The following is a 56351-nucleotide window of genomic DNA, read 5'->3' on the forward strand; positions in this document are numbered from 1 at the left end:
AATGACCCTAAGGCCGACGCAGCCGTGCGTTTTGCTGCCGCCGTAGTCCGCCAGCGCGGGCAAGTCAGCAATGACCAGGTCCAAGCGGTGCTGAACGCTGGCTACAGTGATGCACATGTAGTGGATATTCTGTTGGCTGTTGCTCTGAACACTTTCACTAACTACGTTAACGAAGTGACACAGACCGAGGTCGACTTCCCGGCCGTTCAACCACTAGGCATTGATGTCTAATCCATTGGTGCTCAACTACAGCAATTACCTAAGTTAGGTTCGACTCGAGTAAACATATAGTTTTTCTCAAGAGTCATATCATTTTAGTGGGCTACATAGAGTGAGTCCACATGGCTAAAAATAATTGGAGATATAAGATGACTATTCCCGAAATTGAAAATGGTGTCCAGACTACCAATACCCTTAGTAATAGTCTCGGTGCAAAAATCACTAAGTTTGGTATAGGTGGCATCTACGTTGCCATGACGATAATATATTTGTGGTTTGGTGGCATGAAATTCACTAGCTACGAAGCAAACGGTATACATGGTTTTGTTAGTAATAGCCCTCTGCTTTCGTGGATGTATAGCTTCCTCAGCATTCAAGGATTCTCAAATTTTCTGGGTGTGCTTGAAATTTCAGTTGGCCTGTTAATCGCTGCACGAGTTTTCTCCCCTAAGCTCGCAATCTTGGGCGGTGTACTTTCAACCGGACTCTTTTTTACGACATTGTCGTTCATGCTGACTACACCCGGTGTTTTTGAGGCATCTCTTGGGTTTCCTGCGATCTCTGTGGTTCCTGGCCAGTTTTTGCTAAAAGATTTAGGCTTGTTTGTCGTGTCTATATTTATCGTAGGTACATCACTTACAGCACTGGAGCACAAAAACAAATAAGCCTCACCCGAAACAACTATAAGTTAGATGGCTCCTAAACACATTAGAGAGCCTTTATTTTTATCTTTTAAAACACCTTTATAAGTGCTTCAAGTACGTGCCTTACTAGAGGCTGGCCTGATGGGGCTGGTTGCACTGCGGGCCCGGCGTTCTTTCAGCTAACGGAATTAATCGATCCCGAACCATCTTCGGGATCGTTTTCAACATCAGCGACGGTTTTATGAAGGTCCGGCCTTGATTCGTTTTTTTGTGCTGTTTTTTGTCATTATGATGGCACTTTTTACCGTTGAACTGCTCCCGCTCGGACAGCAGTATTTTGTTACACCTCTGACATCGGGCCTGGCTGCTGTGTCGGGTGTATTGATCGATCTCTTGGGGCGGGATGTCTTAACCCAGGGTGTCATCATCTATGACCTGAACGCCCGTTTTGCCATCGAGATTGCCGCAGGCTGCAATGGTGTCGAGGCCATGATTTTGCGTAAGCCCCCAGCAAACCCATCTTGAAATGACTGGTTCTGAACGGCGACCATAGTGTCCACTCCATTTCTTGGTGGACACCATGAGTGCACTTCAAACTACCCCGAAACGTCCCGTTCGTGTGTATCGAGCACCTGAATTCAAATCGAAGTTGGTCAGGCTTGCGCTTGAACCTGGCGCCTCAGTTTCCGGCGTGGCCGTGGCGCACGGTGTGAACCCTAACCTGCTTCGTCGGTGGGTCAAAGAGTCTGGCGCTTTGATCACCCCGCCAGCTTTTGTTCCTGTTCGAATTGAATCCAGCGTCGTTCGTGACACTCACACGCCAGCGAGCAACAGCCAACGCGTCGAAGTCAACATCGCTCGCGGTGATCTCCACATTCAGTTTAAATTGGATTCATTGCAGATCACTGAACTTGGCCAAGTGCTTCGCGAGGTGTTGCGTTGATCCGTGTGGACGCAATCTGGATGAGCACCGCACCCTGCGACATGCGTTGTGGCATGGACACTTTGATGAATCAAATCATTGCCGTGTTTGGTGCTGCTCAGGCCCACCACGCTTATTTGTTTACAAACCGTGGTGCCAATCGAATGAAGGTCATTGTGCATGACGGCTTTGGAGTCTGGCTGTGCAGCCGCAGGCTGCACAAAGGTAGTTTTAATTGGGGCAAGAGTGCTGATTTAGGCTCATCGGTCACGCTGTCCACTGAACAATTCAACGCGCTGATTGTAGGGCTACCCTGGCAGCGTCTCGGCGAATATTCCAGCATCAAATATCTCTGAATTTCAATTGGCAAGATTGCCAATAGTTGGCGTGGATGGTGTGTGGCAATATCTGCGTCATGACCTCAAGCCCCACGCCAGAACAGATTGCCAAGATGGACGCAGACCAACTGCAGGCGATGCTACTGGGACAAATCAAAGCCAACTCGGTATTGCAGGTGGAGGCCCTTGAGCTTCGAGCTAGCAATATAAATCTTCAGGCTGTGAACGCCGAGCTTCAGGTGGTGGTGAAGTACAAAGACGCTGTCATCTCCAAGATCACCCTCGAACTGGCGCTTCACAAAAGGTTCCGGTTCAGCAAGAAGGCTGAATCCCTGACAGTTGAACAACGGCACTTGTTTGATGAAACAATCGACGGCGACACTGCTCAGATTGAGCAGGAAGAACTGGACAAGCTGCCCGAGCAAGACAAAGAAGTCGTTAGCAGAAACCTCAAGCCCAAGCGCAAAGCGCTGCCACCCGAGCTGCCCCGTACAGAAATTCGCCATGAACTTGATTCAACCCTGTGCAAATGTGGCTGCCAGTTAAAGCGGATTGGTGAAGATGTTTCTGAGAAGTTGAACCACCACCCTGGCACCTTCAGCGTAGAGCGCCACATCCGTGGCAAGTGGGTGTGTGATAGGTGCGAAACCCTGATTCAAGCCCCAGTGCCCGCGCATGTGATCGACAAGGGCATGGCCACCACCAACTTGTTGGCCCAAGTGCTGGTGAACAAGTTTGCAGACCACTTGCCGCTGTACAGGCAAGAACAAATGTTTGACCGCACTGGCTACAAACTATCGGCCAGCACCATGGGTTCCTGGGTAGGCCAGTGTGGCGCAGCTTTGCAGCCCTTAGTGAATGCATTGCGCACAGAAATCCTGAAACAAGGCGTGCTGCATGCGGATGAAACACCCATCACCATGCTGAACGGAGCGGCCAAGGATAAAAACAGCACCACCAAGAAAGCCTACTTGTGGGCCTATGCCACTACGCAACATGCTGACATCAAAGCAGTGGTGTTTGACTTTGCAGAAGGTCGAAGCGGTCAACATGCCAAGGCCTTTCTGGATGGCTGGAGTGGCACGCTGATTTGTGATGATTACCAAGGCTACAAAGCCCTGATCAAAGACAACCAAATTACGGAAGCAGGCTGCATGGCGCACGCGCGGCGCAAGTTCTTCGAACTGTTTGCTGCCAACAAGAGCCACATTGCCCAAGCCGCCCTGGAACAATTCAACGCCATTTATGCAGTTGAAGCACAGTTGCAAGACATGCCACCTGATGAGCGACGACATCGACGGCAAGCAGATATAAAACCGTTGATGGACAAACTTCGACAATGGTTGCTCGACCACAAGATCGAGGTGCCCGACGGGTCGGGCACGATGAAGGCCATTGATTACAGCTTGAAACGCTGGGATGCGCTCACCACATTCCTGGGTGATCCACACACGCCGATAGACAACAACTGGGTGGAGAACCAGATTCGCCCCATCGCAGTGGGTCGCAAGAACTGGCTATTTGCCGGAAGCCTGCGCTCAGGCCAACGCAATGCAGCGATCATGAGTCTTGTGCAATCGGCCAAACTCAATGGCCTGAACCCGCTGGAATATCTAAAGGATGTGATGGACCGCCTGCCCACGCAGCCGTACAGCAGGATCAATGAATTGCTGCCGCACAACTGGAAACCAGCGAACTAATCAAGACGGGTTTGCTGGGGGCTTACGATTTTGCTCACGGCAGCCATCCTGGCCTTCCCTTCACCCTGGAAACACAAGCTGATCGGCATTGCCCTGGGTTGGATTGCAATTCAGGGGCTGAACCTGGTGCGGATTGTGTCCCTGTTTTTTCTCGGGTTGTGGAACGAAACCGCCTTTGAGTGGGCCCACCTTTATCTGTGGCAGGCATTGATCATGCTGGACGCATTGGTGGTCTGGCTACTGTGGATACGGGCGCTGCCAGCCAGGGAGGCTACCAGTGAAGTTGCTGCCTAGTAACGTTATTGGCCGTTTTGTCTGCCTGATACTGCTGTGGTTGCCTGTCTGGCTTGCTCTCTGGTATGTGGCCGCAGGTGTTCTTGCCGCCCCGGCAGTATGGCTGGGGGCACTGGGCATCAATCTCTTTGAGGGCGGGTTAATTGATGATCTGGCGAGGCAGGGCCATCAATACACCCTGATCACCCGCTTAACAGTGGAGGTGCCGGACGCACCCGAGGGTGCCCTGGGGCAGATCATGGTAGAAAAAACCCGCTGCTCTACACTTGGAATCTGCCGGTGCTGATGGCGCTGCTGTCTCCGCGAGTGCTGTGTTCTTGCGATGTAGCTCTCGTTCCAGCTCTTTGATCCGCTTGCGCTGCTGCTTGGCTTCATCCGCTTCTCGACGGCGGTCCTCATAGGACAGGCTGGCGGCTTGTTCGCAGTCATGACGCCAGCGTTGCAGCTGCTCGGGATACAGTCCCCGTTGACGACAATAGGCAGCAACGTCTTCGGTGTTCATCGCTGCGGTCTCAACCACCGCTGCAAACTTGTCTCGGGACGACCAGCCGGACGTACCCTGGTCACTTGCATCGGGCAAGCAGCGTCCCTCAGCACGAGCTTCTTTGCGCCACTTGTAAACAGTGGCTGGCGAGATACCCTCCTGCCGGGCGACCTCTTCTACGCTTTGGTTATAAGGCGGTAACAGCTTGGCCACAGCGGCCTGACGTCGCTCATCGGAATAGCGAGGCATACAGATCTCCAAACGCCCCTGAATGTTTAAGAGAGTGTAACAAGGGACGCGACATCAATCCTGACAGAGGGGGGAAGGCAGCGATTGCACCATGTCGTGCATTGTGCAGTGCCGACATGTATGCACTGATTCCGAAAGCGAATATCAGGAATGAGTTTCTTCTCGAGGTCCTTTTGAGTGATCGCTTCACCAGATTTGCTGTATCGGGATCAATGCGCACAGGCATTCCGAAGCTCAATCGGGCGCACTTATCTCAATACCGATGCAGAGTCCCGTCGTTGGACGAGCAGGACGCGTATCTTGATCGAGTCCGAGAGATAAGGTCAGCGGGGAGCCTGCTTGATCAAAGAAAGCTCGTGGCGCAGAGCTTAAAGAGTCAGATCGTCGCAGAGAGGATGGCGCCATGAGTTTTACAGAATCCAACACCGTCGAAGCCTACGTCCGCGATCTGCTTGCCGGTCCAGTCAAGGCTGTCCCGGCCAACACCGCCCAGGAACCTCAAGCCAGTTACGGCCCCAGCCCCAAGGGCATCGGCTGGCGCTACGCCGCCCCGGCTGAGGTGCCGCGCCAGATTCAGGAAGTGCTGGCTGAACCCTGGCTGCGTAAGTCGTTGATCCGCCTGAACCCCGAGATTGCCGCTCAGCCCGATCGCGCCGACGAGGTGCTCTACAAGCTGCGCGCCATCGTGCTGTCGGTGCGCTCGGATGGGCTGATCCGCGCCAACGAGGAAATGACCGCGTGGATGCGTGGTGAGCGCTCGATGCCCTTCGGCCACAACAATGAGCATGTGCCGGTGCGGTTGATCGACCTGGATGACCTGGCGCGGAACCAATACATCGTCACCCAACAGTACACCTACCGTGCAGGCCCCACCGAACGCCGGGCTGATCTGGTGCTATTGGTGAATGGCCTGCCGCTGGTACTGATCGAGGCCAAGACGCCGGTCAAAAAGTGCATCAGCTGGGTCGATGGCGCGGTGCAGGTACACGACGACTACGAGAAGTTCGTGCCTGAGCTCTTCGTCTGCAACGTGTTCTCGGTGGCGACCGAAGGCAAGGCTTACCACTATGGGTCCATCGGCCTGCCGGTCAAGGATTGGGGGCCGTGGCATCTGGATGGCGACGGTGACGATGGTCAGCACCACCCTCTGAAGTCGCTCAAACTGTCCGCTGAAAGCATGTTGCGCCCACATGTGGTGCTGGACATCCTAGGCAGCTTCACCCTCTTCGCCACTAACAAGAAAAAGCAGCGCATCAAGATCATCTGCCGCTACCAGCAGTTTGAAGCGGCCAACAAGATCGTCGAGCGCGTGCTGGCGGGCTACCCCAGGAAGGGCTTGATCTGGCACTTCCAGGGCTCGGGCAAATCTCTGCTGATGGTCTTTGCCGCGCAGAAGCTGCGCATGCATGCCGGCCTGAAAAATCCCACCGTGCTGATCGTGGTGGACAGGATCGATCTCGACAGTCAGATCACGGGTACGTTTACCGGAGCGGACATTCCCAATCTGGAAAAGGCGGACACCCGCGAGAAGCTGCAGCTGCTGCTGGCTCAGGACGTGCGCAAGATCATCATCACCACGATCTTCAAGTTTGGCGAGGCCAATGGCAGCCTGAACGACCGCAGCAACATCATCGCCTTGGTGGACGAAGCCCACCGCACGCAAGAAGGCGATCTGGGCCGCAAGATGCGTGAGGCCCTGCCCAACGCGTTTCTGTTCGGCCTGACCGGTACGCCTATCAACCGTGCCGACCGCAACACCTTCTACGCCTTTGGTGCCGACGAAGACGAGAAGGGCTACATGAGCCGGTACGGCTTCGAAGAGTCAATCCGCGACGGTGCCACGCTGAAACTGCACTTCGAACCGCGCTTGATCGACCTGCACATTGACAAAGCCGTGCTGGATGCCGACTACAAAGACCTGACCGGCGGCCTGTCAGATTTGGACAAAGATAACCTCGCCAAGACCGCCGCCAAGATGGCCGTGCTGGTGAAGACGCCTGAGCGCATCCGAAAGGTGTGCGAAGACATCGTCGAGCACTTCCAGACCAAGGTAGAGCCCAATGGCTTCAAGGGCCAGATCGTCACTTTCGACCGGGAGTCCTGCCTGCTGTTCAAGGCTGAGCTGGACAAGCTGCTGCCGCCCGAGGCTACGGACATCGTGATGTCGGTGCAGGCAGCGGACAAGAAGGAACATCCAGAGTACACGGCCTATGACCGTTCACGCGATGAAGAAGAACGGCTGCTCGACCGCTTCCGCGACCCGGCCGACCCTCTGAAGCTGATCATCGTCACGGCCAAGCTGCTGACCGGCTTTGATGCGCCGATCTTGCAGGCCATGTACCTCGACAAGCCACTGCGCGACCACACGCTGTTGCAGGCCATCTGCCGGGTGAACCGCACTTACTCGGAGCAGAAGACCCACGGACTGATAGTCGACTACCTCGGCATCTTCGATGATGTGGCAGCAGCGCTGGAGTTCGACGACCAGAGCGTCAAGCAGGTGGTCAGCAACATCCAGGAGTTGAAGGACAAGCTACCTGAGGCGATGCAGAAATGCCTAGCCTTCTTCGCCGGCTGCGACCGCAGCATGCAAGGCTACGAGGGCCTGATCGCCGCGCAGCAGTGCCTGCCCAACAACGAGATGCGAGATAACTTTGCTGCTGAGTACAGCGTACTCAACAAGATCTGGGAGACGCTGTCACCGGACACCGTTCTAAGCCCCTTCGAAAAGGACTACAAGTGGTTGTCGCAGGTGTACCAGTCGGTGCAGCCCTCCAGTGGCCACGGCAAGCTGATCTGGCACTCGCTGGGCGCCAAGACCATCGAGCTGATTCACCAGAACGTGCATGTGGACGCCGTGCGGGATGACCTCGACACCCTGGTGCTGGACGCTGATCTGCTGGAGGCTGTGCTGTCGAACCCCGATCCGAAGAAGGCCAAGGAGATCGAGATCAAGCTCAAGCGCCGGCTGCGCGGGCATGGTGCAAATCCGAAATTTAAACAACTCTCAGAGCGCTTAGACGCCCTAAAAGATCGGTTTGAGTCAGGTCAAGTAAATAGTGTGGAATTTCTGAAGCAACTGTTAGAAATTGCCAGAGAAACTCTAAAAGCCGAGAAAGATACGCCACTCATAGAAAACGAAGATCGAGGAAAGGCTGCCTTGACCCAACTCTTCGAAGAAGTTAAAACTGATAGCACCCCTATCATTGTGGAAAGGGTTGTTTCAGATGTTGATGAGATAGTAAGACTTGTTCGCTTCCCAGGATGGCAAAGTACTCAAGCAGGTGAACGAGAAGTGAAAAAGGCTCTTCGAAAAGCTTTGTTTAAATACAAGTTACATACTGACGACGATCTTTTTGAGAAATCATTTCAATATATTAAAGAATATTACTGATTTCCTACAGGCCATAAAATGACAACAAATCAATATGCAAAAAACTGCGAATTAGTTGTAGGTATCGTCGCTCCTGTTGGGATAAACCTTGACGATGTCCAGAATAGGTTGACCTCTTTGCTGGAACAATTTCAATATAAGTTGAATTGGATTCACTTAAGTAAATTGAGTCAGCGTTATGTTGAACAGACCGGGGCAACGTGTAACTCAGAACTTGAACGCCTGAACCAGGGAATGAATAACGGCAATTATTGTCGCGAAAAGTTTCAGAGGGGTGATTTCTTCGCCCTACTTGCAATCAATCAAATTAATGAAATGAGAAAGGTTGATTCCTCTGGAAACACTGAACCATCCCCGCGAGTTGCACATGTAATTAGATCACTCAAACATCCAGATGAGGTAGAAACACTCCGAAGAACCTATGGGGATGGATTTTTTCTTCTCGGAGTTTCATCAAGTATAAAAACTAGACGTCACTTCCTACACAATGTTAAAGGTATACCCCAAGATGAGCTCGATCGTTTAATCGGAAGAGACGACCGAGAGGTTGGTGATTTCGGTCAGAGGACTAGAGATGTCTTTCAAATGGCAGACGCATTTGTAACCACAGATGACAACACTAGGCTTTCTGACCAGCTCTCAAGAATACTGGATCTGCTGTTCTCAGCCCCAGCGATATCTCCTACAGCAGACGAATACGCCATGTTTTTAGCATACGCGGCTTCTTTAAGATCTGCAGATCTTTCCCGACAGGTTGGGGCCGTTATCGCGAATCGCCATATGGATATTATCGCTACAGGCGCTAATGACGTGCCAAAATTTGGTGGTGGACTTTACTGGCCAAACGACGAAGACCAACGTGATCATATTCGCAAGGAAGATTACAATGAACGTGAAAAACGGAATCTCACTCTTAAAATCATGAAAAAATTCAAGCCCGAGTCAACTTCGCAGGATGAGGAGCTTCTTCATGAGGGTCTTGACTTACTTAAAGACACAGGGATTCTTGATATCACGGAATATGGTCGCGCTGTTCATGCGGAGATGGAGGCTTTGCTAAGTGCGGCTCGTAATGGAATTTCCGTTAGAGATTGTACTCTCTACACAACGACGTTTCCGTGCCACAATTGCACAAAACATATCGTTGCAGCTGGAATCAAAGAAGTAAAATTTGTGGAACCATATCCAAAAAGTTTTGCGACTAAGATGCATGACGACTCTATTGAAACGAATGGAGACGATACAGCGAACAAAGTTCAGTTTGAGCCATTCGTAGGTATTGGCCCCCGAAGATTCGTTGATCTTTTTTCAATGAATCTTGGTAGCGGAAGGAATCTAACGAGGAAACATGACGGCCGACTAATTCACTGGGACAGATCGAATGCTGAGCTTAGGGTACCAATGACCCCACTGTCATATTTAGAAGCTGAAGTTAGCTTGGTAAATAAACTCGCAAATGTAATTCAAGAGAGAGGAGTCAAATCATGAAATCCAACAGTAATTTTGAACGAGCTAAATCTGCAACTGATAGCTGGCCAAGCTGGAAGCGTTCTTACGAACTCACAAAAGACTCCTCAAAATCTCAGTTTGGGCAGTCGGCACGCGCACCTGAAACTAAGTCAAATTTGGATGTCGGAAGCGCCAAACTAGCTAGCGGTACGAATAAACCCACAACTTCGGAATCGTAATAAACACAGTATTGAGGAACGATTCATAATCCTCGCCATCCATATCACTCTACAAATTTAGAGGTGAACAGGCTACTAGCGATTCGTACGCAAGTAGCCTGTCTGCTTTTTGATCCCCGAAAACTCCGGCTAAAAATGAATAAGAACCGCTATCAACTGACGACAAAATCTGACAATTAAGACAACTGTCTTGAAAATCTACAAATTGACAGGGGCTGTGATGGAACTTTCCGACCCATTAGCACTCACAAACGAAGAGTGCTAAAATTAATTGGAAATTGGTTCATTAATTCGGAGAACACCGCAATCATGACCACTGCATTGACCCTTGCTAACCCACGCGCCGCTGGCAACAGCCTTGCTGTGCGCGACCCATGGGCACTGGTGGCCCGTGGCCCGCTTGGCAACCTAGATGCCTACATATCAGCCACGCACCAAATTCCCATGCTGTCGCCCGAAGAAGAAGTTGAGCTTGGCGAACGCCTACAACGCGACAACGATCTTGAGGCGGCCCGCCGCCTGGTACTCAGCCACCTGCGCCTGGTGGTTGCAGTGGCACGGCAGTACCTGGGGTACGGCTTGCCCCACGCCGACCTGATTCAGGAAGGCAATATCGGCCTGATGAAAGCCGTGAAGCGATTCGACCCCACGCGCGGCGTGCGGCTGGTCAGCTTTGCTTTGCACTGGATCAAAGCTGAAATTCACGAGTACATCATTCGCAACTGGCGCATGGTGAAAATGATCACCACCAAAGCGCACCGCAAGCTGTTTTTTAACCTGAACAGCTTCAAGAAGTACGGTCAAACCCTGTCGCCTGATCAAATCAACGAGGTGGCCAGTGAATTGAATGTACGCCCCGAGGACGTGTATGACATGGAGCGCCGCATGGCTGGCCATGAATTTAGCCTGGACCCGGTGGTAGACGCAGACAACGAAGAAAACAGTTACAACCCCGTGCGCTATTTGGCCGCCGAAGGTGCCGAGCCCACTGAGGTGCTGGAAGGTGTCAACATGGAGCGCCTGCACAGCGAAGGTCTGGACCTAGCCTTGGCCAGCCTGGACGAGCGCAGCCAGCGCATTATTTCCAGCCGCTGGTTGGCCGGTGACAACGCCAAAACCCTGCACGACCTGGCTGCAGAGCTGGGTGTGTCGGCCGAGCGGGTTCGCCAAATTGAAACCCAGGCGATGAAAAAGATGAAAACCGCTTTGCTGAAATATGAACAGGGCGAGGTTTAAAGCTGGGCTGTAATCATTTTGGGTGAAAACTAACCTACACTAAGGGCTTGGCAACAAGCCCTTTTTTACGACCATGATCGACGTACACCACCTGGAACACTCGCGCTCGCAGCGCATTATCTGGCTGCTTGAAGAACTTGGCCTGCCTTACAAGGTAACCCGCTATGCGCGCGACGCCAAAACCTACCTGGCCCCACCCGAATTGCTGAAAATTCACCCCCTGGGGAAATCGCCTGTGATTACCGATGGCGACATTACCGTGGCCGAGAGCGGTGCCATTGTGGAATACCTGATCGACAAGGCTGGTGGCAAATTTCGCCCCGCTGCGGGTACCCAGGCACATCGGGATTACACTTATTGGATGCACTTTGCCGAAGGCACAGCCATGCCCCCACTGGTCATGACCCTGGTATTCAATAAAATTGAGAATGCTCCAGTACCCGCTTTGTTGAAGCCAATTGTTTTACCGATTGCACGCGGCATTTCCAAGCAAGTGAAAACCAGTTTCATCAACCCCAACCTTGAAAAGCAGTTCGCTTACATTGAAAGCGTGCTGGCCAAGAATGAGTGGTTTTGCGGCAGCGAAATGACCGGCGCCGACTTCATGATGAGTTTTCCACTGGAAGCAGCCATGAGTCGCGCCGAGAGCATCAACAGCATGCCCAAAATTTCAGCTTACGTAAAACGCATCCACGCCATGCCCAGTTTCAAAAAAGCACTGGAAGTGGGCGGTCCGTACAATTACGCTTAAATTCGCTGAATAACGCATGAACGCAGTAAGCACGTCGATAGAACAACAGGCAAAAATCACCAAAATCAACGGCAGTGCGCAGTTGATTCGGGATGGTTTCTTCCTGCCCGCGCAAGCAGGCATGGTTCTATTGCCGGGCGACCGTGTTCTCAGCGATGCGGGCGGCAAGGCAGTGATTGAGTTCACTGGCGTGAAAGATGCGCTGATTATTGAGAATGGTGCGGCTGCCACATTCAACCTGGAAGTGGTTGAAATGGACAAGGCACCGCAGTGGATCGCCACCGACCTGTATGGCCAGGGTGTGTATTTCGACGGCCAACAGGCTTCCGAGAAAACCGCCGGCACTGCGGACAACCCGGACCTGTTCGGGCTGTTTGGCACCACCAACGCCAATGGCGAGTCGACCGGCTACCCAGTACTGGAAAGCCTGGTGTTTTTAGGTGCCACCGCAGCCATATACAGCGACAACGAAGACAACACAAACACCACTGAAACCACCAGCACCACCGAATCAGGCAACAACAATTCGGGTACTGGTGACAACAACAACCCGCCACCGGCTCCTGAACCGAATCCCGACCCAGAACCTGAAGAACCTGCCGCCAGCCCTCTGGACGCCGTACTTTCCCCCGTGACCAATGCGCTGGACGATTTACTCTCTGCCCTTGGTGCCCCCTCCCCTGTGGGCAGTCTTGCCGTACCTGTGCAAGCCAGCAGCAACAGCCTCGATTTGCCAAGTTAAGACCCCGCCACTTGAACGTTCGCAGGGTCGATTTGTCCTCTCAATGAAATATAACTCGTTAGTAACTTGAGAGACTATTCCCTTGCAGATCGAACAATACTCTGTTCTGCACAACGGAATAGGCTTTGTGCATAGAACTATGCGTGACGAGAATACGCTCATTCACTGAATAAGATGTGTGAACTGAGTTTGGCAGCAAAGGACCTGTTTCTTATGAGCGGTAACACCAACTTCGGGCTCGATTTTTCCGAGGCCAAATCAATTGCCAGCACTGGCAAACCTCTCGAATTCACAGCAAAACCCAAGTTCGATTTAAGAACCCTTTACGCATTCACAGCACCCGCAAGTGCACAACGCGCAAGCGGCCCCTGTGCAATCGGTACCATTCTTCACTACCATGAGATTGGCTGGAACCACCTGCCAAAAGACCGACACGGCCACCCCTTGAACGACCCCTACATTCACGAAATCATGCGCTGGGCCGAGTGCCCAGACTTGCTCGGTGGCAGCATGGGCACCTCGCCAGCGGCCATGCTGAAAGGTCTGAGAAAAGCCGGGCTTGTTGCCAACTGGTACGCAGGCAACACACCACAAGCCACCCTGAACCTGATTCATGGCGAACTCTTTGAAGGCAGGCCCGTGATTGTATTAATTCATCACGGCCCGGAAGGCGAACCATTGTTGCTGGAATGGGAGGTGGTGTTCAACATTGAAAAAGACACGGTGAGCTCGAAACAGGCAAACATGGTACAGCAGGACAAAAAGCGCACCATTGCCGAATTCACGGCTCAAATGACCATGAATTTGCAACAGCTCAGTTGCAGCGTAATTACTGCGAGAAAAGACTAATTATTTGCCGTCGAGAATTTGTTCAACGTCGCTGACCACAGGTGCAGAATCTGCGTTGTGGCGAACCAGCAAACGCGCACGACCTTGCTGGTCGAACACATAGCTTGCGGAAGTGTGGTCCATCAGATAGTTGTCGGGCGTGCTGCCTTCCACCTTGCCGGCATACACCCGCAAGCCAGCCAACAAGGGCTTCAATTCTTCGGAAGATTCCGCGGTAAGTGCATCAAAGGTAGGGTTGAACTGGGGGACATACTTTTTCAGCAACTCGGGCGTATCGCGCTCGGGATCAACAGACACAAACAGCACCTGCAAGTTATCGCCCTTCTCGCCCAGCTTGGCTTTCACCTCGCTCCATTGCTGCATGGTAATGGGGCACACATCGGGGCAGTGGGTGTAGCCAAAAAACATGGCCACCACTTTGCCTTTGTAACTTTCCATGGTGCGCTCTGTACCCGACAAGTCTTTCAACTTGAAGTTGGCCACCAATGAGGAACCCGTAATGTCGGTGTTAATGAAGCTGGCAGGCCCTGTATTACAAGCGGTCAACAGGGCCACTACCCCGAAAATCAGCCATGTTTTTACCCAACGAAACTGCGTGAAACGGCCCATACTGCTTACACCATTACATAGTGATCGACCAACAAGGCCGCGAACAAAAACGCCAGGTAGGCGATGGAATATGTGAATGCCTTCTTGGCCAAGGCATCGCTGTAGTTTTTCCAGATTTTGTAGCCATACCCAATGAATATGGCGTTCAGCACCACAGCGCTGAGCAGGTAAATTAGCCCGCTCATTTTCATGGCGAAAGGGATCAGGGTGGTAGCCGCCAGCATGATGGTGTACAAAAATACATGAAACTGCGTGAATGCCGCGCCATGCGTGACCGGTAACATGGGCAAGCCTGCGCGCGCATACTCTTGGGTGCGGTACAGGGCGAGCGCCCAGAAGTGCGGCGGGGTCCAGACAAAAATAATCAGGAACAACACCAGTGCTTCTGCAGACACACTATTGGTGACCGCTGCCCAACCCAGCACGGGTGGCATGGCACCCGAGGCACCACCAATCACAATGTTTTGTGGCGTGTTGGGCTTTAACAGCAAGGTGTAAATAATGGCGTAACCCACGAAGGTGGCCAGTGTTAGCCACATGGTCAGCGGATTCACGAATACATAAAGAATCCACACCCCTACACCGCCCACCATGCTGGAAAATACGAGTGTTTGAAGCGAATTCAGTTCACCGCGGGGCAGAGGGCGCGCGCGGGTGCGCGCCATTTTCGCGTCAATTTGTTGCTCAACCAGGCAATTGAAGGCAGCCGCAGCGCCTGCCACCAGCCAAATACCCAAAGTGCCAGCAATCAATACCTGGGCATTGGGCAAACTGGGTGTTGCCAAAAACATGCCAATGACCGCACAAAATACGATCAAGGCCACTACGCGTGGCTTGGTCAATGTCCAGTACTGTTTGGCCACGTGAGAAAAACTACCCACGGCTTTTGTTTTTTCAACGGATGGCATGTGGAGCCTTATGAAATTCGATGGCGATTGCCCGCAACTCGATAGTTTACCAAGATCAGGGTGACCAACAACAGGGCTGCGCCCCCATTGTGCGCCACGGCCAACCACAAAGGCAATTGAAACACCACGTTGCCAATGCCCATGGCAATTTGCAAAGCCAGCACAGCCGCCAGCTTGATGGCCAAGGGTTTGGTGCCCGGGTTGCGCCACAAGGCAAAAGCGAGGAAGCCCAAAATGCCAGTGACTACCAAAGCGCCAATGCGGTGAATGAAATGAATGGCCGTCAGCGATGCCACATTCAAAACCTCACCTTCAGGTGTTTCACCCAAATGACGAACGATGTGAAATGCATCCTTGAACTCCATGTGCGGCCAGAAGCTGCCCTGACAGGTGGGAAAGTCGGTACACACCACGGCGGCATAGTTGGTGCTCACCCAACCACCCAGAATGATTTGCGCTGCCACGGCCACAAAACCCACACGCGCCAGCACACGCAACCCGCTGAGGTCACGGGGCGGTGCCACGGTACGGACCGGGCTGGTTTGTCGAAGCCACAGCCAGGTCAGCATGCCCAAAATGGTCATGCCACCGATCAGGTGACCAGTCACAATGGCAGGCTTGAGCAACATGGTCACGGTCCAGGCACCAAAGGCACCTTGTAAACACACGGCGAAAAACAGCCAGGTGGCCAAGGCGGGGGACTGTTTCAATTCAGCCCGCTTTTTCCAAGCCATCACCATGATGCCGATAATCAAGAAACCCAAAAATGTGGCCACATACCGGTGCGCCATTTCCTTCCAGGCTTTGGGCATTGAAACCGGACCGTGTGTTCCGCCCTGAATTTCAACAGCTTGTGCAATTTCTTCGGCCGCATGCGTGGGGGTCAGCTTGCCATAACAGCCGGGCCAGTCCGGGCAACCCAAACCAGCGTCGGTCAGGCGTACAAAAGCGCCCAACATAATCAAAAGGAATGTAAGTACTGTGGTGAATGCGACCAAACGCTTGTAACTGCTCATGCTGCTCTCGTTTTATCCGATGTTTGAAGCCCACAACAGGCGGCTAACGTCTTTGCGAAACTTGTCGAACTGAAGGGTATTGTTGGGCGGAAAACGCATCATCACATGGCCCAATGGGTCGGCCACAAACACGTGGTCGCGCACAGTGCCAATATCGGCACTGCCTTTGTTACCCACAATGCCTTGCTCCAGTGGCAACCAGCTTTTCAACTGATCTTCGCTGGCGCGCACAAAATGCACATCGGGAAATTGGCGCAACAACAGGGTTTCAAGGGGGCCGTCGTCAGTGACAAACACCACACGTTCAATACGGCCCTGTTCTTTGCCTTTTGAAGCACGGGCCTGCCGCTGGAAGTACATGGTGTTTTGGCACACTTCGTCGCAATTGCTGTTGATGACTTGAATGAGCACCCACTTGTCGGCCACCTGCTGCATGGTGAAGTCATCACCATTGATGTTCTTGAACACATCGGTCGACACATCGACCTGTGGATCAAGAATGGTGCCGTAATTGTTGGTGCCTTCGGGCTTGTCGAAAAAATACAAATAGAAAGCCGCCGCAATCGGCAAGGCACAGGTGAGGAACACCAGCAAAATGGTGATTCGACCTTTGTTCAGCTTCGCGGGTGCGCTGGCTGCGTTCATCTTTTATTCCCTTTGTAAAACTCGCTTCGAAAAAACTCTCGGTAGACAAAAAACAGAGTCAGCAACACCAACACCGCCGACATGGTAAACCACTGAAAAGCATAACCCCGGTGCTTGGCCACTTGTTCTTGCAGAGGCACTGCCAGGTGATAAAACCCACCTGCAATACTCGCCTGTGGCTGTTGTCCAGCGGTTTGCGCCACTGGCTGCTGGGTCACCACAAAATTGCTCACTGGCTCACCAGTGCGCTTTTCAAATTCATCCACACTAAAATTCGACCACACCTCAAAGCCATTGCTTTGGGCCATCACAATATTCTCGGCATCGCCCAAGGCAATGCCACGCAATTCAGCAGACTGGGCAAAGCGCGGCAAAATGGTACCTTGTAAATTGAACATTTCACCTTCCCGCATGGCCTCAGCGGGCATATTGGGCGCAAGCCGTGGCTCGGCAGGATTTCGCAGCAACAGGCCCCGATCAACGGGTATTAAAAAGCTTGCACCCTCTGGCCGAAAACCCTGCACCACTTGAACGGCCGGCCTTCCGTTTATTTGACGATTGTCTATATATATCAGGGCTTTGGCCTCGAACCTACCCCTCAATTCAATTTTCCGGTAGGACAAATTGTCCAAGTCCAGCCGGGCACTGGCTGGAGAGACAGGCTCTGCCGCCAATGCGCGCGCTTGCGCATCAAACAGGGTTTGTTTTTCCTGCGCCCGCCCGGTTTGCCATTGACCTAAACTGAAGGTGAGCCACACCAGTCCAGCCCCGATCAACAAGGTAAAGAGCAGCTTGACTTTTCCAGGTGTTTTCATTGCATTAACCATGACATACTTCCATTTGTGTGCTGTACACGGTTAGTTTTTGAAAGGTGTTCACCATGAAGTTGATCATTGGCCTGGCGTTCCTGGGCATTCTGGCAAGCCTGGGTTCGGCTTTTTTCTTTCTCATGAAAGACAAAAGCAAATCCAGCCGAACTGTGAATGCATTAACCATGCGCATCGGTTTGTCCATTGCGCTGTTCCTGCTGATTCTGTTTGCCTGGTACATGGGCTGGATAGAGTCAACCGGCATTCGATAAGTTCAAAAATTCGATAAGTTCAAAATCCAAAAAAAAGCCACCGGAGTATTCCAGTGGCTTTTTTCATTGTGTGTTTTACAGCCTGCCGGGAAATGCCCGTATTACAACCAGTAGACCACCACGTACAAGCCCAACCACACCACGTCCACGAAGTGCCAGTACCAAGCAGCAGCTTCAAATGCAAAGTGGCTGTCTGGCGTGAAGTGACCCTTGATACAGCGGATCATGATGAAGAACAGCATGATGGCACCAATGGTCACGTGGAAACCGTGGAAACCGGTCAACATGAAGAAGGTTGAGCCGAAAATGCCAGAGGTGAGCTTCAGGTTCAGATCGCGGTAAGCGTGAATGTATTCATATGCCTGAAAGCCCATGAAGATTGCGCCCAACAACACAGTGAGCGCCAGGCCCAAAATGAGCTGTGAACGCTTGTTGGCGATCAGCGCATGGTGCGCCCAAGTCAGGGTAAGGCCTGAGGTGAGCAACAGCGCAGTGTTGATGGTTGGAATTGGCCATGGACCCATGGTTTGGAATGCGTCAATGGTGCCTGCCGGGCCAGTGTTGGGCCAGTTGGCTGTGAAGTCGGGCCACAGGAATGCTTTGTTGTCGATGTCACCGAGCCAGGGCATTGCGATTTGACGGGCATAGAACAAGGCACCGAAAAACGCAGCAAAAAACATGACTTCGGAGAAAATAAACCAGCCCATGGACCAGCGGAAGGACACGTCCACACGATCGCTGTACTGACCGCTTTGGGACTCCCCCACCACATGCTTGAACCAGCCGGTCAGCACATAAATGAGAATACCCATGCTGAGTGCAAACAGGTAAGGGCCAGCTTGTGAGCCGTTTACCCACTGGGACATGCCCAGCACAAAAAAGAACATGGCCACTGCGCCAAGCACAGGCCAATGGGACAAGCCGGGCACAAAGTAATATGGTGCATTCGCACGCATGGTGGTTTCTCCTATTTCTTTAATTTAGATGCTTCAATACTGCAACAGCGAGTTTCGTACGGCTTAAGCGGAACTCACCACAAAATTTACCAAGACCAGCAACCCGATTACGAAACCCGCGGCTGCCAAGAGGCCCACAACAATGACGTGAACCGGATTTAACTTCTGCATGTCTTCCGAATGGTTTTTACCCTTTCGGACACCAAAAAATGACCACAACACAGCCGACACGGTTTGCAGAAAGGTTGCAGTACTCGCTTTACGCGATGCGGCCTCTTTGATGTCTTCCGACATTATTCTGCTGCCATGGCTGTAGCGCCGGCCACTTCAAAAAACGTGTAACTCAATGTGATGGTGTGTACATCTTGCGGCAACTTGGGGTTGATCACAAACACCACCGGAAATTCTTTGGTTTCACCCGCCTTGAATGGTTGCTGTTTAAAGCAAAAACATTCCAGTTTGGTGAAATGCTCAGCAGCCTTGCTGGGCAAATAACTGGGTATAGCTTGGCCCGCAGTGTCATTCTTCAAATTGTTGTGCACCACATAATTCATGGTAACCAACTCGCCGGGGTGAACCATCATTCGATTGGTCTCGGGCTTGAACTGAAACTTGCCACGCTCATTCGCATCAAAAATCACCTCAATGCTTCGGCTTTTGTCCACCTGGGTGTTTTTAACAATTTCTTCCGCATTCTTGGTCTGCGGTGTCAATACGTTAATCCCGGTGATTTCGCAAATGGCCTTATAAATGGGCACCAGCGCGTAACCGAAGGCAAACATGGCCACTACAATCACCACAAGGCGCACAACCATTTGTTTGTGCAAACCGCTTGTTTTTTGACTATTTCCGTTGGCCATACTGCGATACCTCTACTGCAAATTCATTAAAACCTAGTTCATCAAATTCAAGATGCTGGGTTCCATCACCTTGCGAATCAGAATGCCGATGAAAAACACGGCAGCCACTGACAGCAAAATCAAACCAGTGCGCTTGTTTTGTTTGGCTTTCTCTTTTTCCTCAGGGGTCACGCTTACTTCCTTGCTGAACCAATTCGTTGTGTAAAAAAGCCTTGTGTGCCTAACACCTGTACAAAGCCGCTTTACGCAACGGGGGGTTGGTGAATACCAAACCCCCATTGTTAAACCCGCTGGTGAATTACTTCACCATGGGTGGATCTTCAAAAGTATGGAATGGCGCTGGTGATGGAACAGTCCACTCCAGACCTTCGGCACCTTCCCATGGCTTGGCAGGTGCTGCCTCACCTTTCTGGAACATCCATGCGCGCAGCACACACCACAGGAAGATCAACTGGGACAAACCAAACCAGAAAGCACCGATGGTGGCAATGGCGTGGAAGTCAGTGAACTGTGTGGCGTAGTCGGCGTAGCGACGTGGCATGCCGGCCAAGCCCAGGAAGTGCATTGGGAAGAAAGTGACGTTGAAGCTGATCAATGAAGACCAGAAGTGCAACTTGCCCAGCCTTTCGCTGTACATGCGGCCAGACCACTTGGGCAACCAGTAGTAAGTACCAGCAAACAAGGCAAACAGTGAACCAGCCACCAGCACGTAGTGGAAGTGAGCCACAACGTAGTAAGTGTCTTGCAACTGGATGTCAACAGGAGCTACAGCCAGAATAAGGCCGGTAAAACCACCCATGGTGAACACGAAAATGAAACCCACTGCAAACAACATGGGGGTCTCGAACGTCATGGAGCCTTTCCACATGGTGGCCAACCAGTTAAACACTTTCACGCCGGTGGGCACCGCGATTAGCATGGTTGCGTACATGAAGAACAACTGGCCGGTGACTGGCATGCCGGTTGTGAACATGTGGTGCGCCCAAACGATGAATGACAGAATCGCGATGGACGCAGTGGCGTACACCATGGAGCTGTAACCGAACAGTGTTTTACGGGCGAACGTGGGCACAATGTGGCTGATGATGCCGAAGGCCGGCAAAATCATGATGTACACCTCGGGGTGACCGAAGAACCAGAAAATGTGCTGGTACATCACGGGATCGCCGCCGCCAGCGGCGTTGAAGAAGGAAGTGCCGAAGTGACGGTCAGTCAACACCATGGTGATGGCACCGGCCAACACGGGCATTACTGCAATCAACAGGTAGGCAGTGATCAACCAGGTCCAGGCGAACATCGGCATTTTCATCAAGGTCATGCCGGGAGCGCGCATGTTCAGGATGGTGGTGATGATGTTGATGGAGCCCATGATCGACGAGGCGCCCAGAATGTGCATCGCGAAAATGGCGGCATCCATACCAGGGCCCATTTGCACGGACAGGGGCGCGTACAGCGTCCAGCCGGCGGCGGTGGCACCACCAGGCATGAAGAAGGATGCGGTCAGGATGATTGCTGCAGGCACCATCAGCCAGAAGCTGAAGTTGTTCATGCGGGCAAATGCCATGTCTGAACAGCCGATTTGCAACGGGATCATCCAGTTGGCAAAACCCACAAACGCAGGCATTACGGCACCAAACACCATGATCAAACCGTGCATGGTGGTGAGCTGGTTGAAGAACTCAGGCTGAACTAGTTGCAGGCCAGGTGCGAACAGTTCTGCACGCAACATGAGGGCCAACACACCGCCTTCCAGCAGCATGATGAACGAGAAAATCAGGTACATGGTACCGATGTCTTTGTGGTTGGTTGCGTACAACCAACGGCGCCAACCATGCGGATGGTCGTGCGCGTGGTCATGGTCGTGACCATGTCCGTGGGTTAAATCTGCCGCGGTAGTGCTCATGTAAATCTCCTAAGCAATATTAACGTGCAGCCGTAACAGCACTTGGCTGAACAACCGGGTCGGTACCTGTGCCAGCATTGGCCCAAGCGTTTCGTGTGTAAGTAATCACTGAAGCAATTTCAACATCGCTCAACTGCTTCCACGCTGGCATTCCAGCGCCCTTGCCGTTCAGCAAAATTGCAATTTGATCAGCCTGTGGCCCCACCACCGAGGGTGCAGCAACCAGCGCAGGGAATGCACCAGGAATGCCCTCACCCGAAGCCTGGTGGCATGCGGCGCAGTTTGCATTGAAAACCTGTTCACCACGGGCCACCAAATCTTCCTTGGCCCATTCCTTGGTGGGGTCGTCCTGCTTGGCTTTCATTTCATCAAGCTTGGCCTGCACCCACTTGGAGTAATTTTCTTCAGACATCACCTCAACCACGATGGGCATGTAGGCGTGGTCTTTGCCGCACAGCTCTGCGCACTGGCCACGGTAGATGCCTTCTTTCTCGGCCTTGAACCAAGTGTCACGCACGAAACCGGGAATTGCATCCTGCTTCACGCCGAAGGCTGGAATCATCCAGGCGTGGATTACGTCGTTGGCGGTTGTTACCACGCGAACTTTCTTGTTCACGGGCACCACAACATGGTTGTCCACTTCCATCAGGTAATTTTCACCACGGGCAACGGCCTGGCCTTGATGGTCTTCAATTTGCTCGCGCGGAGTGGTCAGGGTGGACAGGAAGGAAATGCCCTCGCCCTCGCCAGCCAGGTATTCATAGCCCCACTTCCACTGATAGCCGGTGGCTTTGATGGTGAGGTCGGCATTCGAGGTGTCTTTCATGGCAACCACTGTTTTGGTTGCTGGCAAGGCCATGCCGATCACGATCAGGAATGGAACGATGGTCCATGCGATTTCAACCTTCACACTTTCGTGGAAAGAGGCTGACTTGGCGCCCTTTGATTTGCGATGCGCATAGATCGAGTAGAACATCACGCCGAACACGGCAACGAAAATAACCAGACAGATCACCAACATCAGCGTGTGCAAATCATAGATTTGACGCGCGATTTCGGTAACCGGTTCAGCGAGGTTGTACTGCAGGGGCTGCCCAGAAACATTCTCGGCAAACGCTGCACCTCCGAAGGATGTCATCGCAATTGCAGCGGCCGAAGCAACAGCTTTGCGAATACCCAAGGACGACTTCAACATGGCGATCCTCAATCTCAAAAAAAATATCAAACTGGTGTAAGCCACATGCCTATAAGGAGCATGCAGCCCTTGCCAACGCTGCTTTTAATTCGCGGTGCAACGCCGACTTGTCTTTTTCGGCAATAAATTTGCCTAGTTTTACTTGTTGGCCCCGGTGACTAAACAACAAAGGCGCTTTGTATTTTCCGTTGTAGCTTAATTTGGCCCATTGGGGTGACCATTCAAGCTGGGTCAGTTTGGTGCCGTCCGCCATAACCAGAATAAGCTGGTTGGGCTGCAGTTCGATCATTTCGTAATCGGCCGCATGCCTCGCGTAAATTACAAACGCCGTTCCCACCAACAACAACTCAATTCCGGCAAACGGCAACACAATCCAGAAACCTGCCAGCAAAAACCCGGTTGCAATCACCAAAGTAATTGCACACAAGCTTAAATACCACTGCAATAGCTGCTTGGGACTAAGCGAACAATTGCGCCGGAATACCCACTTACTGCTTTGCGGCGTGTAGTTTTGACCGCCGTTGCAAGGTGTATTTGCTGAACTTGAAATTTCTGGAATCATGCCCATTTACCTCTCAGAGAGCAGTCATTCAGACCCAATGCACGCCCAAAAGAGTGCATTAAAACCTTCGAATTATAGGCTCAAGGCTCTAAGGCAAGCAACAAGACAGGTGCATTCCGCACCCTATTTCCCTGAAATAAGTTGAAAACAATGCGCTACATTTGAAAATGCTGCGCAGCAGCACGCTATTTCGAGCCTTTGCGCCCTTTGATGTCTGAAATTTTCACGGTGGCAACGTCTGTTTTGGTTTTTCTTTTGACCTTCCAGGCGTGCCCGTAAACCAGCTCCAAGGTGAAAGGAATACGCCCTGTTTCCGGATCGCGCAGCCGCTCAAGACAAAGAGTGGCTTCAGAAAACCGACGTGATGTTCGCAAACCCTGTTTGCGAGTTTCCAGGTGGTTGCCACACAAGGCGCGCCAGTCGTCAATCAACTTGCTTGGGGAGCTGTAAGTCAGCGTCAGTTTTTCCATTTCCATGACCGGGTCCGAAAAACCCTGCTTGCTCATCAGGTCGCCCAGATCGTGCATGTCTGCAAAATCTGGAAAAGGCTCACCCATGGCCTGAGCAAAGCCTTGCAATTCGCGGGCAGTATCGGGCCCAAAACAGCTGAAAAACACCCCACCTTCAGGTTTCAACACCCTCAACCATTCGGCCAGGCATTGACCTGGGTCAGCCACAGCATGCAACCACAAAGGCGACCACACCATGGCTTGGCTTTCGCTGGGCAAAGGCAGGGGGCTGTTGATTGGCAGCGCAACAGATGAGGAAGGCTTGGGCGCGGCCCGGCCCGGCCACAGCTTGGCCAAAAAAGAAGCGGCAGCCTGTTCAAGCTGCTCTACCGGCAAGTGGATTGCCTTGGGTGCAAACACAGCCAATTCACGCCCAACAAACAGGTTTTTTACATTCATCAAGGCCACAGGGTGTAACCAGCCTTGATGCACCACCCCTCCCTCGACCGGGCGCATAATTTGCGCGCGGTTCACCATGCGTTGGTTTACCTCCTCGAGTATAAACGGCAATGGTTTTGCTACGCGCCGGGACCATTGTTGCGCCAGGGCTGTGTTTGATCGGGGAATTTTCCAGAACTGCGAGGACATTGTGGGGCGAGCCGTTTCAGCAAAAAAGTGGTGCGGTCTATTCTATAGAACTTGCCAGAGTATGGGCGATGCCATGGTGCCGGGGCGCTGCGTGGCCTGCCACATGCCGATGCAAAACAGCACTTCCGGCTTTAGGCGCTTTGTGTGTAGCCACTGCGAACCCCTGATTCACCAATGCGAGGCTGTGCGCTGTAAACGCTGCGCACTTGCACTTGGTCCGCGCCTTCAAGCGTTTGGATGGACGCATTGCAGGCATTGCAAACCCGTGGTTGAGTATGGCGCACAAGCGCCTTTGGAATGCGTGGTGTGCAGTGATTACCTGGCTCCATTTGATCAATGGATTGCTTTGTTGAAATACGGCAATAACCATGGCATGGCCCGGTTTTTGGGCCATTGGCTGGGAACAAGGGTGCTGGAATTGGGCATGGACCTGCCCGATGTATTGGTGCCTGTGCCCGTGAGCCCGGACAAATTGAGGCAGCGCGGCTATAATCAAGCCGCTTTGATTGCCCGGCATTTGGGGCGGCACATTCGTAGGCCGGTGAAGGCTGATTGGCTGATCAAAACTCAGGAACTTGGTGCGCAGGCGACCCTGGGCCGAGAAGATCGACTGCAGAATTTGCATGGGGCTTTCAGGGCCACGCGTCGCATCCCGGGCAACATTCGGATTGGCTTGGTTGACGATGTGATTACCACCGGGGCTACCATTCAAAGCTGCGCCGCTGCGCTTCGCAAAGCAGGCGCTGAATCAATTGTAACCATGGCAGTGTGCAGGACCCCAGAATGATTAATGTTGTATTGGTTGAACCGGAAATTCCGCCCAACACGGGCAACGTGATTCGCTTGTGTGCCAACACTGGCGTGCAGCTGCACTTGGTGGAACCTTTGGGTTTTCCGTTGGAAGATGCCCGTATGCGACGCGCCGGGCTTGACTACCATGAGTACGCCAACATGCTGGTTCATCCAGGCTGGCAGGCATTTCTCGACCGTTGCCTACCCGACCCGCAACGCTGTTTTGCGATGACCACCAAAGGGAAACACTCACCTTTCGATGTGAAATTCCAAACGGGTGATTACCTGATGTTTGGCAGCGAAACCCGGGGGCTTTCTGAGGACGTGCGCAACTGGTTTGCCCGTGAGAACTGGCTGCGCCTGCCGATGCGCCCGGAGAGCCGGTCGCTGAACCTGTCCAACTCAGTGGCGGTGATGGTGTATGAGGCTTGGCGGCAGTTGGGGTTTGAAGGCGGAAGCTAAGGATTACTGCCAGGCGACCAGTCTGCCCGGGTTCCGCTCTCTCGGAGCTTCTTAACCGCCCGATCGGCTTGGGTTCGGATCTCTCGTTGCGTTCTAATCGCCCTCTCGGCTTGGGTTCCGATCTCTCGCCAGAAAACCTGTTTCTCCCTTGCTGAGCCTTGCGATGCCTGAGAACGACCCTCCTAAACTGCGGGTCGGGTTCGTTCTCTGTCGCCCATGCTGGGCAACACCGGCCCTGCTCGGCACGCAAGGGCAGGTTTTCTTGAAGGCGAGGCGATCGAAACACCGCCGCCGATTGGGCGTTGCGCCAGCGGTGACTCGGAGCTGAACTTGCAATGGGTCGCACGATGACCAGTCAGAAAACTTGCCGGCTTGGCGCGCCGAGGCCAACGATCGCGCTATGGCGCGAAAGCAAAGACCCGACCGTTACTTTTGGAGGGCTTGGCTTAGTGCAGGCTCAAGACCACAAGCCGAAATGCCAAGTTTTCGGGCAGCGGTGACCCTGCAAGCTCAGCACTCAACAAACCAACCAGCCCCGTGCAGCACAAGCAACCACGCCGAGTGGACAACAATCAGCAACGATCATTCAGCGTCTTCAGACCTGGCTTCGCGCGACAGCAGGCGCATCACGCCTTCTCCGGGGCTTAAACCCTCGAACAGCACAGAATTCACCGCTGCCGTAATCGGCATATCAACCCCCAATTCCGCGGCAAGCTGCTTGACCACCGGCGCACATTTCACGCCCTCAGCAACCTGACCCAATTCTTTGAGAATGGTGTCCAGAGACTTACCCTGCGCCAACATCAAACCCACGCGCCGGTTGCGAGACAAATCGCCAGTACAGGTAAGAATGAGATCACCAAAACCGGAAAGACCATTCAGGGTTTCAGCTTGGGCCCCCAAGGCCACAGCCAAACGTTTGATTTCGGCCATGCCGCGGGTAATCAGCGCCGCACGGGCATTCAGACCCAATTGCATGCCATCGCAAATTCCGGTGGCCACCGCCATGATGTTCTTCACCGCGCCACCCACTTCGGCGCCCACAAGGTCGTCAAGCTCGTAAACACGCAAGGCGGCATGGTGCGCAGCACGCACCATGGCTTGGCGGGTGTGCTCGTCCGCACTGGCTGCAGTAAGTGCGCAGGGCAAGCCACGCGCCACTTCGGCGGCAAATGAAGGGCCGGTGAGCGCGCCGCCATAGGGCTTGCCCAACACTTCCTCAACCACTTGATGCGGCATTTGACCCGTGCCCACTTCAAAGCCCTTGCACAACCAGACCAGCGCAGGCCATTGCTCCATGGGTGCAATTTCAAGCAATTGCAACAGTGTTTGGCGCAACGCGCCCATGGGCGTGCCCAGCACCCAGAGTGCGTCGGGTTGGCCAAGCGCGTGCCGGGCGGCGGCCGAAAAATCGGCCTGTACTTTCAGTGTGGGAGAAAGCTTGATACCCGCGAGGTAACGCGGGTTTTCGCGCTGGCTGGCAATGGATTGCAGCACAGCAATATCGCGCCCCCACAACACCACATCATGCACATAGGACATGTGAGCAGCCACTGCCGTGCCCCACGCCCCCGCACCGAACACGGTGATGTTCATGCGCGCCGCCAATTACGCTGTGGTAATAATGCCGGAACCGTTTTGCTTGGCGGCCTGCTCTTGGGCTGCTGCCAAACGCTGCTGGTAAAACTGTTCGAAGTTGATGTCGGACAAATGCACAGGTGGAAAGCCAGTGCGGGTAATGAGGTCGGCTACATTGGCGCGCAAATAGGGGTAGATCATGTTGGGACACAAAATGCCCAACAGAGGATCGAACTGCTCTTCAGGCACATTTGAAATTTCGAAAATACCGGCCTGCTTGCACTCCACCAGAAAAGCCACTTTCTCGTCGATTTTGGCGGTCACCGTTACTGTCACTTCAGACTCGAAAATGTTTTCGGCCAAGCGTTGTGCGCCCACATCCACAGCCACTTCAATTTTGGGCGGGTTTTTCTCGAGGAAAATTTGCGGTGCGTTGGGCAGTTCCAAAGAAGCGTCTTTGATATAGACGCGTTGCATTTGAAACACTGCTTCTGAATTCTGTTCGGCCATTTGCTGGCTCCTATGGATTGAATAAATAAGGTTTGAATGAAATTAGCCGGGCTGCCCCAACAATGGCAAAAGCTTACCAGCACGGTCGAGATCGAACAGGTCATCACAGCCGCCCACATGTGTGCTGCCGATATAAATTTGCGGCACGGTTCGGCGGCCGGTTTCGGCCATCATTTTTTCTTTCTGGGATGGGTCGAGATCAACCCGGATTTTCTCGATATTCTGCACACCGCGCTCGTTCAACAAGCGTTCAGCACGGACGCAAAAAGGGCACACCGCGCTGGTGTACATGCGAACAGGGGCTTGAATATTGCTCATGTGAATTCCTTGACTACTGAGTTTGCTGCAACTGGGTTTGCTTTTACTTGGCAACCTGCTTGGTGGCCTTGGGTGTTTTGGTTTTGGGCGCAGCGTCTGCGGCGTCTTGAACCTTTTTAACCGGCAAGCCTGCTTCTTTCCAGGCATTCAGGCCACCGTCGAGAACAAACACGTCGGTGTAACCCGCTGCCTTCAACACGGTGGCAGCTGCGCCAGAACGTGCGCCGGTTTGGCACAACACGATCAGCGGAGTTTCCTTGGTTTTTGCCAAGGTGCCAGCCTTTTCTTTCAGGTCTTTGATGGCCATGCGCTTGGAGTTGGGCACCACACCTGAATTTTTGACGAAATCGTCGTCTCGAATGTCAACCAGCACCGCTTTCTTTTGGTTGATCAACAGCGTGGCTTGGGGCACCGTGACGCGAGTGCCGCCACCTTTGGTCAACAGAGGCCAAATCAACATGAGGCCAGAGCCAAAGGCCAAGGCGATGAGCCAACTGTTTTGAATCAGAAATTCCTGCGACATAAATCCTGCAATGAGTGGGTCTTGATGGATTGGTCATTATATCCCCTTGAATCGAGGCTAAAATGGAGGTTTGCCTAATTAGACAGCAACTTAAAGGCCACAAACATGTACAAACTCGTATTGATGCGCCATGGCGAAAGCCAATGGAACCTTGAAAACCGCTTTACCGGTTGGGCCGACGTAGACCTGACTGACAAAGGCCGAGAGGAAGCCCGCAAGGCAGGCGACCTTCTGAAGGCTGAGGGCTATAGCTTTGACGTGGCCTACACGTCTGTTTTGAAACGTGCCATTCGCACCCTGTGGATTGCCCTGGACCAAATGGACCAGATGTGGCTGCCCGTGGTGCATGCCTGGCGCCTGAACGAGCGCCATTATGGCGACTTGCAGGGCCTGAACAAATCAGAAACTGCTGCCAAGTTTGGCGAAGAACAAGTGTTGATTTGGCGACGTGCCTACGCCATTGCACCCAACCCTCTGAAAGTGGATGACCCCCGTTTTGCTGGCAACGACCCCCGCTACGCGAAGCTGAAACCCGAGGAAATTCCACTGACGGAGTGCCTGAAAGACACCGTTGACCGCGTAATTCCTTTGTGGAAAGACGGCATTGCCCCAGCCATTAAAGCTGGCAAAAAAGTGCTGATTGCTGCACACGGCAATTCATTGCGCGCGCTGATCAAGTACCTGGACAACCTGAGCGAGGAAGACATCTTGCAGGTGAACATTCCAACCGCACGCCCCTTGGTGTACGAGCTGGACGAAAACCTCAAGCCTATTCGCAGTTACTACCTTGGCAACCAGGCAGAAATTGAAGCGGCCATGGCTGCCGTGAAAAACCAGGGAAAGGCCAAGTAAATACAGGTGCGTAACTATTCAAGGTTGATTTGTTCTACCCGTGGGGGGCTTGGCCTTGTGTTGGCCATGCTCGCCCTGAATGCCAGCGAGCCCGCCTGGGCGCAAAGCAATGTGCGCGACCCGGCAGGTGTGAAGCAGGAACGCGACGAAGTGCGCCGAAAACTGGATGCATTGAAAAAACAAATCAATGAAACCAGCGGTGAGAAAAAACAGGCCGCCAAAGCGCTTGGCCTGCTTGAGCAACGGCTTGAAAAAACCCAGACCCGCCTGAAAGCCCTTGACCAGGATCGGGATGCGCTGGAAACAGACATCCGAAGGTTGAGCCAGGAAGAGGCCCAACTTCAAAAAGACCTGGAGAGCACTCAGGCACGCCTGGCCGAGGTGATGCGCAACCAGTATCGGAGGGTGGAAGTGAACCCGACACAGGCTTGGTTGGCGGGCAAATCGGCCAGCGAAGCTGCGCGCGAAAGCTATTGGTATGAGCGAATTTCTGCGGCTGAACGCGACTTGGCAGCGCAGCAAGCAGCGCAAGCGCGTGAACTCGAGTCCATTCGATTGGGTCTTGAGAAAAAGCAGGCGCGACTTGAAAGCACGATTGCGGATCAAAACAAGAGCCAGCGGGAATTGGTGGCTCAGCGCGAGGAGCGCAACCAGTTGATCGCTGACTTGAATTCGAAGCTGAAGAACCAGGAGCTTGAGCGCAAGCGCCTGCAACGTGATGAAGCACGGTTGAGCAATGTAATCACCGAATTGACCCGCGCCATTGAAGAGGCAAAACGCAAACAGGCATTGGCCGCGCAGCAGCAAAAACAACAGGCTCAGTCTGGCACTTCACCCAAATCAACAGGGAAGACTCCCAGCAAACCGGATTACTCCCCCCCTCCCCCCCTGCCCAGTACGGGTGAGTTTGCAAAACTGAAAGGTCGGCTGGTACTGCCAGTGCAAGGCACGGTGGCAGGCCAGTTTGGGCAAACGCGGTCAAAAGACGGGCAAGGCCCCTCCTGGAAGGGAATTTTTATTGCCACCGAGGCGGGGCAAGCCGTTCGGGCGGTTGCGACAGGGCGCGTGGTGTTTTCGGAATGGCTGCGCGGATTCGGCGAAATTGTGATCATTGACCATGGCGACCAGTTTTTGAGCGTATATGGCAACAATGGTAAATTAATGAAAAGATCAGGGGATTCCGTGAAAGCGGGTGACACCATTGCCGAAACTGGCAACAGCAGTGGTAATCTTGATACAGGTTTATACTTTGAACTAAGGCATCAGGGACAACCCTTCGATCCTATTTCGTGGACCAAAGGTCGGTAGGAATTATGCGTCAAAAATTGCGACAAATCAGTTTGGTATCAGTCGGTGTAGTGGCCGGCGTGTTGGTCAGCGTGGGTATTAGCGCAGTGGCCCAACGGCAGCAGCCCGAGGCCTTGCCATTGAGTGAACTGCGTCAGTTCACTGAGGTATTTGGCGCAATCAAAAGTTTTTACGTGGAACCTGTGGGCGATGACAAGTTGTTCAACGGTGCCATCAGCGGCATGGTAGCCAACCTGGACCCCCACTCCAGCTACCTGGATGCAGAAGCGTTCAAAGAACTGCGCGTGGGCACGCAAGGAGAGTTTGGCGGCCTGGGCATTGAAGTAGGTACTGAGGACGGCTTTGTCAAGGTGATTTCGCCAATTGAAGACACCCCCGCCGCGAAAGCTGGCGTGAAAGCGGGTGACCTGATTGTGAAAATCGATGACAAGCCTACCAAAGGCATGAGTTTGTCCGATGCGGTTAATTTGATGCGTGGCAAACCAAAAACCGAGATTCGCCTGACCTTGCTGCGCAAGGACGTGGAAAAGCCAATCGAGGTCAAAATTATTCGCGATGTAATTCGGGTGCAAAGCGTGAAATCAAAGATGCTGGATGATGGCATTGGTTACGTGCGCATTACACAGTTTCAAGAACACACAGGTGAGTACCTGGTAAAGGCCATCAACACCCTGCAGGCCAAAACACCGATGAAAGGCCTGGTGCTGGATTTGCGCAACGATCCGGGCGGCTTGCTGAATGCTGCTGTGGGCGTTAGCGCCGCCTTTTTGCCCCAAAACACCTTGGTAGTATCTACCGATGGTCGTACTGAAGACTCCCAGCGCAAGCTGGTGGCAGGCCCTGAAGATTACCTGCGCGGCCGCGAGAAAGACTACCTGAAAGAATTGAGCCCGATTGCGAAAACCGTACCCATGATTGTCGTGGTGAACGGCGGCTCGGCCTCTGCGTCGGAAATTGTGGCAGGTGCACTGCAAGACCATGGCCGCGCCAAGGTGTTGGGTACACAAACCTTCGGCAAGGGTTCGGTACAAACCATATTGCCTTTGAACAACAACACGGCAATCAAGCTGACCACTGCGCGTTATTACACGCCAAATGGCCGCAGTATTCAGGCCAAGGGCATTGAACCCGATTTCCTCGTGACCGAGACGCCCGAAGGCGACATTGTTGAGCGCGTTCGCGAAGCAGACCTGACCCGACACCTGAGCAATGAGAAGGGCGAGGAAACACCGAGCTCCAAGAATTCGGACAGCAACAAAAACGCCGACATGAAGCCGATTGTGTTCGGCGAAAAAGACGATTATCAGTTGCAGCAGGCCCTGAATTACCTGAAAGGCAAGCCCGTGGTGCAAAACCGCAAAGCTGCACAAACGGCCAAGTCAGCCAAGTAAGCCGCCCTGAAAACGGCTTGAACGTGGAACTGCGAGACTTGAATGACGAGGAGTTACTTCGGTACTCCCGTCACATTCTTCTGGATGAAATCGGTATTGAGGGCCAATCGCGCATTGCCAGTGCCAAAGCGCTGGTGGTGGGTGCAGGTGGCCTGGGTTGCCCCAGTGCGCTGTACCTGGCCAGTGCGGGCGTGGGCACCATTTATATCGCAGACGACGATGAAGTCGACCTCACCAACCTGCAACGCCAGGTGTTGCACACCACCGCGCGCGTGGGCATGGCCAAGGTTGAATCAGCCAAAACCCACTTGAATGAACTGAACCCGTGCACCACGGTTGTGCCCATTGCGCACCGCCTTGAAGGGGAAGAACTGGAGCAGTTGGTTGCGAAAGTGGATGTGGTGCTGGACTGCTGCGACAACTTCAAAACCCGCCACGCTGTGAACCGTGCCTGTGTGAAGTTCGGCAAGCCACTGGTTTCTGGCGCGGCCATTCGGCTGGACGGCCAGCTGGCCGTGTTCGAACTGAATAATCCGCAAGCGCCCTGTTACCACTGCCTGTTCCCGGAAGGGGAGGATGTATCGGAAGTGCGTTGCGCCACCATGGGCGTGTTTGCGCCGCTGACCGGCGTGATTGGCACGCTGCAAGCCAGCGAGGCGCTGAAAATTTTGGCTGGCTTTGGACAACCCATGTACAGCACCCTGCAAATTTACGATTCGCGCAGTTGCGAATTCACGAAAATGAAAATTCGCAAAGACCCCAAGTGCACTGTGTGCAATGCCTAAAATTTTGCGGTGCGTATGGCTTCAAACTGCCGAATGCGGTGTTTAACCTTGCCGGTGAGTTGCCGGGGCTTGAACCCCAACCCCGGGAAGGTGATCCAGCTGGTTTGAATGCCATGCCTGGCGGCCTGCTCAAGGTGCCCGAGGGTGTCGTCGACCAGCAAAGCCCGCTTGCCTTTCAACTTGCTCTTCAGATTGGGCCACAGAATGTTGGCTGGCTTGGGTCGCCAGGTTTGGTGAACCACCATGTCTTCAATCGCAATGACGGCGTGCAAGTGCCGGTACAAACCCATCTCCTTGCACAGTTCCACGGCGTAAGCGCGGGGCGCATTGGTCAGCATAATGCGCAGCCCTGGCAATTTGCCCAGGCGGTGGGGCACGCTACCATGGCGAGAACTCAATTTTTTCAAGCCCTCGAAACGATGGGTACTGGCCAAAAAGTGGTGCGGGTTGGTTTGATGATGGCGCATCATGCCCAATAAAGTTGCACCATAGCGAAGCCAGTATTGGGTACGCAACTCGCTGGCCTGCTGGGGATCCAACTTCAGGTGTTCAGCCAGATAGCGTGTCATTTGCCGGTTGATCTCGGGCAGAATGTGGGTGGATGCATGGTGCAGGGTGTTGTCAAGATCAAGCAAATACACTTTGCCGGACAAGCCCGCATGGGGACGACGAATATAACGAATGCGCAAAACGAATGGACCTGAAGTTGAGTTTTCATCCCGAATTTTGTCAGGATACCTTGTGTCATTCTGACACCGCACTGCGGTGCGGTCTAGACAACAGTTGCCCGCCAGAACTGCTTGAAAACCTCAGCAGGCTTTCTGCTTTGCTGGGTGATATTCAAAGGTCCCTGAATATTCGCAGTGGTGCGTTAAAGATCAATAGTGGTTTCAGGGCACATGCCTTGAATGAGAAAGTGGGCGGTGTGCCCAACTCGCAGCACTGCATGGGGCTGGCGGCCGATTTGGTGTGCCCCGAATTCGGCAGCCCCTGCGATTTGGCATTGGCCATCGCACAATTGCCATGTGAATTTGATCAACTGATTCTGGAATTTGGCAAATGGGTGCATGTGTCTGCGGCACCGCTGGGCCAAACACCCAGGCGAGAGTGCTTGAGCATTTTCAGCAAAGACGAAGGTTATCTGGAAGGTATTGTGAAGCGATGAATGTAAGCAAAAAAACAATGATCAAAATCAGCGCTGCTGCACTGCTCAGCCTGAGCAGCGTGGGTAGTACTTGGGCAGCCGACACCACTTGCAGAGGCATGGGTAAACAGGTGATTGATACAGACCTGCGATTTTCACTGACGCACAGTCAAATTCCGGGTGAACTGGCCATTAGTACACACAAAATGCGGGTGGCCGGTACGCAGTACAAACTTGAATCCACTTCACAGGCCAAAGGCTTTTTGGCTTTGTTGTACTCGGGCCAACTAACCCAGAAAAGTGAAGGGCTGGTGGATGCACAACTGGGCTTAACCCCCCTTTATTACGCCGAGCAACGTGGCAAAAAACCGGTGGCTGAAAGTATGCTGAACGCGGAAACGCAGCAGGTGCTGTTCAAGCGCAATGGTGAGTCTGCACCGTATGAAAAAGGGCTGCAGGACCGGATCAGCATGATTTACCAGATCGCAGCGCGTTTGCGCTGCAACGCCGACCTGAAAACGGGCGACACCTTGACCATGCGTGTCATGAGCACCGGGCGCGTGGGCAATGAGGTGTTTGTTCTGAAAAAAGCGCAAGACCTAACCTTGGACCTTGGCAAAGGCGAGCGCCGGGTGAACACCCTGCTATTTGAAACCAAACCCGAAGATGCAGGCGATGAAGTTGTGCGCATTTGGTATGCCAAAGATTTGAACTGGCAACCAGCAAAAATTGAAATTCAGGACGCTGACGGGAAAGCATTGACCCAAACCCTGATTGGCACGGGCGCTTAACTGTTGGCTGGCACGCGGCGAAGCAGATTGGGATCGGCTTCAAGAATGGGCAAGTTAACCTGATGACGTTGCCCGCTGCGACGCATCACTGCGAAAGTAGGACCCACTTCTTCCAGTGTCCAGCCGTTAGCCACTTCATCACCCACACGCTTTGATTGTGCGGGCTGCCCTTCGATGGACATGACGGCAGCCCCCTTGCCTTCACTGTTGGCAAAAATGCCCAACAAATTCACAGAGGGCGGCGTGAGACCACCCGCAGTTTCAACGCCCATGAGCCGCGCTTCAGGCGACTGGTCGATTTGATAATTCGCCGAGGCCTGAGCAGGCATGGCGGGTGCAACCACAGGCGCGGGCGCGAACAACTTGATCAACACCCACACAGCCAGCCCCACTGTGCTCAACCACAACACCATTCTCAATCCCTGAACAAGTCTTGGTGACAAGCTGATCTGGGCAACGGGTTTTTTCAATGCAAGTTTCATGGGGCGAAGTGAAGTGACACACTGGAAAGCATCATAACCCGCAAGATGGGCCAGATTCAAAAAAAAACCGGACAACCCGCGAGGGTGACCGGTTTTTAAGCCATGCTTCAAGGGTTGTCGGCAACCTGAGTTGCCCACACCCGAAGTATGCGCACGCAAGAACACCTAAGAAAGACCCTATTTACGTGACAAAGGTAAAGGTTTTACCGATTACCCGAAAGCAGAGGGATTTTGTGCGGCTTGCAACGGTGGTGCGGGCTGCTGTCAAATATTCATAAAATGGGTGTAACCTTCAGCAAGGATAATTCTGGATCTTTTCTACGGTTGTTTATGAAAAAACTAAATTCGCTTCAAGGCAAAAAGAAAAATCAGGGTTTTACTCTGATTGAAATTATGGTGGTTGTAGTCATTCTTGGCATTCTCGCGACGTTGGTGGTGCCAAAAATCATGGGGCGTCCTGACGAGGCCCGCGTGGTTGCCGCAAAGCAAGACATTGCTTCGGTGATGCAAGCACTGAACTTGTACCGCCTGGACAACAGCCGCTACCCGACGACCGAACAAGGGCTACAAGCCCTGGTGACCCCACCGACCACGGAACCCGTGCCACGCAATTACAAGCAAGGTGGTTATTTGTCACGCCTGCCTGTCGACCCTTGGGGCGGCAACTATCAGTTCTTGAGCCCTGGCATTAATGGCGAAGTGGACGTAATGAGCTTTGGTGCAGATGGCAAAGCCGGTGGTGAGGGCGTGAATGCCGACATTGGTTCCTGGAGCCTCTAAGCGGGGGTTCACCCTGCTTGAATTGCTGGTGGTGATCGTCGTGTTGTCGATCGCCGCTGGCCTTATTGTGGTGCGCGGCACACCCGGCGATTCCAATTACCTGGAATCAGACGCCAAAAAACTGTCGCAACTGCTGCGCATTGCCCAGCAGGAATCTTTGTTGAAATCCAAAGACATACGCTTTGTAGCCGGTGATGAGGGCTACACCTTCGAAGAATTCACAGGCAGCCGCTGGGTACCAGTGACTACGGAACCCTTGCTGCGCCCCCGCCTTTGGGACAACGGCCCCTTCAAGGTGACCTTGATCAACGAGGGCCTTGAAAACAAGTTCCTGACCCTGGAAAGCAGGACTGGTCTGAAACGCCAGGCGATTGTGCTTCAACGCAACCGAGTGCAGGTGGTGCTGCAAAGCCAGGCCAGTGGTGTATTCAAGGTCAGCAAACCCAGCACCACAGTGCTGAACAGGGCCAGTCAAAGCCTATGAAGCAGCAGCGCGGTTTTACCCTGATTGAAGCGTTGGTGGCCATGACCATTATCGCGGTGGCCCTGATTGCCTGCCTCAAGGCTGCCGGCAATTTGAACATTCAGCAAGACGAGATGATCAAGCGGCAGTACGCGCAGTGGAGCGCAAAGAATGCCGCCAACTACATCCGGGTTTCCGGCGTATTTCCAAGTGCGCAAACCGCTCAGCAATCCTGCCCACAGGGCAATTTCCGATTTGTATGTCGGGTGGAAATTTCCAACACCCCAAACCCGAATTTCAGGCGGGTGGAAATTCAGGTGCTAGACGCCTTCGAGGGCGACCAAGGCAACCAGCTGGCTCGCTTGGTGATTTTCTTGAGCAGCGCGCCATGAATAAAAATGCCAAGGGTTTTACGCTGCTGGAAGTTCTGATTGCATTGGGCATTGTGTCGGTGATTTCGATTTTGTCTTGGCAGGGTTTGCAGGAGGTACTGCGTTCAGCCAACCGCGTTACAGAGGTGGACGAGCAGATTCAAACCGTAGCCGCAGTTTTTTCACAGTTCGAAAAAGATCTTGGCGCGCTGGAGTTGACGCTGGACACACCCACCCCGGAGAGCGATTTAATTGAAGTGACCGGCAATGGGCTGCTGATTCAGTTTACCCAGCGCAACACCAGCGAACCTGCCTACCGGGAGCGTGTGGAATGGGTGCTGGACGGCACCAATTTGCTTCGGATTGCACGCCGCCAGCCAAACCCGGAGCAGCCCTCGATCAGCGACCCGATTGCCACCCGGGGTCTGCAAGTGCGCCTGTTGCGAGAACCCGGCGGGTGGAGCAGCCCGGTGACATTCGGCAACCATGTTGTTCAAGAACGCACAGACCTTGAATTGCAAGGACCCGCATTGCAGCTAAACAGCGGTACACCGGCACAGCGCCCACCAGAAAGCGGCGAAGGTGATACACCGGGCACACCGGAAACAACTGAAGGACAAGCGGTACGAAGCCTGGTTCGGGCGGTTGAAATCAGCTTAACCCAACCCAACAACCAGGTCGTGACGCAGGTGTTTTTAACCGGTGGGGTGTACTGATGCGATCAACGCGAATTCGACCACAACAAGGCGCGGCCGTGGTGATGGCATTGTTCATCGTGGTGCTGTGCACATTGGCAGTAAGCCCCTTGATCTGGAACCTGTTTGCCACTGCAAAAACCATTTCAGTGGCCGCTGCACGTGACCAGGCCGACGCGGTTAGCCGCAGCGGTGTGGATTGGGCCCGGGTTATTTTGCGCGAAGACGCAAGAGTGTCCACAACCGACACATTAACCGAACCTTGGGCCGTGCCCTTGGCCGAAAGCCGCATCAACGAAGGCTTGATGCGCAAGGAAGAAAATGCCACCGACAGTGATGATCGGGAAGTAGTATTGACCGGGCGAATTGAGGATGCACAAGGGCGATTCAACCTTCGCAACCTGGGTGCCGACAACCCGCGCCAACAGGTGTGGCTGGCAGGCTTTACCAAACTAAGTGATCTGCTGAGCGTGCCTGCAGACCAGCGAAATTTGTTGGTTCAAACCCTGAGCACCATGTTCATGCCCAAACTGGTCAATCCTGAAGAACAAGGAATTGATCCAAATGCCCCGCGCATTGAGCCCGCTTTGCGGTGGGAGGAGTTTCAGGGCAAATACGGCATTACTGAGGAAACCTGGAACCAGCTGCGGCCCTATGTGGCCATTTTGCCCAAAGCCAGTGCGGTGAATGCAAACACTGCATCTGCCGAGGTGCTTTACGCAGTAGTAGAAGAAATGAGTTTCAGCGATGCTCAACGATTGCTGGCCCAACGTGAAAGGGTCACTTTCCGGAATGTGGCGGATATTCGGGCTGCACTGAATGCAAATGTGACCATAAACAATGATTTAATAACCGTGAGCAGCAATTACTTCCTGGTAGAAGGCACTGCGCAGGTAGAGGAGGCGTTGATTCGGACCCGGGCTTTGCTTGAGCGACGAGACCAGCGCGTGTATGTGATGTGGAGACAATAATTGAATAACAACCAACCCCTGTTGGTGATTTGGTGGCCCAAGGCCCTTGACCAAGCCCGTGCGGAAGAGGAGGGCCGCATGATTAGACTGCGCTATGAAGTGCTTGCCCGAAGCGGCGACAAACTGCATGGCGGCGAAGAGGCCCTGAACAAACTACCCAAGGACCTGCCTTGCCTGGTGTTGGTGAACCCCACCGAAGTGGGACTTTTTGCCGTGGTGCCTCCCAAGTTGACCGGCAACAAACTGAAAGAGGCGCTGCCCTTTCTGGTTGAGCCTTACCTGTTGAACGAGCCCGAAGAAAACCATGTGAGCCTGTGGCCCAACCTGCCTAACCACTTGGGTGGGGCAAAGCTGGCTGCGGTGCTGGGAAAAACACGTGCACGCAGCATTGTCAGTAACTGCGCACAACAGGGCTTGAAGCTGGCAGGCCTAAGCTGCGAGACATTGCGTGAACGCACTGGCAACGAGGGCGCTGCATGGCTGAGCGGGCAAGACTTTATTTTGGTAGATGGCATTGATACGCCCTTGCTGACACCCACTGCCCAGGCAGCCGTGTTGAAAGTGATGCTGCAACGTCGATTGCAGCAAGCCGGTGCCCCCGTGATTGAATTGAACAACACGGACTACGCCTGGTTGAGCAGCCAGGTAGACGGGGCCATGGGCGAGAATAAAATACGCGCCAGTACACGTGCACCCATCGAGCCTTTGCCAAGGCTGTTGAACAAAAGCCTGCTCAGCGCAGACGAACTTCGAAAGATGGGCATGCGCCCCATGGCCAACCCAGCTGGCTTGCGCAAGTTGATTGCGCCTGCCATGGCCTTGCTGGCCGTTGCGATACTGGGCCTGAATGCACTGGCTTTTAAAATTGAAAGTGCCAATGCAGCCATTGAAACCCAAATTGCCGAGAGCTATGCCCAGGCCTTGCCCAACACGCCCATGGTGGCCGACCCCCTGCTGTTGATTGAACGTGAAAAACGCAACCTGAACGCTGGGCTGGACACCAGCAATGCCCAAGGCGCAAGTGCCCTGCTTCACGAGGTGGGATTGGCCATGGAGCAAGCCCCTTTTAACAGCATGGTCGATTTTGCTTGGGCTGAAAATACGCTGAGCGTGCGGTTCAATGCCAATATTTCTGAAGACCAGCAAGCAGCCGCCTTGCAAAAACTGAAAGCCCGAAGGCTGGATGCCAAATGGCTGATCGGCGCGCAATCCAACTTGCCTGTGCTGCAAGTGAAAAAGGGAGTGACGCGATGAAACCCAATGATTTGCTGAACAAAGCACAAGCCCAACTGGACCAGCTCAACAGCAGGGAACGAAAACTGGTGACCTATGGCGGCGCATTGGCTGCAGTGCTGATTGCCTGGTTTGTACTCATTGAACCTGCACTTCTGACCATACAACAAGGCCCCGCCAACCAAGCCGCGCTGGTGGACAAAGCAGGCCAGGTGATGCGCGCTGCGCAAGACCTGGAAGCCCTGCGAGGTGCGCGATCGCGCGTTGTGGTGCCTGAAAGCGATTTGCAGGCACGCCTGCAACAGTTGCTTGAAGAACAGGGCATAGCCGAGCAAGCCACACTGGTGCGCACCGAAGAAGGCGACCTCCGGGTGGAATTCAACAATGTCTCGGCCAGTGGTGTTCTGGCCTGGATGGCGCGGGCCGAGGCCATTTCCAGCATCAGCCTGAACCAGGCTGAGGTTGAAAAAGTGCAAGCCGGTGTATTGAAAGGTTACGTTACCTTGTTGCCAGCCAGCCAAGGAAACACAGGCGCCCCCCAATGAAACGTTTGCGTGGGTTGTGGCCGTTTGCCTTGATTGCCCTGGCTGTGCTGGTGTGGAACTACCCGGTGTATGCCGTATCGGGCCGCATTGAATCTGCAAGCGGCGGCAAGGTTCGAGTGTTAAGCAGCAATGGGTCAGTGTGGTCTGGGCAAATGCAGTTGGGCCTGTCCGATGGCGCGCGGGTGTACGCCATTCCAGAGGCTTTGGCCTGGCACCTTCGACTGGGTGGCGATGCAAGCTGGCTGGGAATTGAAATAACACACCCGAAATTCGTACAGCCTTTGCATCTGGGATTCACCGGCGCAGGTATTACTGTGAGTGGTGGCGAACTTCGCATGCCAGCAGCCTGGCTGGGTGCAACAGGTGCGCCCTTCAATACCATTCGACCCGAGGGCCTGTTGCAGTTAAGCTGGCTTGAATGGCAAAGCGGCAAGAACATAAATGCCACGCTGAAATGGCTGGATGCCCAATCGGCGCTGGCCAGTATTCGACCCTTGGGTGAATATGTCATCACCGTGACAGGAAATCCTGATACAAGATTAGACATGACACTGGCGACCAACAAAGGCCCCTTGATGCTGGAGGGAAGTGGTCAGTGGACGAACGGACAACGATTTGTATTCAATGGGTATGCCAGTGCGCAAGAACGCAGCAAGGATGCGTTGACGGGCCTGCTCAGCCAGATGGGACGACTTGAAGGCGATCGCTATCGCTTGGGTGTATTTTGATGAAAGAAGCAAAAATAAAAGGAACAGTGAGCTTGAACACTGCACGCATGGGACAAATGAAACGCTCGCTTTTGAGCATTGCACTGGCTTCGATGGGCTTGGGACTGGGTGTTGCAGGCCATGCACAAAACCTGAACCTTCAAAGCACAGCGCGGGTGCAAAACAGCCAGGAAGACAAATTCGCATTGAACTTTGTGAATGCAGACATTGACGCCGTGGTGCGCGCAATTGGCTCGTTTACCAATCAAACATTCGTTGTAGACCCCCGCGTGCGCGGTACGATTTCGCTGGTTTCGCCCCAACCCCTGAGCGCGGCCGATGCCAAGAATGCCCTGTTGGCTGCCCTGCGCCTGCAAGGTTTCACGATTGTTGAAAGCGGCGGCATAGCCCGCGTTTTGCCTGAAAACGATGCCAAAGTGCAGGCCGACAGTGTAGACCCCCGCAAAGCCATGAACCAAAGCGGCAATGCGATCGTGACGCAAGTGTTTCAGCTGAACTATGAATCGGCCACCGCACTGGTGCCAGTGCTACGCCCTTTGATTGCGCCCAACAACACGATTGCTGCCTACCCCAACAACAACACCTTGGTGATCACCGATTACGCAGACAACCTGCAACGAATCGCCCGCATTATTGCCAGCATTGATGGCCCATATTCTGGCGACCTGGAAGTGGTGCCCCTTGAGCATGCCCTGGCCGTGGATTTGGCCGCCATTCTGGGCCGCATGCTGGATGAAGGCAACCGGGGCACGGGTGCCGCGGTGGATGCGGGTCAACGATTGTCTGTGATGGCCGACCCGCGCACCAACTCGCTGTTGCTGCGCACGCCGAGCAAAGCCCGCCTGAACCTGGCGAAGGCCCTGATTGCAAAATTGGACCAACCCACCAAACAACCCGGCAATGTGTGGGTGGTGTACCTGAAAAATGCCGAGGCCGCCAAGCTGGCGAAAACGCTGCAGGCTGTGCTCAGCAGCAGCCCGATTTCCGACAACAACAGCTCGTCCGGTCTAAGCTCACTGTCCGGCGGCGGCGTTGCTGGTGGATTGGGAGGTGACACCTCCAACACCAACAACAGCACGCGCAACGTTACCAACGGCAGCGCTGGTCTCGGTGGTTCCAGCAGCCTGGGGTCTTCGCTGGGTGGTGGCACCTCCAGCGGGCAATTGAGCGCCGCTTCGGGCAATGTAGATTTGAACAACGGCGGCATTGTGCAGGCCGATCCCTCCACCAATTCGCTGATTATTACCGCACCCGAACCCATTTACCGCAACCTGCGATCCATCATCGAAAAGCTGGATGTACGCCGTGCGCAGGTATTCGTAGAGTCACTGATTGTTGAAGTGTCTACCGACAAAGCTGCCGAGTTTGGCATTCAATTTCAGGGCTTGTCGGGCGTGGGCGCTGACGGTGTACGTGTCATTGGTGGCACCAACTTCAACGATCCAGGTTCTGGCAGCAATATCTTGGGTGCAGCCACCAACCTGGGCTCTGTGGGCCGCGGCCTGAACATTGGTGTGATTGATGGGCAAGTGAACATTCCCGGCATTGGTACCATTTCCAACCTCGGCTTTTTGGCCCGTGCGCTGGAAAGCAAGGCCAACGCCAACATTCTATCTACTCCAAACATTCTGACGCTGGACAATGAAGAAGCCAAAATCGTGATTGGCCAGAACGTGCCTTTCATTACCGGGCAATTCACCAACAGCGGTGGCAACGGCGCCACGGTCAACCCATTCCAGACCATCGAACGACAAGACGTGGGCCTGACCTTGCGTGTTAAGCCGCAGGTGTCTGAAGGCGGCATTGTGAAATTGGGTATTTTTCAGGAAGTGAGCTCGGTGGTGGACAGCACCAACGTGTCGGGCATTATTACCAACAAGCGCTCCATTGAAAGCAATGTGTTGGTAGAAACAGGCAACATCATTGTGCTGGGTGGATTGGTTGAAGACCGGGTCACCGGCAACGAGGAAAAGGTGCCGGGTTTGGGCGACGTGCCCGTGCTGGGGCAGTTCTTTCGCTATGACAACCGCCGTCGCCAGAAAACCAACCTGATGGTATTTTTGCGGCCCGTGGTAGTTCGCAACGAGGACCAAGCCCAAAGCATTGTAACGAACCGATACGATTACATGCGCCAGCTTCAACAGGAAAACCAGCCCGAGAGACGCTTTGGCTTGCCCAATATGGAAGCACCCGTGCTGCCCAGCCGCCGCCCTGCTGATGTGGCGCGCCCCAACACTGTGGCACCAGCCCAGAGCAATGGCGATCCAATCAACCTGACGCCAAGCAACCGAATTCTGGTGATTCCCCGCGCCGGCGAAAGCAGCAGCAATTCGGAGGTAGGTCCCAATGGCGGTCGCATAATTCGCGGCCGAACTTCAGGAAATACGCCCTGATGGAACTGCGCTTCAACCCACAAACAGTTGGCCGCCTGCACTACGGTTTTGCCCGGCAAAACCAGGTGCTGTGCCTGGATGCTCAAAGTGAATTGTGGCGCTTAGCATTCAGCCCGCGTACGCCCAGCCACGCGCTAATCGAGGCGCAACGCGTTGCGCCCTGCCCCATTGACTGGGTGTTTTGCGAAGACGCCGTGGTACTTGAAAAAACAATCAACCAGGCTTACTCAAACCAGGAAACCAGCGCGGCGGCTGTGGCCGATGAAGTGGCAGGCGACCTGGACCTGGACCAGTTGATGCAAGATATTCCGGCGGTTGAAGACCTGCTGGAAACCGAAGACGACGCACCGATTATTCGAATGATCAACGCCTTGCTGACGCAGGCCAGCCGCGATGGTGCATCAGATATTCACATTGAGGCGTTCGAGACTCACTCCGCGGTGCGATTCCGAGTGGATGGCACACTGCGCGATGTGTTGCAACCCCGCCGTGAATTGCACTCGGCCCTGATTTCACGCATCAAGATCATGGCCAGCCTGGACATTGCAGAAAAACGTTTGCCGCAAGACGGCCGTATTACCCTGCGCATTGGCGGCAAACCCATGGATGTGCGTGTTTCAACCTTGCCCACAGGCCACGGCGAACGTGCGGTGCTGCGTTTGCTGGACAAGGAAGCGGGCCGGCTTGAGCTGAGCCGCTTGGGCATGCCCGAGCACACCCTGAAGGAAATGGACCGGCTGTGCAACATGCCACATGGCATTATTTTGGTGACGGGTCCAACGGGGTCGGGCAAGACCACCACACTGTACGCTGCATTGTCGCGCATTGATTCTTCCACTACGAATGTAATGACCGTGGAAGACCCTGTGGAATACGATTTACCTGGCATTAGCCAAACCCCGGTGAACGCGAAAATCGACATGACTTTTGCCAAGGCCTTGCGCGCCATTTTGCGCCAAGACCCAGACGTAATCATGATTGGTGAAATCCGCGACCTTGAAACCGCACAAATTGCGGTGCAGGCGTCGCTGACGGGGCACTTGGTTTTGGCCACCCTACACACCAACGATTCCGTGAGTGCTGTGACGCGCCTGGTCGACATGGGCGTTGAACCATTTTTGTTGTCCTCAAGCCTCTTGGGTGTATTGGCCCAGCGCCTGGTACGCCGCCTATGCCCACATTGCAAAACCAGCACCCTGGATGAGCACGGCGACACGCATTGGCATGCCAATGGCTGCGACCAGTGCGGCCACACAGGCTACATAGGCCGTACCGGTGTATACGAACTGTTTACGATTGACGATGAATTGCGCACCATGGTGCACAACGAAAACTCGGAAGCCGAAATGCGCCAGCGCGCACAGGCCAAGGGCATGAAGAACATGCGGGAAGACGGCCAACGCTGGGTGACCAGTGGTACCACCACGCTGGAAGAACTGCTTCGAGTCACGAGAGACTGAACGAGAGACTAGGCAAATATGGCAGTTTTTCGATACGAGGCATTAAACGCCCAAGGCAAAACAGTGAAGGGCTCGATGGAGGCCGATTCCCCGCGAGCTGCACGCAACCAGATGCGCATGCAAGGCATGACACCGATTGAAGTGCTGGAGGTAGGCAGCGCGAAAATGACCGGCAAGAAAGCTGGGCGCTTTGACCGGGAGTTGAGTAACCGCGAAGTTGTGCTGTTAACCAGGCAACTGGCGAGCCTTCTGCAAGCCCGCCTGGCACTGGCCCAAGCCTTGGCTGCGCTAGTTGAGCAGGCTGAGAAACCATTAATACGGGAGCGAATCAACAGTATTCGCTCAGAAGTGGTTTCAGGCACACCGCTGAGCCAGGCGCTTGCGCAATATCCAAAAGCCTTTCCTGAGATGTACGTGGCCACTGTGGCCGCTGGTGAAAACACCGGTGATTTGGGCGGCGTATTGTCCAAACTGGCCGATGCGCTGGAAGCCCGCCAAGCCCTGCAGCAAAAGGTAAGCGCGGCATTCATTTACCCAGCCATTGTGACCGTGGTGGCGTTGATGGTGGTGATCGGCTTGCTCACCTATGTGGTACCACAAGTGGTGTCAGTGTTTGAGAGCAACAACCAAGCGTTGCCCACACTCACGGTGGTGATGATTGCCTTGTCAGACCTGCTTCGCGACTGGGGATGGTTAATGGCATTGGCGCTGGCGGTGGCGATTTACCTGTTTCGCAATGCGCTGAAAAACAAAGCATTCAAATTGAAATTCGATGAATTCGTGTTGACCATTCCGGTAGTGGGCCCATTCATTCGCGCAGTGAACACAGCACGCTTGGCCTCGACACTCTCGATATTGGTGGGCAGCGGCGTTCCAATTTTGAAGGCCTTGGCCGCCGCAAACCGCACATTGGGTAACAGTGCCTTGCAACTGGCCATGGTGGATGTTCAGGAGCGCGTAAAAGAAGGCAGTGGTTTGAGCAAAGCCATGGGAAAAAGCGGTTTGTTTCCGCCGGTGCTGACTCATCTTGTGGCCAGCGGCGAAGCCACAGGGCAACTGGCTGCCATGTTGGAACGTGCCTCAGACAGCCAGCGCACCGAGGTGGAACGCAAAGCGATGTGGCTCACCAGCTTGATGGAACCCATACTTATTTTGGTGATGGGCCTTATTGTGTTATTGATTGTACTGGCGGTGATGATGCCGATTATTGAAGTCAACCAACTGATCCAATGAACATACAAAGCAGAACAGAAGTTGGACAAAACACCATTCGCGTGATGCTGGTGGACGACGACGACCGCATTCAGCAAGCGCTGCGCCTGGCCATTGAAACCCACCCTGAACTGAATCTGGTTGGGCAGGCCTACACTTTGAAAGACGCTCTCGCTGTGGTTGGAGAGCTGCAACCTGAAGTGGTGCTGGTTGACCTCGGCCTGCCCGATGGCAGTGGGTTGGAGCTGATTGCCCACATTCACCAACACATGCCTGGTTGCGAGAGCATGGTATTGACCGTGTTTGGTGATGAATCACATGTGATCTCAAGCATCGAGGCAGGGGCTACGGGCTACCTCACGAAAGACACACGCACTGCCGACATTCTTGATCGATTGAAACAACTGCGCGCTGGTGGCTCCCCAATAAGCCCTGTGATTGCCCGGCGATTGCTGAACCGGTTTCGCGGGGTGCCCACACCCGATCAACTCCCCACCAGCAAAACATCGGCGAATCAGGAATTCACACCTTTGTCGGAACGGGAGCAACAGGTGCTGGAAATGGTGGCCAAGGGATTTATGCAAGCTGAAATTGCCGATATTCTCGGCGTGTCCATCAACACCATCAGCACCTACATCAAACGAATTTACAAAAAACTTGCAGTGAATTCCCGCACCAGCGCAGTTCACCGCGCCAATGCCTTGGGATTGATCAATTTAAAAGACTGCTAAAACAATGCCAGGTGCCCAACTGAAGCCCGCGTCAAGCTGGGCAAGACGACTTGGCCTGTTTTATGTGTTGGCCGTGTGTATCGCATTAAGCGGTGCTGCCCTGCTTTTTTACGAAATCGCCAAAGCCACCCCCTCAGATCCAGGCGCCATTGAATTAGGTATGGCGCGCTTTGCGGCACACACTGATTACCAAACCGAGCCGCCTGCGCACCTGGCAACAGCCACGGTGGTGCTATTGCCCCACCGAATCGACAACAAGTTGCGAGGCCCGGGCGGCTTTTACTGGTATGAAATGGATTTCACCGTGCTGCCGGAGAGCCGCATCGAGGCACTCTACATTCCACGCTTTGCCATGAATGCGGAGGTGTACCTGAATGGCGAGCGAATCGGTTACTTTGGCCCTATGACAGGCGCGTATGCAGAGCGCAACTGGAATCGCCCCCAAATTTTGAACCTGAGTACCCGGGTTTTGCGGCCCGGCAAAAACACACTGGCTATTCAAGTGCGGGCCTTTCCCGACTACTTGGCGGGCTTGTCTTCAATTTGGCTGGGCTCGGATGAAAACCTGCGCGAGGCCTACCGTTCGCGTTACGAGGTACAAGTGACCTCGGTTTACCTGAGCACAGCCTTTGTGTTGGGCGCAGGCATTGTGTTAACCATTCTGATTGGGATGGGCAAAACACGCAGCGGCCTGCTAATGTTGCTGGCTGCCACCTGTTTTTTGTGGGGCATTCGAAACCTGGCATTTTTGACCACAGTACCACCCGTTGAACATGGGCTGTGGATACAAATTACCCAAGGCGGCTTGCTGGTGTTCGCCAGTGTGATTGTGCTGTTGATCCTTTTGTATTGCCGTGTTCCCAAACACAGGCTTGAATGGAAAATATGGGGTGCCTACACAGCAAGCTTTCCGGTGCTGCTGATGATCAATGAAAACTGGGCACTGCGCCTGGTGGGCTACTACGGCATTCTTGGCTTGTGCATGTACAGCTGGAATGTGTTGCAACTGATGCGCTATGGCAACAGCAAGCAGTCGCTGGCACCGCACGCCTTCGGATTCGGCTTGCTGTGTTACATGGCCTTGAGTGTGTCTGATCTGCTTTTTCTCGCAGGCATTTTGCCCTTCGACGGTTATTTTTTGAACCAGTACATGGGTATTGCCATGTTTCTGGCCATGAGCTACTTTTTGATCGACCGATACAGCGGTTTGCTGGCTGAGTCGGATCGTTTCAATGAAACACTTCAAAATCGCCTGCTGGAGCGGGAGGCCGAACTGGCAGCGCAGTACCAGCGCTTGCAAAAAATTGATGAAGACAAGGTGAAAATGGCAGAGCGCCAACGTTTGATGGCCGACATGCACGATGGCTTGGGAGCCCACCTCGTGGCCGCAATTCACCACCTTCAATCCTCCAACTTCAATCGCAAGAACACATTGAACCTGCTTGAATCGGGCTTGCGGGATTTGCAGCTGACCATCGACTCGCTCGAACCGATTGAACAGGACCTAACTACCTTGCTGGGCGCATTCCGTTACCGTATCGCTGACAACATGCGCAGTGCGGGCATTCGGCTGCATTGGGTGATTGATGAAGACATACCCCCCATTCCCTACCTGGATGCACGCAACTGCCTGCATGTTCTGCGCATTGTTCAGGAAATTTTTACGAATATTTTAAAACACGCCAACGCCAGCGAAGTAAGCCTGCATGTTTCAAGGGGACCAAAATATGTGGGTGTTCATATTCAAGACAACGGCGTAGGATTTGTACTGGAGAGAAGCCAGCACGGCAGGGGTTTAAAAAACCTGAAACAGCGTGCGAGCGCTTTGGGCGGCAGCATCGATATTCACGCTGAAGCTGGGCAAGGCACCCGTTTTCTGCTCAAATTACCCTTGGATACCTAAACCGGCAAATCATGAACGCGCGAGATCTTGATCACATTGAAGCCAAGCCAGTCGGTGTGATCTTGGTCGAGGATGAACCCGCCACGCAAGACCACCTGACCCGCGTGATTGACTCCTCCCCTCACATGACATTGCTCGGCGTGGCCAGCACTGTTCAAGACGCCTACTCCCTGTTGTTCATGACCAACCCGAAAGTTGCGCTGATCGATTTGGGTTTGCCCGATTCATCAGGCATTGAGGTGATTGAGTGGCTTAGCAAACACAAACCCGAAACAGAGTGCCTGGTGATTACTGCATTTGGTGATGAAGACCATGTGGTGAGAAGCTTGGAAGCCGGCGCAAGCGGCTACCTGCTGAAAGACTATTCCAACGAAGAATTGATTGAACACATTCTGGAAGTGGCCAACGGCGGTTCGCCCATTAGCCCATTGATTGCACGCCAGTTGCTGTCAAAAATGCAAATGCCGCGCCCTGTCGATGCCGATTGTGCTCAAAACAAGGCCGATCAAGATGAATCGCAAAAAGCATGCAGCATTACCGACCGGGAATTGAAGGTGATTCAACAAGTGGCCCGTGGTTTTACAGCGCAGGAAATTGCAGCGCAAATGGGTATTTCAACCCACACAGTGGCGACTCACGTGAAGCGCATTTACAAAAAACTGCACGTGCACAGCAGGTCTGAAGCGGTGTATGAAGCCACCCTTCTGGGGCTGCTTGACCTTTGAGCCTGACTCCCGCTGACCGCCTTTTTATTGGGCGTTTCCTGCTTCTTTTTGTGGCGACACTGGTTGTGGCGTTGTTGGGTACATTCAAAGCCCCACTGCCCGCCCTGGGTGACAAGAATTCACACCAGCAAGCCTATTTGTTTCAGCAGGCCAAGGTACTTTTCTCCAATGACCCCACCTTGAGCGCCGGTGATGTGTTGTCGCTGAACGCAAAAAAAACCGTGGTACTTCCCGATTCCTGGGACACGACACAACCTTCATTTGAAGGCCAGGGCTGGTATCAAATCGATTTTCGCCTGGACCCCGACAAACCGGTACCCAACGCGGTGTTCGTGCCAAGGGCCATCATGAATGCCCATGCGTATTTGAACGGTCACTGGATTGGCGGACTGGGCTCCCTGGAAGGCAACATTACCCGACACTGGAATTACCCCTACCTGTTCCAGTTTTCGCCCGACCTGCTTGCCCCCGGTAACAACACCTTGCTGATTCAGGTGGCGGGTTACAAAAACTACCGAAGTGGACTGGGAAGGGTGTGGCTGGGGTCCAACAGCGCACTTGAACCCATGTACGAATCGTCGTACCGCTGGCAAGTGACCGGGTCGATGCTGGCCACCCTGGTGGCATTTGCCAGTGGTGTGTTGTTGCTGTTGTTTGCACGGGTATTTCGGGAACAGGAAGGGTTCTTTTTCTTCAGCCTTGCCGTGATAATTTTTGCCATTCGCAACACTGGCTATTTCATGGACTGGATTCCCCTGCCCCACGCGCAGTGGGGCCAGTTGGTCCACAGCCTGCATGCGTGGTTCGCCTGCCTGTATGGGTTGTTCCTGATCCGCTACATGAACCTGGGCTGGACCTGGATTCCGAAGGGCCTGCTGGCTTATGCAGTGGCAGTGTCGCTAATCACCTTTGTGGCAGGCAGCGAACAAATCCTGAATTTCACATTCTGGCTGCTGTTACCGGTAATTCCGGTGGTGTTTGCGCTCAACGTGCTGCTGCTGAGCCATTCCTGGCGTACGCGCAACTTTGAAGGCGCCATACTGGGTTGCAGTTCGCTGTTGTTTGTTTTGCTCAGCATTCGTGATTTGGCCACCATGCTGAACCTGCTGCCGATTGAATCCATTCTGCTTTCGCAGTACACCGGCATTTTGTTGTTTGTGTCGGCTTGCTGGGTTATTTTCAGGCGCTACCGCGCCTTGTTGCAAGAACTGAAAACGTCCAACGATTCGCTGAACTCCGAGTTGGCGATTCGCGAACAGCAGCTGTTTCGCCAATTCAATTTGCTGCGCAAAATTGAGCAGCAACGTGCCCAGGACGATGAACGACGACGCATTATGCAAGACATTCACGATGGGGTGGGTTCCAGTTTGGTATCGGCCCTGAACCTGAGCGAAACCAAGCCCTTGAGCCAGGATGAAATGCGCGATGTGTTGCAGGAATGCCTGGACGATTTGCGCATGGCGATTGATTCACTCGACCCACAAAGCGACGACCTGCTGGCGCTGTTGGGTAATTTCCGGTGGCGCTATGAACGCCGCTTGAAAGCCAGCGGTGTAACGCTATTATGGAGTGTGGCTGACATTCCAAAACTGGAGGGCTACAGCTCTCGCGACTTGTTCGACTTGCTGCGAATCGTGCAGGAAATTTTTGCCAACAGCCTCAAACATGCCAAAGCCAGCAAGATTGAATTGAGTGTGCGATGGGATGAGGCCAACGACAAAGTGTTGCTGAACATCAGCGACAACGGTGTGGGCATGCCCCAGAACACACTGGGGCGCGGACGTGGTTTGGCGCACATGAAAATTCGGGCCAAAGCCATTCGAATCGAGCTTTTCACTGGGCGCAACAGCCTTGAACAAGGTGTGGCAGTGTTCATGGCCATTCCTAGAATTCGTAGAAAATAAGCAGGGCAATTAGATGATTCTGGGGGTCACTTCCCCGAGCATTCAAGCACTTGTTTCCGCATTCAATTTATTCCACACCGCACGGCCAGCACGGCTGGTGTAAGGCTTGCCAATGCTGCCCGAAATCCACGCGCCAGTTTGCACCAGTTTGGTCAAGTTCAGACCGGTTTCAATGCCCATGCCCTGCAACAGGTAAACCACATCCTCGGTGGCCACGTTACCAGTTGCGCCTTTGGCATAAGGGCAACCGCCCAGGCCGGCAATCGAACTGTGGAAGGTAGACACACCCAACTGCAAGGCGGCCAGAATATTGGCCAGAGCTTGCCCATAGGTGTCGTGAAAGTGACCTGCCACATTGTGCAAACCCACGCTGTAACCCACCGCCTCGAACACCTGGCTAACCCGCAAGGCAGTGCCCACACCAATGGTGTCAGCCACGTCAAATTCCTGCACGCCGATGTCACGTAAACGCAAGGCCACCTCTGCAGCACTTTGCACCGGCACCTCACCTTGGTAGGGGCAACCCAGCGCACATGAAATGGAGCCGCGCAAGTGAATGTTGTGGGCTCGGGCCAGTTCGGCCACAGGTTTAAAGCGCTCAATGCTTTCTGCAATGGTGCAATTGATATTTTTTTGCGTGAATGCTTCCGAGGCAGCTGTGAAGACCACGGCCTCTTGCACGCCGGCTTCAATCGCAGCTTCCATGCCCTTGAGGTTGGGCACCAGGGCCGAGTACGACACTGTATGCTCCTGTATATCGGGAAGGGCTCGAAGGCCAGCCAACACATCCGCGCCATCGGCCATTTGTGGTACCCACTTGGGCGACACAAATGCTGCAGCCTCTAGCCTGTGAATTCCCGCCTCGATCAACTGCTTGCACAGTTCCACCTTGATGGCGGTGGAAATGGGCGTTTTCTCGTTCTGAAGGCCATCGCGTGGGCCAACCTCAACCAGAGTCACCTGCGAAGGAAGTTTGATCATGCTCATTTTGCTATGTCGTCTTCTGAAAAATGAATAAGCTCGGTGCCCTCGATCACCTGGTCACCCACCGGGTGTGGAATGGCCTGCACCACACCATCGCAGGGCGAGTTCAGGGTGTGCTCCATTTTCATGGCCTCCAGGCCAATCAAAGGCTGACCTTTTTTCACCCTGTCGCCCACTTTCACGAATACCGCGAATACCTTGCCTGGCATGGGTGCCGCCACACCATGGGCGTCATGCCCTTGGTCAGCGCGAATGTGCGCCGGGTTTTGCCATTGCAGATTGGTTTGCTCTGCGCCCACATGCACATTCAGATTGTCGCCATGCCAAATCAAATCAAACGCACTGCCGGCATGGGCACCCGACTGAATGTGCCCCTGAACGCGCGGTAGCTCACCGCGGGATGACACTGCTGAAAGCGTGACGTGCAATGCGGCCCCAGCACTTTGAATGCTGACTTGCTGCCCGCACACCGCGACATGAGTGTGGGTGGCCAGCGATGTGTCACGGCTCAACCAGCGGTCTTCCCGCAAAGGGGGCGAACTGGAATAAAAACCATCCAGCATGGCCAACGGATCTTTGCTGTTTCTGTTGTGCGGGTGCTGGTGCAAAGCCCAACGGGCAAGGCCCGCCAAGGCCTGCAGCGTGAGGGTGTCCATGGGGGTGGATGGATCAGTACCCATGGCCATTCGATCAATCAAACCCGTGTCGTAACCACCCGATGCAAATTCCGGATGCAGGCAGAGCCCGCGCAACCAGGCCAGGTTGTTTTTTACGCCGACACAGCGCAGCTGCGCCAATGCGTCAGCCAGTTTTTTTAATGCCGCATCGCGTGTGGGTGCCCAAGTAATCAGTTTGCCTACCATGGGGTCGTAATAAGGCGATACGGCCAAGCCAGAGCGCATGGAGGAGTCCAGACGAATTCCAGCTGTTCGGCCTGCGTGCGTACCGGTGCGAAACTCGATTGCATCGGGTGCTTCCCACAATTCAACGGTACCAATGGCAGGCAAAAACCCCTGCTCCGGGTTTTCGGCATACAGGCGCGCTTCAAACGCATGGCCGTCAATGTGAATGGTTTCCTGGGTCGCTGGCAAGGGCAAACCTGCCGCGATTTCAATTTGCCATTGAACCAGATCGAAACCGGTGATCATTTCAGTCACCGGGTGCTCCACCTGCAAGCGGGTGTTCATTTCCATGAAATAGAATTCGCCGCGCGCGTCCAGCAAAAACTCCACCGTGCCAGCGCCCACATAATTCACAGCCTTGGCCACTTGCACCGCTGTGCGCCCAAAGGCTTCACGCTGTTGCTCGGTGAGCCCGAATGCAGGTGCTTCCTCAATCACTTTTTGGTGGCGACGCTGTGCCGAGCAATCACGTTCAAACAGATGCACTACATTGCCGTGGGTGTCGGCAAACACCTGCACTTCCACATGGCGAGGCTGGATAATCTGTTTTTCGAGCATCACGGTGGCATCGCCAAATGCGTTTTTGGCCTCGCGCTGGCAACTTTCAAGTGCGGCTTGCAAGTCGCCTGCGTTACTGACAATTCGAATGCCCTTGCCACCACCGCCGGCCACCGCCTTGATCATCAGCGGAAAACCGATTCGCTCAGCTTCAGCCTGCAAGGTAGCGAGCGATTGGTCTGCGCCAAAGTAACCAGGAATGAGCGGTACACCCGCTGGTTGCACGCAGGCCTTGGCCGCGCTTTTGCTGCCCATGATGCGAATGGCTTGCACACCGGGGCCAATGAAGGTGATGTGTGCGTCGGCACAAGCCTGCGCGAAGGCGGCATTCTCGGACAGAAAACCGTAGCCAGGGTGAATGGCCTGCGCGCCGGTTTGCCGGGCTGCTGCAATCACTTTGTCGATATTCAGGTAGCTTTGCGCAGCCTCGGGCTCGCCAAGGCACACCGCTTCATTGCATTCCTGCACATGCAGGGCCTGTGCGTCAGCCGTGGAATACACCGCCACGGTTTGAATACCCATGGCTTGCGCGGTGCGGTTAATTCGGCGGGCTATTTCGCCACGGTTGGCAATCAGTATTTTGGTGAACATTGTGTGAATAACCTTTTTAGCCAACCCACTTCGGTTTGCGTTTTTCCATGAAAGCCATCATGCCTTCGGCAGCTTCGGCACTGCCGCGCACTTCAGCTAGTCGTGCAGCCACATCGGCGTGTGTTTCATCGGCGGTGATGTCCATGCGTGACACATCGCGAACGAGTTTTTTGCACGCCGCCATGGCATCGGGGGCGCAACTGTCCAGCTCGGCAAGAATCGATTCCAGCTTCGCATCCAGTGTGTCGGGCGTGGTCAGTTCATGCACCATGCCCAACTCGTACGCTTTCTCAGCCGTGAATGTTTCGCCAGTGATGAAATAGCGGCGCGCAGCCTGCACACCCATGGCTTGAACCACATAGGGGCTGATGGTGGCGGGTATCAAACCACGCTTGACTTCCGGCAAGCTGAATTTCACATTGTTGCTGGCCACAATAATGTCGCTGGCACTGACCAGGCCAGTGGCACCTGCCAGGCACAAGCCGTGCACACGCGCCACCACGGGCTTGGGGCATTCGGCAATGCCGCGAAACAGGCTGGTAAGTGTGATGCCGCTGGTTTTGTTGCTGGCCGCCTGCTGCGCCATTTGCATCATGTAGCTTAAGTCGGCGCCCGAACAAAATGCATCACTATTTGCAGCCAGCACAATCGCGCGTGTGTCAGGGTCATTGCCCAAACGCTGGAAAGCCTCGACCAGCATGGCAATCATTTCGCCGTTCATGGCGTTTTTAATGTGCGGGCGGTTCAGCATCAGCCACACGGATTTACCCTTTCGGGTTTCAATCACGGGCTTTTCATTTGATTGCTCTGTCATCTCAAGGTCTCCGTTTTTATTCTTGTGCGTATTTACATTCTGTAAACGCCGAACTTCGTATCCGGAATTTCGGCATTCAAGCTGGCTGAAATGGCCATGCCCAAAATACGGCGGGTGTCTGCGGGGTCAATCAGGCCATCGTCCCAAAGCCTTGCAGTGGCGTAATACGGCTGACTTTGTTCATCGAATTGCTTGAGTGTAGGGGCTTTGAATTCGGCTTCTTCTTCCTTGCTCCAGGTGCCGCCTTTGGCCTCAATCTGGTTTCGCTTCACGGTGGCCAACACGCCAGCAGCCTGTTCGCCGCCCATCACGCTAATTCGGGCATTGGGCCACATCCACATGAAACGCGGGCTGTAGGCACGACCGCACATGCCGTAGTTGCCGGCACCGAAGGAGCCACCAATCACCACTGTGAATTTGGGCACCTTTGCACAGGCCACTGCCATGACCATTTTCGCGCCATGGCGTGCAATGCCTTCGTTTTCTACTTTCTTGCCCACCATGAAACCGGTGATGTTTTGCAAAAACACCAAGGGGATCTTGCGTTGGCAACACAGCTCAATGAAGTGAGCGCCTTTCTGGGCTGACTCGGAAAACAAAATGCCGTTGTTGGCCACAATGCCGACCGGCATGCCATACAGGCGCGCAAATCCACACACCAGCGTATTGCCAAAGCGGGCTTTGAATTCATCGAATTCGCTGCCATCGACCAAGCGGGCAATGATGTCACGCACATCGAATGGTTTTTTCGCATCGGTGGGCACAATGCCGTAAATTTCCTCGGCGCTGTACAGGGGCTCTTTGGATTCCGTCAAAGCCCATGGGTAGCGTTTCTCGGGTCGACCCAAATTGGCCACAATGCGGCGGGCAATTTCGAGTGCATGTTGGTCGTTTTCAGCCAAATGGTCGGCCACGCCAGAAAGCCGGGTGTGCACGTCGGCTCCACCCAACTCTTCGGCACTGACAATTTCGCCCGTGGCGGCTTGCACCAAGGGTGGACCACCCAGAAAAATCGTGGCCTGGTTTTTCACGATGATGGCTTCATCGCTCATGGCGGGCACGTACGCACCACCGGCGGTACAGCTGCCCATGACCACCGCAATTTGCGCA

63 protein-coding genes and 1 pseudogene (1 of these 64 running past the window's edge) are annotated in these 56351 nt (G+C 53.9%); 40 read left to right on the forward strand and 24 right to left on the reverse strand.

The genetic code is table 11. The features are described from left to right. From PY990_RS14050 to PY990_RS16375, 8 genes and pseudogenes are all read left to right on the forward strand, one after another. A partial coding sequence (locus PY990_RS14050; protein WP_413789542.1) for a carboxymuconolactone decarboxylase family protein occupies positions 1-231 on the forward strand: 231 nt, incomplete at its 5' end. Between the two features lie 137 nt (positions 232-368). Further along, complete coding sequence (locus PY990_RS14055) at positions 369-884, forward strand: YkgB family protein (protein WP_275272138.1); 516 nt, start codon at positions 369-371, stop codon at positions 882-884. Between the two features lie 234 nt (positions 885-1118). Continuing rightward, positions 1119-1388, forward strand: a complete 270-nt coding sequence (locus tag PY990_RS14060; RefSeq protein ID WP_275272139.1) for an archaeosortase/exosortase family protein — start codon at positions 1119-1121, stop codon at positions 1386-1388. A gap of 55 nt (positions 1389-1443) precedes the next feature. Further along, positions 1444-1806, forward strand: coding sequence for a transposase (locus PY990_RS14065; protein WP_159572444.1), 363 nt, complete (start codon positions 1444-1446; stop codon positions 1804-1806). A gap of 20 nt (positions 1807-1826) precedes the next feature. Next, entirely contained in the window at positions 1827-2141 is a 315-nt protein-coding gene (gene tnpB, locus PY990_RS14070; protein WP_256366127.1) for an IS66 family insertion sequence element accessory protein TnpB, read from the forward strand. 59 nt (positions 2142-2200) lie between these two features. Continuing rightward, complete coding sequence (gene tnpC, locus PY990_RS14075) at positions 2201-3823, forward strand: IS66 family transposase (protein ID WP_275272140.1); 1623 nt, start codon at positions 2201-2203, stop codon at positions 3821-3823. A gap of 27 nt (positions 3824-3850) precedes the next feature. Next, positions 3851-4117 (forward strand): annotated as a pseudogene (gene xrtH, locus PY990_RS14080) (exosortase H); the annotation flags it as partial. 67 nt (positions 4118-4184) lie between these two features. Further along, entirely contained in the window at positions 4185-4403 is a 219-nt protein-coding gene (locus PY990_RS16375) for a hypothetical protein (protein ID WP_413789543.1), read from the forward strand. On the opposite strand, the gene PY990_RS14085 is transcribed toward PY990_RS16375, so the two are convergent. Further along, positions 4308-4850: a transposase gene (locus tag PY990_RS14085; RefSeq protein ID WP_275272141.1), complete on the reverse strand. Its 543-nt coding sequence runs from the start codon at positions 4848-4850 to the stop codon at positions 4308-4310. The genes PY990_RS16375 and PY990_RS14085 overlap by 96 nt on opposite strands. A gap of 83 nt (positions 4851-4933) precedes the next feature. Between PY990_RS14085 and PY990_RS16380 the strand changes: the two genes are divergently transcribed. From PY990_RS16380 to PY990_RS14120, 8 genes are all read left to right on the forward strand, one after another. After that, entirely contained in the window at positions 4934-5257 is a 324-nt protein-coding gene (locus PY990_RS16380; RefSeq protein WP_413789544.1) for a restriction endonuclease subunit S, read from the forward strand. Further along, on the forward strand, positions 5254-8244 hold the full coding sequence (locus tag PY990_RS14090; protein ID WP_275272142.1) for a type I restriction endonuclease subunit R: 2991 nt from the start codon (positions 5254-5256) through the stop codon (positions 8242-8244). The genes PY990_RS16380 and PY990_RS14090 overlap by 4 nt, the downstream gene beginning before the upstream one ends. 18 nt (positions 8245-8262) lie before the next feature. Beyond that, entirely contained in the window at positions 8263-9732 is a 1470-nt protein-coding gene (locus tag PY990_RS14095; protein ID WP_275272143.1) for an anti-phage dCTP deaminase, read from the forward strand. Beyond that, positions 9729-9932 (forward strand): hypothetical protein, encoded by a 204-nt coding sequence (locus tag PY990_RS14100; RefSeq protein WP_275272144.1) that lies wholly within the window; start codon positions 9729-9731, stop codon positions 9930-9932. The genes PY990_RS14095 and PY990_RS14100 overlap by 4 nt, the downstream gene beginning before the upstream one ends. Before the next feature lie 309 nt (positions 9933-10241). Beyond that, entirely contained in the window at positions 10242-11168 is a 927-nt protein-coding gene (gene rpoH, locus PY990_RS14105) for an RNA polymerase sigma factor RpoH (protein WP_275272145.1), read from the forward strand. Positions 11169-11241: 73 nt separating this feature from the next. Continuing rightward, positions 11242-11919 (forward strand): glutathione S-transferase, encoded by a 678-nt coding sequence (locus tag PY990_RS14110; RefSeq protein ID WP_275272146.1) that lies wholly within the window; start codon positions 11242-11244, stop codon positions 11917-11919. Positions 11920-11935: 16 nt separating this feature from the next. Continuing rightward, a complete protein-coding gene (locus tag PY990_RS14115; RefSeq protein ID WP_275272147.1) occupies positions 11936-12661 on the forward strand; it encodes a FecR family protein in 726 nt (241 codons plus the stop codon). A 213-nt stretch (positions 12662-12874) separates the two neighbouring features. Beyond that, entirely contained in the window at positions 12875-13510 is a 636-nt protein-coding gene (locus tag PY990_RS14120; RefSeq protein ID WP_275272148.1) for a hypothetical protein, read from the forward strand. On the opposite strand, the gene PY990_RS14125 is transcribed toward PY990_RS14120, so the two are convergent. From PY990_RS14125 to PY990_RS14145, 5 genes are read right to left on the reverse strand one after another with little or no spacing between them, the layout of a single operon-like run. Beyond that, entirely contained in the window at positions 13511-14119 is a 609-nt protein-coding gene (locus PY990_RS14125) for an SCO family protein (RefSeq protein WP_275272149.1), read from the reverse strand. Positions 14120-14124: 5 nt separating this feature from the next. Further along, the gene (gene cyoE / locus PY990_RS14130; protein WP_275272150.1) at positions 14125-15027 is read right to left on the reverse strand and encodes a heme o synthase; all 903 of its coding nucleotides are present in this window, start codon (positions 15025-15027) and stop codon (positions 14125-14127) included. Between the two features lie 8 nt (positions 15028-15035). Further along, a complete protein-coding gene (locus PY990_RS14135) occupies positions 15036-16043 on the reverse strand; it encodes a COX15/CtaA family protein (protein ID WP_275272151.1) in 1008 nt (335 codons plus the stop codon). Between the two features lie 12 nt (positions 16044-16055). Continuing rightward, entirely contained in the window at positions 16056-16688 is a 633-nt protein-coding gene (locus PY990_RS14140; RefSeq protein WP_105027528.1) for an SCO family protein, read from the reverse strand. After that, positions 16685-17515, reverse strand: coding sequence for an SURF1 family protein (locus PY990_RS14145; protein WP_275272152.1), 831 nt, complete (start codon positions 17513-17515; stop codon positions 16685-16687). The genes PY990_RS14140 and PY990_RS14145 overlap by 4 nt, the downstream gene beginning before the upstream one ends. Before the next feature lie 53 nt (positions 17516-17568). On the opposite strand from PY990_RS14145, the gene PY990_RS14150 reads away from it, so the two are divergent. Further along, complete coding sequence (locus PY990_RS14150) at positions 17569-17769, forward strand: twin transmembrane helix small protein (RefSeq protein WP_008247552.1); 201 nt, start codon at positions 17569-17571, stop codon at positions 17767-17769. A gap of 101 nt (positions 17770-17870) precedes the next feature. On the opposite strand, the gene PY990_RS14155 is transcribed toward PY990_RS14150, so the two are convergent. The 8 genes from PY990_RS14155 to PY990_RS14190 all read right to left on the reverse strand — a co-directional run bounded on the left by PY990_RS14155 (position 17871) and on the right by PY990_RS14190 (position 24264). After that, a complete protein-coding gene (locus tag PY990_RS14155) occupies positions 17871-18725 on the reverse strand; it encodes a cytochrome c oxidase subunit 3 (RefSeq protein WP_275272153.1) in 855 nt (284 codons plus the stop codon). Between the two features lie 63 nt (positions 18726-18788). Beyond that, the gene (locus PY990_RS14160) at positions 18789-19019 is read right to left on the reverse strand and encodes a DUF2970 domain-containing protein (RefSeq protein ID WP_275272154.1); all 231 of its coding nucleotides are present in this window, start codon (positions 19017-19019) and stop codon (positions 18789-18791) included. Next, positions 19019-19585, reverse strand: a complete 567-nt coding sequence (locus PY990_RS14165) for a cytochrome c oxidase assembly protein (RefSeq protein ID WP_275272155.1) — start codon at positions 19583-19585, stop codon at positions 19019-19021. Before PY990_RS14165 ends, PY990_RS14160 begins: the two co-directional genes overlap by 1 nt. Before the next feature lie 33 nt (positions 19586-19618). After that, positions 19619-19756 carry a cytochrome oxidase small assembly protein gene (locus tag PY990_RS14170; protein WP_275272156.1) on the reverse strand — a complete coding sequence of 46 codons (138 nt, stop codon included), beginning with the start codon at positions 19754-19756 and terminating at the stop codon, positions 19619-19621. Positions 19757-19883: 127 nt separating this feature from the next. Further along, on the reverse strand, positions 19884-21488 hold the full coding sequence (gene ctaD / locus PY990_RS14175; protein ID WP_275272157.1) for a cytochrome c oxidase subunit I: 1605 nt from the start codon (positions 21486-21488) through the stop codon (positions 19884-19886). A 19-nt stretch (positions 21489-21507) separates the two neighbouring features. Further along, a complete protein-coding gene (gene coxB, locus PY990_RS14180) occupies positions 21508-22626 on the reverse strand; it encodes a cytochrome c oxidase subunit II (RefSeq protein ID WP_275272188.1) in 1119 nt (372 codons plus the stop codon). Positions 22627-22732: 106 nt separating this feature from the next. Continuing rightward, the gene (locus tag PY990_RS14185; protein ID WP_275272158.1) at positions 22733-23251 is read right to left on the reverse strand and encodes a DUF2244 domain-containing protein; all 519 of its coding nucleotides are present in this window, start codon (positions 23249-23251) and stop codon (positions 22733-22735) included. Between the two features lie 179 nt (positions 23252-23430). Next, positions 23431-24264: a methyltransferase domain-containing protein gene (locus PY990_RS14190; protein WP_275272159.1), complete on the reverse strand. Its 834-nt coding sequence runs from the start codon at positions 24262-24264 to the stop codon at positions 23431-23433. A gap of 139 nt (positions 24265-24403) precedes the next feature. Here PY990_RS14190 and PY990_RS14195 point away from each other — a divergent pair, with 139 nt between their 5' ends. After that, positions 24404-25129 carry a ComF family protein gene (locus PY990_RS14195; RefSeq protein ID WP_275272160.1) on the forward strand — a complete coding sequence of 242 codons (726 nt, stop codon included), beginning with the start codon at positions 24404-24406 and terminating at the stop codon, positions 25127-25129. Next, the gene (gene trmL / locus PY990_RS14200) at positions 25126-25596 is read left to right on the forward strand and encodes a tRNA (uridine(34)/cytosine(34)/5-carboxymethylaminomethyluridine(34)-2'-O)-methyltransferase TrmL (protein ID WP_275272161.1); all 471 of its coding nucleotides are present in this window, start codon (positions 25126-25128) and stop codon (positions 25594-25596) included. Before PY990_RS14195 ends, trmL begins: the two co-directional genes overlap by 4 nt. Before the next feature lie 582 nt (positions 25597-26178). Here trmL and PY990_RS14205 read toward each other — a convergent pair. The 4 genes from PY990_RS14205 to PY990_RS14220 are packed head-to-tail and all read right to left on the reverse strand — an operon-like array spanning position 26179 to position 28525. Continuing rightward, positions 26179-27192 (reverse strand): NAD(P)H-dependent glycerol-3-phosphate dehydrogenase, encoded by a 1014-nt coding sequence (locus tag PY990_RS14205; protein WP_275272162.1) that lies wholly within the window; start codon positions 27190-27192, stop codon positions 26179-26181. Positions 27193-27204: 12 nt separating this feature from the next. Continuing rightward, positions 27205-27684, reverse strand: coding sequence for a protein-export chaperone SecB (gene secB, locus PY990_RS14210; RefSeq protein ID WP_008247524.1), 480 nt, complete (start codon positions 27682-27684; stop codon positions 27205-27207). 42 nt (positions 27685-27726) lie between these two features. After that, positions 27727-28002, reverse strand: a complete 276-nt coding sequence (gene grxC, locus PY990_RS14215) for a glutaredoxin 3 (protein ID WP_171101016.1) — start codon at positions 28000-28002, stop codon at positions 27727-27729. Positions 28003-28045: 43 nt separating this feature from the next. Then, positions 28046-28525, reverse strand: coding sequence for a rhodanese-like domain-containing protein (locus tag PY990_RS14220; protein WP_275272163.1), 480 nt, complete (start codon positions 28523-28525; stop codon positions 28046-28048). A 105-nt stretch (positions 28526-28630) separates the two neighbouring features. Between PY990_RS14220 and gpmA the strand changes: the two genes are divergently transcribed. The 4 genes from gpmA to PY990_RS14240 are packed head-to-tail and all read left to right on the forward strand — an operon-like array spanning position 28631 to position 32861. After that, positions 28631-29377: a 2,3-diphosphoglycerate-dependent phosphoglycerate mutase gene (gene gpmA, locus PY990_RS14225; RefSeq protein WP_275272164.1), complete on the forward strand. Its 747-nt coding sequence runs from the start codon at positions 28631-28633 to the stop codon at positions 29375-29377. A gap of 6 nt (positions 29378-29383) precedes the next feature. After that, positions 29384-30685, forward strand: a complete 1302-nt coding sequence (locus PY990_RS14230) for a murein hydrolase activator EnvC family protein (RefSeq protein ID WP_275272165.1) — start codon at positions 29384-29386, stop codon at positions 30683-30685. Positions 30686-30687: 2 nt separating this feature from the next. Beyond that, entirely contained in the window at positions 30688-32076 is a 1389-nt protein-coding gene (locus PY990_RS14235) for a S41 family peptidase (RefSeq protein ID WP_369907281.1), read from the forward strand. 38 nt (positions 32077-32114) lie between these two features. After that, positions 32115-32861 carry a HesA/MoeB/ThiF family protein gene (locus PY990_RS14240; protein ID WP_275272189.1) on the forward strand — a complete coding sequence of 249 codons (747 nt, stop codon included), beginning with the start codon at positions 32115-32117 and terminating at the stop codon, positions 32859-32861. Here the strand turns inward: PY990_RS14240 and PY990_RS14245 are convergent. After that, positions 32858-33550 carry an HAD family hydrolase gene (locus PY990_RS14245; RefSeq protein WP_275272166.1) on the reverse strand — a complete coding sequence of 231 codons (693 nt, stop codon included), beginning with the start codon at positions 33548-33550 and terminating at the stop codon, positions 32858-32860. The two genes, PY990_RS14240 and PY990_RS14245, sit on opposite strands and share 4 nt — an antisense overlap. 5 nt (positions 33551-33555) lie before the next feature. Here PY990_RS14245 and PY990_RS14250 point away from each other — a divergent pair, with 5 nt between their 5' ends. Both PY990_RS14250 and PY990_RS14255 read left to right on the forward strand, forming a co-directional pair. After that, entirely contained in the window at positions 33556-34026 is a 471-nt protein-coding gene (locus PY990_RS14250) for a D-Ala-D-Ala carboxypeptidase family metallohydrolase (protein WP_275272167.1), read from the forward strand. Between the two features lie 17 nt (positions 34027-34043). Beyond that, positions 34044-34796 (forward strand): DUF3108 domain-containing protein, encoded by a 753-nt coding sequence (locus PY990_RS14255; protein ID WP_275272168.1) that lies wholly within the window; start codon positions 34044-34046, stop codon positions 34794-34796. On the opposite strand, the gene PY990_RS14260 is transcribed toward PY990_RS14255, so the two are convergent. Beyond that, positions 34793-35278, reverse strand: coding sequence for a type II secretion system protein N (locus tag PY990_RS14260; protein ID WP_275272169.1), 486 nt, complete (start codon positions 35276-35278; stop codon positions 34793-34795). The genes PY990_RS14255 and PY990_RS14260 overlap by 4 nt on opposite strands. 330 nt (positions 35279-35608) lie before the next feature. On the opposite strand from PY990_RS14260, the gene gspG reads away from it, so the two are divergent. From gspG to PY990_RS14335, 15 genes are read left to right on the forward strand one after another with little or no spacing between them, the layout of a single operon-like run. Continuing rightward, positions 35609-36058: a type II secretion system major pseudopilin GspG gene (gene gspG, locus PY990_RS14265; protein WP_275272170.1), complete on the forward strand. Its 450-nt coding sequence runs from the start codon at positions 35609-35611 to the stop codon at positions 36056-36058. Then, positions 36030-36542: a prepilin-type N-terminal cleavage/methylation domain-containing protein gene (locus PY990_RS14270; RefSeq protein WP_275272171.1), complete on the forward strand. Its 513-nt coding sequence runs from the start codon at positions 36030-36032 to the stop codon at positions 36540-36542. Before gspG ends, PY990_RS14270 begins: the two co-directional genes overlap by 29 nt. Then, entirely contained in the window at positions 36539-36913 is a 375-nt protein-coding gene (gene gspI / locus PY990_RS14275) for a type II secretion system minor pseudopilin GspI (RefSeq protein WP_105027551.1), read from the forward strand. Before PY990_RS14270 ends, gspI begins: the two co-directional genes overlap by 4 nt. Further along, positions 36910-37608, forward strand: coding sequence for a PulJ/GspJ family protein (locus PY990_RS14280; protein WP_275272172.1), 699 nt, complete (start codon positions 36910-36912; stop codon positions 37606-37608). Before gspI ends, PY990_RS14280 begins: the two co-directional genes overlap by 4 nt. Next, positions 37608-38558 carry a type II secretion system minor pseudopilin GspK gene (gspK, locus tag PY990_RS14285; RefSeq protein WP_105027553.1) on the forward strand — a complete coding sequence of 317 codons (951 nt, stop codon included), beginning with the start codon at positions 37608-37610 and terminating at the stop codon, positions 38556-38558. Before PY990_RS14280 ends, gspK begins: the two co-directional genes overlap by 1 nt. Further along, positions 38559-39812 carry a type II secretion system protein GspL gene (gspL, locus tag PY990_RS14290; protein WP_275272173.1) on the forward strand — a complete coding sequence of 418 codons (1254 nt, stop codon included), beginning with the start codon at positions 38559-38561 and terminating at the stop codon, positions 39810-39812. Further along, a complete protein-coding gene (gspM, locus tag PY990_RS14295; protein WP_275272174.1) occupies positions 39809-40336 on the forward strand; it encodes a type II secretion system protein GspM in 528 nt (175 codons plus the stop codon). Before gspL ends, gspM begins: the two co-directional genes overlap by 4 nt. Beyond that, positions 40333-41064 carry a type II secretion system protein N gene (gene gspN, locus PY990_RS14300; RefSeq protein ID WP_275272175.1) on the forward strand — a complete coding sequence of 244 codons (732 nt, stop codon included), beginning with the start codon at positions 40333-40335 and terminating at the stop codon, positions 41062-41064. The genes gspM and gspN overlap by 4 nt, the downstream gene beginning before the upstream one ends. A 56-nt stretch (positions 41065-41120) precedes the next feature. Next, on the forward strand, positions 41121-43457 hold the full coding sequence (gene gspD, locus PY990_RS14305) for a type II secretion system secretin GspD (RefSeq protein ID WP_275272176.1): 2337 nt from the start codon (positions 41121-41123) through the stop codon (positions 43455-43457). Further along, a complete protein-coding gene (gene gspE / locus PY990_RS14310; protein ID WP_171101041.1) occupies positions 43457-44917 on the forward strand; it encodes a type II secretion system ATPase GspE in 1461 nt (486 codons plus the stop codon). Before gspD ends, gspE begins: the two co-directional genes overlap by 1 nt. 18 nt (positions 44918-44935) lie before the next feature. Beyond that, positions 44936-46150 carry a type II secretion system inner membrane protein GspF gene (gene gspF / locus PY990_RS14315; protein ID WP_275272177.1) on the forward strand — a complete coding sequence of 405 codons (1215 nt, stop codon included), beginning with the start codon at positions 44936-44938 and terminating at the stop codon, positions 46148-46150. Further along, positions 46147-46860 carry a response regulator transcription factor gene (locus PY990_RS14320; protein WP_275272178.1) on the forward strand — a complete coding sequence of 238 codons (714 nt, stop codon included), beginning with the start codon at positions 46147-46149 and terminating at the stop codon, positions 46858-46860. The genes gspF and PY990_RS14320 overlap by 4 nt, the downstream gene beginning before the upstream one ends. A gap of 4 nt (positions 46861-46864) precedes the next feature. Next, positions 46865-48763: a sensor histidine kinase gene (locus tag PY990_RS14325; protein ID WP_275272179.1), complete on the forward strand. Its 1899-nt coding sequence runs from the start codon at positions 46865-46867 to the stop codon at positions 48761-48763. An 11-nt stretch (positions 48764-48774) separates the two neighbouring features. Then, positions 48775-49488 carry a response regulator gene (locus PY990_RS14330; protein ID WP_105027563.1) on the forward strand — a complete coding sequence of 238 codons (714 nt, stop codon included), beginning with the start codon at positions 48775-48777 and terminating at the stop codon, positions 49486-49488. Next, positions 49485-51392 (forward strand): sensor histidine kinase, encoded by a 1908-nt coding sequence (locus PY990_RS14335; RefSeq protein ID WP_275272180.1) that lies wholly within the window; start codon positions 49485-49487, stop codon positions 51390-51392. The genes PY990_RS14330 and PY990_RS14335 overlap by 4 nt, the downstream gene beginning before the upstream one ends. 42 nt (positions 51393-51434) lie before the next feature. Here the strand turns inward: PY990_RS14335 and PY990_RS14340 are convergent, their stop codons facing one another. The 4 genes in view from PY990_RS14340 to PY990_RS14355 are tightly spaced (at most 32 nt apart) and all read right to left on the reverse strand, a layout consistent with a single transcriptional unit that may run on beyond the window. Beyond that, positions 51435-52370, reverse strand: a complete 936-nt coding sequence (locus tag PY990_RS14340) for a hydroxymethylglutaryl-CoA lyase (protein WP_413789545.1) — start codon at positions 52368-52370, stop codon at positions 51435-51437. 5 nt (positions 52371-52375) lie between these two features. Further along, a complete protein-coding gene (locus PY990_RS14345) occupies positions 52376-54427 on the reverse strand; it encodes an acetyl/propionyl/methylcrotonyl-CoA carboxylase subunit alpha (protein ID WP_275272182.1) in 2052 nt (683 codons plus the stop codon). 16 nt (positions 54428-54443) lie between these two features. Then, positions 54444-55241 (reverse strand): enoyl-CoA hydratase-related protein, encoded by a 798-nt coding sequence (locus PY990_RS14350; protein ID WP_275272183.1) that lies wholly within the window; start codon positions 55239-55241, stop codon positions 54444-54446. A gap of 32 nt (positions 55242-55273) precedes the next feature. Further along, a protein-coding gene (locus tag PY990_RS14355) for a carboxyl transferase domain-containing protein (RefSeq protein ID WP_275272184.1) crosses the window boundary here: on the reverse strand, positions 55274-56351 show its 3' portion. The gene runs 533 nt beyond the window's last position; only the last 1078 of its 1611 coding nucleotides appear in the window; its start codon lies off the right edge, out of view; its stop codon occupies positions 55274-55276.

It is taken from the genome of Limnobacter olei (assembly GCF_029087225.1).
Lineage (GTDB): Bacteria > Pseudomonadota > Gammaproteobacteria > Burkholderiales > Burkholderiaceae_B > Limnobacter > Limnobacter olei.

Excerpts from the sequence above, each read along its gene's own strand:
- PY990_RS14055 (WP_275272138.1), top strand. The coding sequence starts at position 369 with ATGACTATTCCCGAAATTGAAAATGGTGTCCAGACTACCAATACCCTT.
- PY990_RS14065 (WP_159572444.1), top strand. The coding sequence starts at position 1,444 with ATGAGTGCACTTCAAACTACCCCGAAACGTCCCGTTCGTGTGTATCGA.
- tnpB (WP_256366127.1), top strand. The coding sequence starts at position 1,827 with ATGAGCACCGCACCCTGCGACATGCGTTGTGGCATGGACACTTTGATG.
- tnpC (WP_275272140.1), top strand. The coding sequence starts at position 2,201 with ATGACCTCAAGCCCCACGCCAGAACAGATTGCCAAGATGGACGCAGAC.
- PY990_RS14085 (WP_275272141.1), bottom strand. The coding sequence starts at position 4,850 with ATGCCTCGCTATTCCGATGAGCGACGTCAGGCCGCTGTGGCCAAGCTG.
- PY990_RS14090 (WP_275272142.1), top strand. The coding sequence starts at position 5,254 with ATGAGTTTTACAGAATCCAACACCGTCGAAGCCTACGTCCGCGATCTG.
- PY990_RS14095 (WP_275272143.1), top strand. The coding sequence starts at position 8,263 with ATGACAACAAATCAATATGCAAAAAACTGCGAATTAGTTGTAGGTATC.
- PY990_RS14100 (WP_275272144.1), top strand. The coding sequence starts at position 9,729 with ATGAAATCCAACAGTAATTTTGAACGAGCTAAATCTGCAACTGATAGC.
- rpoH (WP_275272145.1), top strand. The coding sequence starts at position 10,242 with ATGACCACTGCATTGACCCTTGCTAACCCACGCGCCGCTGGCAACAGC.
- PY990_RS14110 (WP_275272146.1), top strand. The coding sequence starts at position 11,242 with ATGATCGACGTACACCACCTGGAACACTCGCGCTCGCAGCGCATTATC.
- PY990_RS14115 (WP_275272147.1), top strand. The coding sequence starts at position 11,936 with ATGAACGCAGTAAGCACGTCGATAGAACAACAGGCAAAAATCACCAAA.
- PY990_RS14120 (WP_275272148.1), top strand. The coding sequence starts at position 12,875 with ATGAGCGGTAACACCAACTTCGGGCTCGATTTTTCCGAGGCCAAATCA.
- PY990_RS14125 (WP_275272149.1), bottom strand. The coding sequence starts at position 14,119 with ATGGGCCGTTTCACGCAGTTTCGTTGGGTAAAAACATGGCTGATTTTC.
- cyoE (WP_275272150.1), bottom strand. The coding sequence starts at position 15,027 with ATGCCATCCGTTGAAAAAACAAAAGCCGTGGGTAGTTTTTCTCACGTG.
- PY990_RS14135 (WP_275272151.1), bottom strand. The coding sequence starts at position 16,043 with ATGAGCAGTTACAAGCGTTTGGTCGCATTCACCACAGTACTTACATTC.
- PY990_RS14140 (WP_105027528.1), bottom strand. The coding sequence starts at position 16,688 with ATGAACGCAGCCAGCGCACCCGCGAAGCTGAACAAAGGTCGAATCACC.
- PY990_RS14145 (WP_275272152.1), bottom strand. The coding sequence starts at position 17,515 with ATGGTTAATGCAATGAAAACACCTGGAAAAGTCAAGCTGCTCTTTACC.
- PY990_RS14150 (WP_008247552.1), top strand. The coding sequence starts at position 17,569 with ATGAAGTTGATCATTGGCCTGGCGTTCCTGGGCATTCTGGCAAGCCTG.
- PY990_RS14155 (WP_275272153.1), bottom strand. The coding sequence starts at position 18,725 with ATGCGTGCGAATGCACCATATTACTTTGTGCCCGGCTTGTCCCATTGG.
- PY990_RS14160 (WP_275272154.1), bottom strand. The coding sequence starts at position 19,019 with ATGTCGGAAGACATCAAAGAGGCCGCATCGCGTAAAGCGAGTACTGCA.
- PY990_RS14165 (WP_275272155.1), bottom strand. The coding sequence starts at position 19,585 with ATGGCCAACGGAAATAGTCAAAAAACAAGCGGTTTGCACAAACAAATG.
- ctaD (WP_275272157.1), bottom strand. The coding sequence starts at position 21,488 with ATGAGCACTACCGCGGCAGATTTAACCCACGGACATGGTCACGACCAT.
- coxB (WP_275272188.1), bottom strand. The coding sequence starts at position 22,626 with ATGACATCCTTCGGAGGTGCAGCGTTTGCCGAGAATGTTTCTGGGCAG.
- PY990_RS14185 (WP_275272158.1), bottom strand. The coding sequence starts at position 23,251 with ATGGGCATGATTCCAGAAATTTCAAGTTCAGCAAATACACCTTGCAAC.
- PY990_RS14195 (WP_275272160.1), top strand. The coding sequence starts at position 24,404 with ATGGGCGATGCCATGGTGCCGGGGCGCTGCGTGGCCTGCCACATGCCG.
- trmL (WP_275272161.1), top strand. The coding sequence starts at position 25,126 with ATGATTAATGTTGTATTGGTTGAACCGGAAATTCCGCCCAACACGGGC.
- PY990_RS14205 (WP_275272162.1), bottom strand. The coding sequence starts at position 27,192 with ATGAACATCACCGTGTTCGGTGCGGGGGCGTGGGGCACGGCAGTGGCT.
- secB (WP_008247524.1), bottom strand. The coding sequence starts at position 27,684 with ATGGCCGAACAGAATTCAGAAGCAGTGTTTCAAATGCAACGCGTCTAT.
- grxC (WP_171101016.1), bottom strand. The coding sequence starts at position 28,002 with ATGAGCAATATTCAAGCCCCTGTTCGCATGTACACCAGCGCGGTGTGC.
- PY990_RS14220 (WP_275272163.1), bottom strand. The coding sequence starts at position 28,525 with ATGTCGCAGGAATTTCTGATTCAAAACAGTTGGCTCATCGCCTTGGCC.
- gpmA (WP_275272164.1), top strand. The coding sequence starts at position 28,631 with ATGTACAAACTCGTATTGATGCGCCATGGCGAAAGCCAATGGAACCTT.
- PY990_RS14250 (WP_275272167.1), top strand. The coding sequence starts at position 33,556 with ATGGACCTGAAGTTGAGTTTTCATCCCGAATTTTGTCAGGATACCTTG.
- PY990_RS14255 (WP_275272168.1), top strand. The coding sequence starts at position 34,044 with ATGATCAAAATCAGCGCTGCTGCACTGCTCAGCCTGAGCAGCGTGGGT.
- PY990_RS14260 (WP_275272169.1), bottom strand. The coding sequence starts at position 35,278 with ATGAAACTTGCATTGAAAAAACCCGTTGCCCAGATCAGCTTGTCACCA.
- gspG (WP_275272170.1), top strand. The coding sequence starts at position 35,609 with ATGAAAAAACTAAATTCGCTTCAAGGCAAAAAGAAAAATCAGGGTTTT.
- PY990_RS14270 (WP_275272171.1), top strand. The coding sequence starts at position 36,030 with ATGCCGACATTGGTTCCTGGAGCCTCTAAGCGGGGGTTCACCCTGCTT.
- gspI (WP_105027551.1), top strand. The coding sequence starts at position 36,539 with ATGAAGCAGCAGCGCGGTTTTACCCTGATTGAAGCGTTGGTGGCCATG.
- PY990_RS14280 (WP_275272172.1), top strand. The coding sequence starts at position 36,910 with ATGAATAAAAATGCCAAGGGTTTTACGCTGCTGGAAGTTCTGATTGCA.
- gspK (WP_105027553.1), top strand. The coding sequence starts at position 37,608 with ATGCGATCAACGCGAATTCGACCACAACAAGGCGCGGCCGTGGTGATG.
- gspM (WP_275272174.1), top strand. The coding sequence starts at position 39,809 with ATGAAACCCAATGATTTGCTGAACAAAGCACAAGCCCAACTGGACCAG.
- gspN (WP_275272175.1), top strand. The coding sequence starts at position 40,333 with ATGAAACGTTTGCGTGGGTTGTGGCCGTTTGCCTTGATTGCCCTGGCT.
- gspD (WP_275272176.1), top strand. The coding sequence starts at position 41,121 with ATGAAACGCTCGCTTTTGAGCATTGCACTGGCTTCGATGGGCTTGGGA.
- gspE (WP_171101041.1), top strand. The coding sequence starts at position 43,457 with ATGGAACTGCGCTTCAACCCACAAACAGTTGGCCGCCTGCACTACGGT.
- gspF (WP_275272177.1), top strand. The coding sequence starts at position 44,936 with ATGGCAGTTTTTCGATACGAGGCATTAAACGCCCAAGGCAAAACAGTG.
- PY990_RS14320 (WP_275272178.1), top strand. The coding sequence starts at position 46,147 with ATGAACATACAAAGCAGAACAGAAGTTGGACAAAACACCATTCGCGTG.
- PY990_RS14325 (WP_275272179.1), top strand. The coding sequence starts at position 46,865 with ATGCCAGGTGCCCAACTGAAGCCCGCGTCAAGCTGGGCAAGACGACTT.
- PY990_RS14330 (WP_105027563.1), top strand. The coding sequence starts at position 48,775 with ATGAACGCGCGAGATCTTGATCACATTGAAGCCAAGCCAGTCGGTGTG.
- PY990_RS14345 (WP_275272182.1), bottom strand. The coding sequence starts at position 54,427 with ATGTTCACCAAAATACTGATTGCCAACCGTGGCGAAATAGCCCGCCGA.
- PY990_RS14350 (WP_275272183.1), bottom strand. The coding sequence starts at position 55,241 with ATGACAGAGCAATCAAATGAAAAGCCCGTGATTGAAACCCGAAAGGGT.